47 protein-coding genes (1 of these 47 only partly in view) are annotated in these 57,671 nt (G+C 64.2%); 29 read left to right on the forward strand and 18 right to left on the reverse strand.

The annotated features are described in order from the left end of the window. Window positions 1–966 carry the 5' portion of a glutamate ligase domain-containing protein gene (locus JI59_RS18350; RefSeq protein ID WP_007011152.1) on the reverse strand. It extends 447 nt beyond the left edge of the window, so the window shows 966 of its 1,413 coding nt (coding positions 1–966); its start codon is at window positions 964–966; its stop codon lies beyond the left edge, outside the window. Window positions 967–1,020: 54 nt separating this feature from the next. Here JI59_RS18350 and JI59_RS18355 point away from each other — a divergent pair, with 54 nt between their 5' ends. The 4 genes from JI59_RS18355 (at window position 1,021) to fabG (ending at window position 4,037) form a co-directional block, all read left to right on the forward strand. Continuing rightward, a complete protein-coding gene (locus tag JI59_RS18355) occupies window positions 1,021–1,824 on the forward strand; it encodes an LD-carboxypeptidase (protein WP_007011151.1) in 804 nt (267 codons plus the stop codon). 45 nt (window positions 1,825–1,869) lie between these two features. Next, the gene (locus JI59_RS18360; protein WP_007011150.1) at window positions 1,870–2,085 is read left to right on the forward strand and encodes a hypothetical protein; all 216 of its coding nucleotides are present in this window, start codon (window positions 1,870–1,872) and stop codon (window positions 2,083–2,085) included. 122 nt (window positions 2,086–2,207) lie between these two features. Beyond that, complete coding sequence (gene fabD, locus JI59_RS18365) at window positions 2,208–3,143, forward strand: ACP S-malonyltransferase (RefSeq protein WP_007011149.1); 936 nt, start codon at window positions 2,208–2,210, stop codon at window positions 3,141–3,143. A gap of 129 nt (window positions 3,144–3,272) precedes the next feature. Beyond that, on the forward strand, window positions 3,273–4,037 hold the full coding sequence (gene fabG, locus JI59_RS18370) for a 3-oxoacyl-[acyl-carrier-protein] reductase (RefSeq protein ID WP_007011148.1): 765 nt from the start codon (window positions 3,273–3,275) through the stop codon (window positions 4,035–4,037). A gap of 27 nt (window positions 4,038–4,064) precedes the next feature. Here fabG and JI59_RS18375 read toward each other — a convergent pair whose 3' ends face one another. After that, entirely contained in the window at window positions 4,065–4,472 is a 408-nt protein-coding gene (locus tag JI59_RS18375) for a hypothetical protein (protein WP_239000573.1), read from the reverse strand. A gap of 225 nt (window positions 4,473–4,697) precedes the next feature. Between JI59_RS18375 and dnaN the strand changes: the two genes are divergently transcribed. Both dnaN and JI59_RS18385 read left to right on the forward strand, forming a co-directional pair. Continuing rightward, a complete protein-coding gene (gene dnaN, locus JI59_RS18380; protein WP_007011146.1) occupies window positions 4,698–5,816 on the forward strand; it encodes a DNA polymerase III subunit beta in 1,119 nt (372 codons plus the stop codon). A gap of 187 nt (window positions 5,817–6,003) precedes the next feature. Then, window positions 6,004–7,386 carry a mechanosensitive ion channel family protein gene (locus tag JI59_RS18385; protein ID WP_007011145.1) on the forward strand — a complete coding sequence of 461 codons (1,383 nt, stop codon included), beginning with the start codon at window positions 6,004–6,006 and terminating at the stop codon, window positions 7,384–7,386. Window positions 7,387–7,413: 27 nt separating this feature from the next. On the opposite strand, the gene JI59_RS18390 is transcribed toward JI59_RS18385, so the two are convergent. Next, window positions 7,414–8,724, reverse strand: a complete 1,311-nt coding sequence (locus tag JI59_RS18390; RefSeq protein WP_007011144.1) for an FAD-dependent oxidoreductase — start codon at window positions 8,722–8,724, stop codon at window positions 7,414–7,416. Window positions 8,725–8,938: 214 nt separating this feature from the next. On the opposite strand from JI59_RS18390, the gene JI59_RS18395 reads away from it, so the two are divergent. The 7 genes from JI59_RS18395 to JI59_RS18425 all read left to right on the forward strand — a co-directional run bounded on the left by JI59_RS18395 (window position 8,939) and on the right by JI59_RS18425 (window position 19,693). After that, the gene (locus tag JI59_RS18395; RefSeq protein ID WP_007011143.1) at window positions 8,939–11,662 is read left to right on the forward strand and encodes an EAL domain-containing protein; all 2,724 of its coding nucleotides are present in this window, start codon (window positions 8,939–8,941) and stop codon (window positions 11,660–11,662) included. 32 nt (window positions 11,663–11,694) lie between these two features. Next, a complete protein-coding gene (gene lepA / locus JI59_RS18400) occupies window positions 11,695–13,512 on the forward strand; it encodes a translation elongation factor 4 (RefSeq protein ID WP_007011142.1) in 1,818 nt (605 codons plus the stop codon). Window positions 13,513–13,621: 109 nt separating this feature from the next. Beyond that, entirely contained in the window at window positions 13,622–14,518 is an 897-nt protein-coding gene (locus JI59_RS18405) for a LysR family transcriptional regulator (RefSeq protein ID WP_007011141.1), read from the forward strand. 84 nt (window positions 14,519–14,602) lie between these two features. Next, window positions 14,603–15,067 (forward strand): formate dehydrogenase subunit gamma, encoded by a 465-nt coding sequence (locus JI59_RS18410; protein WP_052117989.1) that lies wholly within the window; start codon window positions 14,603–14,605, stop codon window positions 15,065–15,067. Beyond that, window positions 15,064–16,617, forward strand: coding sequence for an NADH-ubiquinone oxidoreductase-F iron-sulfur binding region domain-containing protein (locus JI59_RS18415; protein WP_007011139.1), 1,554 nt, complete (start codon window positions 15,064–15,066; stop codon window positions 16,615–16,617). Before JI59_RS18410 ends, JI59_RS18415 begins: the two co-directional genes overlap by 4 nt. 6 nt (window positions 16,618–16,623) lie before the next feature. Further along, complete coding sequence (fdhF, locus tag JI59_RS18420) at window positions 16,624–19,464, forward strand: formate dehydrogenase subunit alpha (RefSeq protein WP_007011138.1); 2,841 nt, start codon at window positions 16,624–16,626, stop codon at window positions 19,462–19,464. Between the two features lie 10 nt (window positions 19,465–19,474). After that, on the forward strand, window positions 19,475–19,693 hold the full coding sequence (locus JI59_RS18425) for a formate dehydrogenase subunit delta (protein WP_138921240.1): 219 nt from the start codon (window positions 19,475–19,477) through the stop codon (window positions 19,691–19,693). Between the two features lie 59 nt (window positions 19,694–19,752). Here JI59_RS18425 and JI59_RS18430 read toward each other — a convergent pair whose 3' ends face one another. From JI59_RS18430 to modA, 3 genes are read right to left on the reverse strand one after another with little or no spacing between them, the layout of a single operon-like run. Further along, window positions 19,753–20,388: a molybdenum ABC transporter ATP-binding protein gene (locus JI59_RS18430; RefSeq protein WP_007011136.1), complete on the reverse strand. Its 636-nt coding sequence runs from the start codon at window positions 20,386–20,388 to the stop codon at window positions 19,753–19,755. Then, on the reverse strand, window positions 20,378–21,079 hold the full coding sequence (modB, locus tag JI59_RS18435; RefSeq protein WP_007011135.1) for a molybdate ABC transporter permease subunit: 702 nt from the start codon (window positions 21,077–21,079) through the stop codon (window positions 20,378–20,380). Before modB ends, JI59_RS18430 begins: the two co-directional genes overlap by 11 nt. Window positions 21,080–21,091: 12 nt before the next feature. Beyond that, window positions 21,092–21,871 (reverse strand): molybdate ABC transporter substrate-binding protein, encoded by a 780-nt coding sequence (modA, locus tag JI59_RS18440; RefSeq protein WP_007011134.1) that lies wholly within the window; start codon window positions 21,869–21,871, stop codon window positions 21,092–21,094. A gap of 622 nt (window positions 21,872–22,493) precedes the next feature. On the opposite strand from modA, the gene JI59_RS18445 reads away from it, so the two are divergent. Next, window positions 22,494–22,664, forward strand: coding sequence for a hypothetical protein (locus tag JI59_RS18445; RefSeq protein ID WP_238532445.1), 171 nt, complete (start codon window positions 22,494–22,496; stop codon window positions 22,662–22,664). Between the two features lie 49 nt (window positions 22,665–22,713). On the opposite strand, the gene JI59_RS18450 is transcribed toward JI59_RS18445, so the two are convergent. The 4 genes from JI59_RS18450 to JI59_RS18465 all read right to left on the reverse strand — a co-directional run bounded on the left by JI59_RS18450 (window position 22,714) and on the right by JI59_RS18465 (window position 27,918). Then, window positions 22,714–24,192 (reverse strand): efflux transporter outer membrane subunit, encoded by a 1,479-nt coding sequence (locus JI59_RS18450; RefSeq protein ID WP_007011132.1) that lies wholly within the window; start codon window positions 24,190–24,192, stop codon window positions 22,714–22,716. Continuing rightward, complete coding sequence (locus JI59_RS18455; RefSeq protein WP_052117990.1) at window positions 24,182–25,675, reverse strand: DHA2 family efflux MFS transporter permease subunit; 1,494 nt, start codon at window positions 25,673–25,675, stop codon at window positions 24,182–24,184. The genes JI59_RS18450 and JI59_RS18455 overlap by 11 nt, the downstream gene beginning before the upstream one ends. Window positions 25,676–25,747: 72 nt before the next feature. Then, window positions 25,748–26,857 (reverse strand): HlyD family secretion protein, encoded by a 1,110-nt coding sequence (locus JI59_RS18460; RefSeq protein ID WP_038577909.1) that lies wholly within the window; start codon window positions 26,855–26,857, stop codon window positions 25,748–25,750. 182 nt (window positions 26,858–27,039) lie between these two features. Next, a complete protein-coding gene (locus JI59_RS18465; protein WP_007011129.1) occupies window positions 27,040–27,918 on the reverse strand; it encodes an alpha/beta fold hydrolase in 879 nt (292 codons plus the stop codon). A gap of 191 nt (window positions 27,919–28,109) precedes the next feature. Here JI59_RS18465 and trxB point away from each other — a divergent pair, with 191 nt between their 5' ends. Further along, complete coding sequence (gene trxB, locus JI59_RS18470; RefSeq protein WP_007011128.1) at window positions 28,110–29,081, forward strand: thioredoxin-disulfide reductase; 972 nt, start codon at window positions 28,110–28,112, stop codon at window positions 29,079–29,081. 97 nt (window positions 29,082–29,178) lie between these two features. Here trxB and JI59_RS18475 read toward each other — a convergent pair whose 3' ends face one another. The 4 genes from JI59_RS18475 to JI59_RS27715 are packed head-to-tail and all read right to left on the reverse strand — an operon-like array spanning window position 29,179 to window position 31,977. Further along, window positions 29,179–29,970: a hydrolase 1, exosortase A system-associated gene (locus JI59_RS18475; RefSeq protein WP_007011127.1), complete on the reverse strand. Its 792-nt coding sequence runs from the start codon at window positions 29,968–29,970 to the stop codon at window positions 29,179–29,181. Continuing rightward, window positions 29,967–30,641, reverse strand: coding sequence for an alpha/beta hydrolase family protein (locus tag JI59_RS18480; RefSeq protein ID WP_007011126.1), 675 nt, complete (start codon window positions 30,639–30,641; stop codon window positions 29,967–29,969). The genes JI59_RS18475 and JI59_RS18480 overlap by 4 nt, the downstream gene beginning before the upstream one ends. Window positions 30,642–30,648: 7 nt before the next feature. Further along, window positions 30,649–30,912: an acyl carrier protein gene (locus JI59_RS18485; protein ID WP_007011125.1), complete on the reverse strand. Its 264-nt coding sequence runs from the start codon at window positions 30,910–30,912 to the stop codon at window positions 30,649–30,651. A 39-nt stretch (window positions 30,913–30,951) separates the two neighbouring features. Further along, complete coding sequence (locus JI59_RS27715; RefSeq protein WP_238532443.1) at window positions 30,952–31,977, reverse strand: GNAT family N-acetyltransferase; 1,026 nt, start codon at window positions 31,975–31,977, stop codon at window positions 30,952–30,954. Between the two features lie 39 nt (window positions 31,978–32,016). Between JI59_RS27715 and JI59_RS18495 the strand changes: the two genes are divergently transcribed. The 13 genes from JI59_RS18495 to JI59_RS18555 all read left to right on the forward strand — a co-directional run bounded on the left by JI59_RS18495 (window position 32,017) and on the right by JI59_RS18555 (window position 50,390). After that, entirely contained in the window at window positions 32,017–33,543 is a 1,527-nt protein-coding gene (locus tag JI59_RS18495) for an acyl-CoA ligase (AMP-forming), exosortase A system-associated (protein ID WP_007011123.1), read from the forward strand. Next, complete coding sequence (locus JI59_RS18500; RefSeq protein ID WP_007011122.1) at window positions 33,540–34,766, forward strand: pyridoxal-dependent decarboxylase, exosortase A system-associated; 1,227 nt, start codon at window positions 33,540–33,542, stop codon at window positions 34,764–34,766. Before JI59_RS18495 ends, JI59_RS18500 begins: the two co-directional genes overlap by 4 nt. Window positions 34,767–34,938: 172 nt before the next feature. Beyond that, window positions 34,939–35,583: an XrtA/PEP-CTERM system exopolysaccharide export protein gene (locus JI59_RS18505; RefSeq protein WP_007011121.1), complete on the forward strand. Its 645-nt coding sequence runs from the start codon at window positions 34,939–34,941 to the stop codon at window positions 35,581–35,583. An 18-nt stretch (window positions 35,584–35,601) separates the two neighbouring features. Further along, the gene (locus JI59_RS18510) at window positions 35,602–37,122 is read left to right on the forward strand and encodes an XrtA system polysaccharide chain length determinant (protein ID WP_007011120.1); all 1,521 of its coding nucleotides are present in this window, start codon (window positions 35,602–35,604) and stop codon (window positions 37,120–37,122) included. Window positions 37,123–37,134: 12 nt separating this feature from the next. Then, window positions 37,135–38,157 carry a P-loop NTPase family protein gene (locus tag JI59_RS18515; protein WP_007011119.1) on the forward strand — a complete coding sequence of 341 codons (1,023 nt, stop codon included), beginning with the start codon at window positions 37,135–37,137 and terminating at the stop codon, window positions 38,155–38,157. Further along, window positions 38,154–39,908 carry a hypothetical protein gene (locus tag JI59_RS18520; protein ID WP_007011118.1) on the forward strand — a complete coding sequence of 585 codons (1,755 nt, stop codon included), beginning with the start codon at window positions 38,154–38,156 and terminating at the stop codon, window positions 39,906–39,908. The genes JI59_RS18515 and JI59_RS18520 overlap by 4 nt, the downstream gene beginning before the upstream one ends. Before the next feature lie 20 nt (window positions 39,909–39,928). Next, a complete protein-coding gene (locus JI59_RS18525) occupies window positions 39,929–41,176 on the forward strand; it encodes an XrtA/PEP-CTERM system-associated ATPase (RefSeq protein WP_007011117.1) in 1,248 nt (415 codons plus the stop codon). Between the two features lie 40 nt (window positions 41,177–41,216). Further along, window positions 41,217–42,089 (forward strand): XrtA system polysaccharide deacetylase, encoded by an 873-nt coding sequence (locus tag JI59_RS18530; protein ID WP_007011116.1) that lies wholly within the window; start codon window positions 41,217–41,219, stop codon window positions 42,087–42,089. Beyond that, window positions 42,086–43,162, forward strand: coding sequence for a FemAB family XrtA/PEP-CTERM system-associated protein (locus tag JI59_RS18535; RefSeq protein ID WP_007011114.1), 1,077 nt, complete (start codon window positions 42,086–42,088; stop codon window positions 43,160–43,162). The genes JI59_RS18530 and JI59_RS18535 overlap by 4 nt, the downstream gene beginning before the upstream one ends. Further along, on the forward strand, window positions 43,162–44,397 hold the full coding sequence (locus JI59_RS18540) for a TIGR03087 family PEP-CTERM/XrtA system glycosyltransferase (protein WP_007011115.1): 1,236 nt from the start codon (window positions 43,162–43,164) through the stop codon (window positions 44,395–44,397). Before JI59_RS18535 ends, JI59_RS18540 begins: the two co-directional genes overlap by 1 nt. 1 nt (window position 44,398) lies before the next feature. Beyond that, window positions 44,399–45,949 carry an exosortase A gene (gene xrtA / locus JI59_RS18545; RefSeq protein ID WP_007011113.1) on the forward strand — a complete coding sequence of 517 codons (1,551 nt, stop codon included), beginning with the start codon at window positions 44,399–44,401 and terminating at the stop codon, window positions 45,947–45,949. A 12-nt stretch (window positions 45,950–45,961) separates the two neighbouring features. Beyond that, on the forward strand, window positions 45,962–47,857 hold the full coding sequence (locus JI59_RS18550) for an XrtA/PEP-CTERM system amidotransferase (protein WP_007011112.1): 1,896 nt from the start codon (window positions 45,962–45,964) through the stop codon (window positions 47,855–47,857). Window positions 47,858–48,086: 229 nt separating this feature from the next. Next, window positions 48,087–50,390 carry an EAL domain-containing protein gene (locus JI59_RS18555; protein WP_007011111.1) on the forward strand — a complete coding sequence of 768 codons (2,304 nt, stop codon included), beginning with the start codon at window positions 48,087–48,089 and terminating at the stop codon, window positions 50,388–50,390. A gap of 420 nt (window positions 50,391–50,810) precedes the next feature. Here JI59_RS18555 and zapE read toward each other — a convergent pair whose 3' ends face one another. From zapE to JI59_RS18570, 3 genes are read right to left on the reverse strand one after another with little or no spacing between them, the layout of a single operon-like run. Further along, window positions 50,811–51,926 (reverse strand): cell division protein ZapE, encoded by a 1,116-nt coding sequence (gene zapE / locus JI59_RS18560; RefSeq protein WP_007011110.1) that lies wholly within the window; start codon window positions 51,924–51,926, stop codon window positions 50,811–50,813. After that, window positions 51,923–52,381, reverse strand: a complete 459-nt coding sequence (locus JI59_RS18565) for a PaaI family thioesterase (protein ID WP_007011109.1) — start codon at window positions 52,379–52,381, stop codon at window positions 51,923–51,925. Before JI59_RS18565 ends, zapE begins: the two co-directional genes overlap by 4 nt. 20 nt (window positions 52,382–52,401) lie before the next feature. Continuing rightward, window positions 52,402–53,184 (reverse strand): succinate dehydrogenase iron-sulfur subunit, encoded by a 783-nt coding sequence (locus JI59_RS18570; RefSeq protein WP_007011108.1) that lies wholly within the window; start codon window positions 53,182–53,184, stop codon window positions 52,402–52,404. Window positions 53,185–53,619: 435 nt separating this feature from the next. Here JI59_RS18570 and JI59_RS18575 point away from each other — a divergent pair, with 435 nt between their 5' ends. Beyond that, a complete protein-coding gene (locus JI59_RS18575) occupies window positions 53,620–54,336 on the forward strand; it encodes an SDR family NAD(P)-dependent oxidoreductase (RefSeq protein ID WP_007011107.1) in 717 nt (238 codons plus the stop codon). A gap of 90 nt (window positions 54,337–54,426) precedes the next feature. Here JI59_RS18575 and JI59_RS18580 read toward each other — a convergent pair whose 3' ends face one another. Then, window positions 54,427–57,276: an Rne/Rng family ribonuclease gene (locus JI59_RS18580; RefSeq protein WP_007011106.1), complete on the reverse strand. Its 2,850-nt coding sequence runs from the start codon at window positions 57,274–57,276 to the stop codon at window positions 54,427–54,429. Window positions 57,277–57,671 lie beyond the last annotated feature (395 nt).

Below are 57,671 nucleotides of genomic sequence, written 5' to 3' on the forward strand. Positions count from 1 at the left end.
CCGGCGCGCCAGCCCCTCGAACGATCCGAGCGCAGTCACGGCGTCGGCCACACCGACACCGCAGGCATTGGCAGCGGCAATCGCGGCCAGCGCGTTGTAGAGGTTATGGCGTCCCGGTACCTTGAGCTTGAGCGCATGGGCCGATCCGTCGCGCCGGTCGGTGATCGTGGCGGCAAGGCCGGTCGCGGCCTCGGCGATTTCTCCTGCTACGATCTGTGCCTCGGGCGAGGCGATCCCGAAGGTCACCAGCTTGCGGGCCCGCGGCGCGAGCGCGGCGGTCTCGGCATCGTCGAGATTGATCGCGGCAGTTTCGGCATGGGCGAGGAAATCGCCGAAGAGCTGGCGCAGTTCCTCAAGGCTCTTGTGATCGAGGCTGACATTGCCGAGAACGGCCACCTTTGGCCGATACAGCGCGATCGAGCCGTCGCTTTCGTCAACTTCGGAGAGGAAGACATCGCCTTGGCCCACCCGCGCGCTCGCGAAAGGCGCGTCGGGCGTGGCGAAGTTCTTCATCACCGCGCCGTTCATGATCGTCGGGTCTCGCCCGGCCTCGGTCAGGATCCACCCGGTCATGCCGGTAACGGTCGACTTGCCGCTGGTCCCGCCGATGGCGATTCCCGCCGGGGCAGCGTTGAACAGGGTCGCCAGAAGCTCGGCCCGGCTCATGCGCGCGCAGCCCAGTTCCCCGGAGCGCACGACTTCGGGCACGGTATCCTCGACCGCGGCGGAGGCCACGAGCGTCTGCGCGCTGGAGCGCATGCCGCTGCCGTCCTGCGGGAACAGGGTGAAGCCCAGTTCTTCGAGCCACGCGAATTTCTCCGGCGTGCGCCCCTGGTCGCGGCTGCGGTCGGAGCCCTCGACCTGCGCGCCCAGACCCTTGAGAATCAGGGCCAGCGGAAGCATGCCCGACCCGCCGATGCCGCAGAAAAACCAGGGATGGGTCGTAAGGGCTTTCGTGTCTGTCATGTGCGCTTCGGTATGCGGCCTTGCCCGTCCTGACAACCTCGATAGGAAGGGGGCATGACCCGCATCGCAGTTTGTGCACCGTCCACCCCGATTACCCACGAGGACGCCGAACGCGTCGCGGCTCTGGCGGCCGTGGAATTTCCCGGTGTGGAGCTTCATGTGCACCCGCAGTGCTTCGAAGTCGAAGGCCATTTTGCCGGCAGCGACTCGCGGCGTCTCGATGTGCTGGTGGAATGCGCGAACGATCCGGGCTTCGATGCCGTATGGTTCGCACGCGGCGGCTATGGAGCCTGCCGGATTGCCGAGGATGCGATAGACCGCTTCTCCCATGTCGCGCAGAACAAGACCTGGCTGGGCTATTCCGATGCCGGCTACCTGCTGGGCGCTTTCTATCGCGCGAGGATCGGCACATCGGTGCACGCGCCGATGCTTGCCGACATCCGGCGGCAAGGCGGCGAGGATGCGATCCGCCGCACGCTGGGCTTCATTGGCGGAGACACATCGGGCCTCGAACCTTCGCTGGAGAGCCATCCGAGTGTGGCCTTCAACCTTATGACGCTCTCGATGCTGTGCGGGACGCGGCTGATGCCGGGCCTCGCCCGGCACGTCGTGATGGTCGAGGAAGTTTCCGAGTATCTCTACGCTGTGGACCGGCTCTTCTTCCATCTGACAGCGCACCTGGGCGGCATTGCCGGCCTGCGCCTCGGGCGGGTGAGCGACGTTCCCGAGAACGACCGGCCGTTCGGCTGCGATGCCGAGGCGATTGCCCGCCACTGGTGCGAACGCCACGCGATCCCGTTCCTGGGATCGGCTGACATCGGGCACGACGCAGCCAACAAGATAGTTCCCTTCGGCTGAAGAGAAGCGCAGCATTGCGCCCGACAAAAATGCCGAGGAGAGACGATGCCGAACTTGCCGATCCGCCAGTCCGCCTTTTTCGTGCCCGACATCCGCGCCGTGCATTGCGGCGTCGAGCGCGAACTCGATCGCTCCAGCGCCTGTGGCCACATGCTCGAACTTTATCAGCCGGTAGAGTCGCTTACGGGCCTCTGTGACTATGTCCGCAAGTGCGCCGGAGACATGCCGAAGGGCGGGATTTGCGAGATTTCCTTCAACTGATGTGAGCTACAAGGGGGTTGCTCTCGGGGCCCTGTGACAATAAGCGCTGCCGCTTTCCTCGTCAGGACAGCTTCCGCGCAGGAGCCTTGGCCGCAAACCCGCGAGGATGGAGGACACATAAGATGCGTGCTTTTGTTTTTCCGGGGCAGGGCAGCCAGAAGGTCGGCATGGGCGCTGAGCTTGCCGAAGCCAGCGCGATCGCCCGCGAGGTTTTCGAAGAGGTCGATGACGCGCTCGGCCAGGGCCTGTTCAAGATCATGACGCAGGGCCCCGATGAGGATCTGACCCTTACCGAGAACGCCCAGCCGGCGATCATGGCCAATGCCATTGCAGTGCTGCGCGTTTTGGAAAAGGAAGGCGGGATCACCCTGGCGGACAAGGCGGACTTCGTCGCCGGCCACTCGCTGGGGGAATATACCGCGCTCTGCGCTGCCGGGGCCTTCAGCCTTGCCGACACCGCGCGCCTGCTGAAGCTGCGGGGCCAGTCGATGCAGGCCGCCGTGCCGGTGGGCGTTGGCGCCATGGCGGCGCTGCTGGGTGCAGACATCGAGAAGGCGACTGCACTGGCCGAAGCTGCTGCCGAGGGCGAAGTCTGCGCCGTCGCCAATGACAACGATCCGACCCAGGTCGTGATCTCGGGTCACAAGGGCGCGATCGAGCGCGCTATCGGCCTCGTCAAGGATTTCGGTATCAAGCGCGGCATTGCGCTGCCGGTTTCCGCGCCGTTCCACTGCCCGTTGATGCAGCCGGCTGCCGATGCCATGGCCGAGGCGCTGGAGAAGACCGCTCCCGGCACCTTGCAGGTCGCGCTCTTCGCCAACGTGACTGCAGGCGTCGTCACCGATCCCGCGGAAGTGCGCCGCCTGCTCGTCGAGCAGGTCACCGGCCGCGTGCGCTGGCGCGAAAGCGCGATCGCGATGAAGGAAGCGGGGGTCGAGAACTTCGTCGAGATCGGCGGCAAGGTCGTCGGCCCGATGATCAAGCGTTCGGCTGGCGAGGTCGAAGTCGCCTCGGCTACCTCGATGGCCGAGATCGAAGAACTGGCAAAGGTATTGTGAAAACGTCGTCCCGGGCTTGACCCGGGACCGCTGGCGGTTCGAAGAGACTGCGGTCTGCCGAATGCGCCAGCGATGCCGGTTCCGCGCTTGCCGGAGGGTACCGGCACGACGTCTCAAGGAGTTTCCCCAATGTTCGATCTTCACGGAATGACTGCTCTTGTAACCGGTGCCTCGGGCGGCATCGGTTCCTCGATCGCCCGCGCGCTCGCCTCACAGGGCGCCCGCCTCGTGATTTCCGGTTCCAACGCCGAAAAGCTGCGGATTTTCCGCGATGAGCTGGACGAGCACACCCCGCAGCACCTGCAGGAAGTCGACCATGTCGCCATCGCCTGCAACCTGTCGAACCCCGAAGACGTCGAGAAGCTGGTTCCGGCCGCACTCGAGACGCTCGGCAAGATAGACATCCTCGTCAACAATGCGGGCATCACGCGCGACAACCTCGCCATGCGCATGAAGGACGAGGAGTGGGACGCGGTGATCAAGGTCAACCTCGAATCCACCTTCCGCCTGATGCGCGCGGTGACCAAGCCGATGATGAAGGCCCGCTTCGGCCGCATCATCAACGTCACTTCGGTCGTCGGCACCACCGGCAATCCGGGGCAGATGAACTATTGCGCGGCGAAGGGCGGCATCACCGCCATGTCGAAGAGCCTCGCTCAGGAACTCGCCAGCCGCAACGTGACCGTGAACTGCATCGCGCCGGGCTTCATCCGCACCGCGATGACCGACGTTCTGCCCGATGCCCAGAAGGAAGCGCTCAATGCGAAGATCCCGATGGGCCGCATGGGCGAGGGCGATGACATCGCAGCCGCCACCGTGTTCCTGGCTTCGAAGGAAGCCGGCTACGTCACCGGCCAGACGATCCACGTCAACGGCGGCATGGTGATGATCTGACAGGGTTTCAGGTGGCGAGGGGGCGTCTCAGATTTCTCCCTCGTCGCCCACGATCCTGGCCTCGAGTTGATCGGCCAGCGCGCGCGCGGTGACCAGCAGCGGGTCGTCGCTGCTTTCCGGCGCAGTGAAGTGGATCGACCCGTGAGGCGACCACCACAGGACCCGCAGCCAGCGGTTGCAGTCCTCGCGGAAGATTTCGGCATCGCCGCCCCGGTTGGGGATGATCACGTTTTCCTTGGTCAGCGGATTGCGTACCGAGGCATCGCCGACGCACAGGCGCACGCCATCGACATTGTCGATGGCCTCGCTCCATTCCTTGAGGGAGATCGGGCGCGCTTCTCCGTCTCGTGTCTCGCGTTCGATGCGCAGGAAGTTGGCCAAGTCACTCCTTTCCCGGTCGTCCGGTTCGCTCGCGATGCGGTGTGCGTGGTACATGTGACCTAATGGATGCCGGGGCAACCCCGTCCTGCTTCGGGACGAGGGATCGGGGGTGAAGTGACCAAGGTCCGAAAATCGCGGGAAAACTCCGCATTTATCCCCAGATTCGCCGGAATGCCCGCACTTGATGCTTGCCGCTTCGCTGCGGTGCGTTAGAGATATTCGTCCTGAAATTCGGGATCACCCGATCCCTAGGCCTAGCAAGGGGGACCTGAGGCTATCATGAAGGCCACGATCGAACGTTCCACGCTCCTGCGATGCCTGTCCCACGTGCAGTCAGTCGTTGAGCGGCGCAATACCATTCCCATTCTCTCGAACGTGCTGATCGAGGCAGCCGCGGGTGGTTCACTGCGGATCATGGCGACCGACCTGGACATCCAGGTGGTTGAGAACCTGAGCGCGGTCTCGGTCGACACGCCGGGATCGGTCACGGTTTCCGCGCACCTTCTTTTCGACATTGCCCGCAAGCTGCCCGAAGGCAGTCAGGTCAGTCTGGATGCCGCCGACAACCGCATGGTCGTGAAGGCCGGGCGCAGCCGCTTCCAGCTTCCGACCCTGCCGCGTGACGACTTCCCGGTCATCGCCGAGGGCGAATTGCCGACGAGCTTCGAGATCCCTGCCGCCACCCTGGCGCAGATGATCGACCGGACCCGTTTCGCGATCTCGACCGAGGAAACGCGCTACTACCTCAACGGCATCTTCCTGCATGTCTCGGACGAGGAATTGAAGGCCGCGGCCACCGACGGTCACCGTCTCGCCCGCTTCACGATCAAGCGTCCCGACGGCGCAGAGGGCATGCCCGACGTGATCGTTCCGCGCAAATGCGTTGCCGAACTGCGCAAGCTGCTGGAAGAGGCGCTGGACACCAACGTCCTGATCGACCTGTCGGCCTCGAAGATCCGCTTCACCCTGGGCGGTGAGAACGGCGTCGTCCTGACCAGCAAGCTGATCGACGGAACCTTCCCGGACTATACGCGGGTCATCCCGACCGGGAACGACAAGCTGCTCCGGGTCGATCCGCGCAGCTTCTTCGAGGGCGTGGACCGCGTGGCGACCATCGCCACCGAAAAGACCCGTGCAGTGAAGATGGCGCTTGAGCCGGACCGCGTCACGCTTTCGGTGACCTCGCCCGACAACGGCACCGCGGCTGAGGAAGTCCCCGCCGAATACGCATCGGAAGGCTTCGAGATCGGCTTCAATGCCAATTACCTCAAGGACATCCTCGGCCAGATCGAGGGTGACAGCGTGGAAATGCACCTCGCTGACGCCGGTGCGCCGACGCTCATCCGTCAGGACGAAAAGAGCCCGGCGCTCTACGTCCTGATGCCGATGCGTGTCTGACCGCAAGGTTCTGGAACAAGGCAGAAGGGCCGGAGCGACAAGCTTCCGGCCCTTTTCCTTTTCAGGCATTTGACAGGATCGCTCGCAGGCCACAGCCTCCATCCTGCACACTAGCCGGAGACGAGGAGGCATGATGGGGACGCAAGCGAGGCCAGAGCGGGCGAGCGGCCTGCGGGCATGGCGCCTCATGCCGGCCGTGCTCCTGTTGATTATTGGGGCAAGCGCCGCCTTTCCATCGAGTGCGCGTGCTGCGCTGCTGCCGAGCCTGGATCAGGGCGCAACGCCAAGTCCTGCGCCGACGCAGGCGCAAACGATCGACGCCACGAGCGACAGCGGTTCGGATGAGCGGATCGCGCGGCGTATCGAAGGCATTTTCGCGGCTGTGCCGAACCTGAACCGCGTCACCGTTTCCGTGCGGCAAGGCGTGGTGAGCCTGGGCGGCAAGGTCACGGCTGTCGAGGATATCGACCGCGCCGAGCAGATCGCATCGCGCATTCTGGGAGTGGTCACGGTAGAGAACGGCATAAAGCGCGACGTTTCGGTTGGGCAGAGCGTCCAGTCGCTCGGTGTCTTTTCCCAGAAGTTCTCCGATTTCGTGAAGATGTTACCGCTGGTTGCGGCGGCGCTGGTGGTCGCGCTGGTCATCTCTTTGATCGGTTATGTCCTCGCTTCCCTGACATGGATCTGGCGGCGGCTCGCGCCCAGCAATTTCCTCACCGAACTCATCGCCAGCGCCATCCGCTTCGTCTTCGTGACCGGCGGCATCGTCATCGGGCTGCAGATGCTGGGAGCCGGAGCCCTCCTGGGAGCAGTGCTCGGCGGGGCGGGGATCGTCGGTATCGCGCTGGGTTTTGCCATGCGCGACACGATCGAGAATTACGTTTCGTCAGTCATGCTGTCGGTGCGGCAACCCTTCCGCGCCAACGACTGGGTCGTCATCGACCAGTACGAGGGGCGGGTTATCCGCCTGACGAGTCGCGCCACGATCCTGATGACCTTGGACGGCAACCACCTGCGCATTCCCAACGGCATGGTCTTCAAGGCGGTGATCCTCAACTATACCCGCAATCCGCAGCGGCGCTTCGATTTCGAACTGGGGATCGATGCCGATTCCGATCCGACCGCGGCACGGCAACTGGGCGTAGATGCGCTGGCTAAACTCGACTTCGTGCTGACCGATCCGCCACCGGCCGCGCGGCTGGAAAACGTCGGCGATTCCAACATCGTCCTGCGCTTTCTGGGCTGGATCGACCAGGAAAAGACCGATTGGTACAAGGCGCGCAGCCAGGCGATTCCGACGGTGAAGGCGGCGCTGGAAGCGGCCGGTTTCGCCTTGCCGGAGCCGATCTACCGCCTGCGCTTCGACCAGCAGGCACCGCTCAACCTGCTCGACGTTACCGGCAAGGCTTTGCCCGAGGCTGAACCGGCCCCCGCAGCGGCAGATATCCCACATGTCATGGCCGAACACGTCGCCCCAGACGACGAGATCAGCGAGATGATCGCGAAGGAACGCAGGGCAGGGCGCGAAGCGGAGAAGGACCTGCTCGATTCGAGGAGGCCCGTGGAATAGCGCCGCGAGCCTCCTTCGCGGCAGACCTTACGGCTTGCTGGCCGCGGCGATCATCTTCTCGACCGCCACGAACTTTTCGCGGGGCGAACCGTCGCGGGCATTGGCGACTTCGGCCTCGTCGATCTTCTGCCAGTCGGTGAATTTCATGTAGTTGATGCCCCGTTCCGCGGCGAGGGCGTCGAAGCCGGGGCGGCCTGCCTTGCCGGCGCCTTCGCCGATGTCTTCGGCGACTTTCTCGATGATGGCGAAGCCGTCGGGGCGATTGGTGCCGATGGTCCCGGTCGGCCCGCGCCGTGCCCAGCCCACGCAATAGAGGCCCGGAGAGATTCGGCCTTCCTCGTTGGCAAAGCGGCCGTTGCGCTCGTCGAAAGGCACGTCGGGTATCTTGGATGTCTGGTAGCCGATGCAAGCGACCACGAGCCCGGCTGGAATGCGATAGGTCTCGCCCGTGCCGATGGCCTTGCCGCCTTCGAGTCGGGTGCGTTCGACCTCGATTTCCTCGATGCGCTCGGTGCCGACGATCGCCTTGGGCGAGGCGAAGAAGTCGAACTCGACGAGCACCTGGCCGGGCTTGCAGTCCGCCTGGTCGGGCGCGGCAAAGCTGCGCAGGTGCCCCACCGACTTGCGCTGGCCGGGATCGAGAGCTGCGTCCTCGCTTTCGTCGGGAAGATCGGCGGTATCGACCCATGGGCATGCGCGTTCGAGATGGCCGAGTTCACCCAGTTCCTTGGGCGTCATCGCGATCTGGTGCGGTCCGCGACGCCCGAGAATGACGATGCGGCGGATCTTCGAGGCATCGAGTGCGCTCAGGGCGTGGTGGACGATGTCGCTCCCAGCGAATTCCGCCTGCGACTTGGCGAGAATGCGCGCGACGTCGAGTGCGACATTGCCGTTGCCGATGATGACCGCCGTATCGTGCGAAAGCGCCGGGTCGAGTTCGGCGAAATCGGGGTGTCCATTGTACCAGCCTACAAAGGAAGCGCTGCCGAAGACGTTGGGCAGATCTTCGCCCTCTATTCCCAGCTTGCGGTCATTGGGCGCGCCGGTGGCGAGGATGACGGCATCGTAGAGCCCCTGAAGCTCTGAAATGCTCAGATCGCGGCCAATCATCACATTGCCGACGAACCGCACGTTGTCGGTCAGCGCGGTCGCCTCATAGCGGCGCGACACGCCCTTGATCGACTGGTGATCGGGCGCAACGCCGCTGCGAATCAGTCCGAAGGGAACGGGCAGGGTGTCGAAGATGTCGACCCTGGCGTCGTCTCCCCATTGCTTGAGCGCTGCCTCCGCTGTGTAGTAACCGGCAGGCCCCGAACCGACGATCGCAATATGGCGCATGAATGTGTCTCCCAGGGTGTGCGGAGGTTTTCCCGCTGACTCGTGCCGAAGCAAGCATGCCAGGGGGGCAATCCGCAAGCGAAATCGCCAGAAAATTTGGCTCTCGAGCCTCTGATTTGACGGAATAATCTCTTGCCTGGGCCGTCGGGCAGAAGTTGTGCCGGCAGGGGCTGACTTAACCGTTTCGCAAGGCCCCGTGACGCATAGACTTTCCATGGCATTCGAGGGGCTTCCGACATCGCTGGAAAAGGTGCGTTCCAGCGCGCGCGCCGCGCGTGTTTCGGGCATCGACGGCGGATTCGTGAAGCGCCCCGATTCGGCGCAGCCTGCCGAAAAGCTGGAAACGGGTAACTTCGCGTTGTTCCGGTCGGACCTGCCAAGCAGCGATCCCTTGCACTACTTCATCGCGGCACGCTGGGAACTGATGGGCCCGGCCATGTTGATCATGTTGGTGGCGATGGGGCTGTTTTCCTTGAGCTATCCCGGACTGCTGCCATTCGCCTGCGGCCTGATTGCCGTACTGCTCTGTCTCGCCTCGCCGATCTTCGCTCGCTGGGAACAGGCGCTGAACCATAAGGCCTGGCAGCGCTATCCCCTGATGCTCCTTGCTGTCGCACTGCCGATGGGCGTCTTCGGGTTCGGAACGGTCATCTGGAGCAAGCAGTCTTCGGACTTCGACCTGGCCCTGATGGTCAATGCCTACGTCATCCTCATGCTGGTGGCTGTAGCCCTGCTGCAAGGCCGCACGACTTCGATCATGGGCGCGACGCTCGCCTTGTGGAGTAGCGGTACCTTCCTTTCGCGGTCTCCCGGCGCGCTTGTCCTTCTGGCTTCGGGGGGCTGTCTCGCCCTCTATCTAGGCGTCCGGCAGAGCCGCATCGCCCGGCGGGAAGCCGACAGGCTGGCCGAGCGGGAGAAGGAACAGCGCCGGGCCGAAGAACTGCTCAATGAGTACGAGCAGACCGGGCAGGGCTGGTTCTGGGAGACCGACAGGCGCGGACAGATCGTTTACGTGTCCCCGCGCATCGCTCGGCTCGTCGGCAGGCCGATCGAGGAACTGGAAGGCAGGCCGTTCACCAGCCTCTTCGTGCTTGAGGGCCAGCAACAGGAAAGCGAGCGCACGCTCGTCTTCCACCTCTCCACCCGGTCCTCGTTCCAGGACCTGTCGGTGCGGGCCGCCACCGATGAAGCGGAAGAACGCTGGTGGTCGATTAGCGGGCGGCCGGTACTCGACCAGTTCAACAATTTCATGGGCTTTCGCGGTTCGGGCACCGACCTGACCGAAACGCGAAAGTCGCAGCAGCACGTCACCCAGCTTGCCCGCTTCGATTCGCTCACCAAGCTGGCGAACCGTTTCCAGATGTCCGAGTGGCTTGAGAAGCTCCTCAATTCACCGCGTATCGACAGTCGCAGCTGCGCCGTTTTCCTGCTCGACCTCGACCGGTTCAAGCAGGTCAACGATACCATGGGCCACCCGGCCGGCGATGCTTTGCTGATGCAGGTTGCCGATCGCCTGCGCTCGTCTGTCGGCAGCCTGGGGCGGGTCGGCCGTCTTGGCGGCGACGAGTTCCAGGTGCTGCTTCCTGGACATCACCAGCGAGAGGGCCTTGCCCACCTTGCAAGGCGGATCATCGAAGATCTTTCGCAGCCCTACTCGATCGAGGGGAGCCGCGTCGTCATCGGCGCATCGCTGGGCATTTCGGTATGTCCTGATGATGGCACGACATCCGAGGCGATCATCCGCAACGCGGACCTTGCGCTATACGCAGCGAAGGGCGGCGGGCGCGGGCGCCATCATTTCTACGACGAGGACCTGCACAGCGATGCGCAGGAGCGCCAGCAGCTGGAGCAGGACTTGCGCGATGCCATCGCGGAGGGCGCTCTGGAGCTGCACTATCAGCCGCAGATACGCACGACGACCGAGCGGATCACCGGCTTCGAGGCACTCTTGCGCTGGAACCATCCCAAGCATGGCTACATGTCACCGGCCAAGTTCGTGCCGATCGCCGAGGAGACCGGCCTCGTCGCCCAGATCGGCGAATGGGCCCTGCGCACGGCCTGCCGGGATCTTGCCACCTGGCCCGAAGAGGTGCGCGTCGCCGTCAACGTGTCGCCGCTGCAGTTCGCCAATGCCGCGCTGCCGGCCATCGTCACCAGCGCCATCGCCTCATCCGGCATCGCACCGGGCCGTCTCGAGCTGGAGATCACCGAAAGTGTGTTCCTGGGCGACGACAAGTCGACCGAGGCCATGTTCTCCGCCCTCAAGGGCGTGGGCGTACGCCTCGCGCTCGATGACTTCGGAACCGGCTATTCCTCGCTCGGCTATCTGAAGAAGGCGCCCTTCGACAAGATCAAGATCGACCAGAGCTTCGTGCGCGGCGCGACTGTTGCGGGAAGCCGCAACGGGGCGATCATCGCCTCGATTGTCAGCCTTGCTGAAGCGCTCGGCATGGAGACCACGGCAGAAGGGGTCGAGACGCTCGACGAGCTGGAACTCGTGCGCAAGCTGGGTTGCAGCCATGTGCAAGGCTACATCTACGAACGCAGCCTGACGGCCGAAGACACTATTCGCCGCCTTCAGGAGGGACTGGTCGCTCAGGCGAAAGGGCCGCGTTCGGCCCGTGCGGCGCGCCAGACGATGCTGCGCAAGGTCGTGCTGGATCACGAGGGGCACAGCTACCACGCGACGATCCGCAACATTTCGCGCTCCGGCGCGCTTGTCGAAGGGCTCTGGAACGTCCCGGCGGGGACGCGTTTCGCGATTCACCTTGCCGAGAACTGCGTCGCCGTGGCCGAGGCGCAGTGGTGCAAGGAGGATCGGATGGGCGTGAAATTCGCCCGTCCGCTGGAAATCGACGCCAAGGGAGCTGTCGTCTTCGCGCCGACGCGCACGCCGCGCGACACAAAGGAAACGCGAGTCCTGCGCAAGGCAGGCTGACAGGTTCGAAAAGCGCTGCTAACGGCGCTTCCATGACCGAACTCTCGCAGATCCGAAATTTCTCGATTATCGCGCACATCGACCATGGCAAGTCGACGCTGGCCGACCGGCTGATCCAGTTCACCGGTGGGCTCACCGAGCGCGAGATGTCCGCCCAGGTGCTGGACAACATGGACATCGAGAAAGAGCGCGGGATCACCATCAAGGCCCAAACGGTGCGCCTCAACTACACGGCCAAGGACGGCGTGACCTATGAGCTCAATCTCATGGACACGCCCGGCCACGTCGACTTCGCCTACGAGGTGAGCCGCAGCCTTGCCGCTTGCGAAGGCGCGCTGCTGGTGGTCGATGCCGCGCAGGGCGTCGAGGCGCAGACGCTGGCCAACGTCTATCAGTCGATCGAGCACGATCACGAGATCGTTCCCGTGATCAACAAGATCGACCTGCCCGCCGCCGAACCGGAGAAGGTGAAGGCCGAGATCGAGGACATCATCGGCATCGACGCCTCAGAGGCTGTCCTTGCCAGCGCCAAGTCCGGCATCGGCGTGGAGGAAACGCTCGAGGCCATCGTTACGCGAATCCCGGCGCCGCAGGGGGACCGTGACGCTCCGCTCAAGGCGCTGCTGGTCGATTCCTGGTACGATCCCTACCTCGGCGTCGTCATTCTGGTGCGCGTCATGGACGGCGCGATCCGCAAGGGCCTGCAGGTCAAGTTCATGCAGGGCGGTACCGAGCATCTGATCGACCGCGTCGGCTGCTTCACCCCCAAGCGCATCGACCTGCCCGAACTTGGCCCCGGCGAGATCGGCTTCATCACTGCGCAGATCAAGGAAGTGGAGCAGGCCAAGGTCGGCGACACCATCACCACGGTCAAGAACGGTGCGGTCAAGGCGCTGCCCGGCTACAAGGAAGTCCAGTCGGTGGTCTTCTGCGGCCTATTCCCGGTCGACGCGGCGGACTTCGAGAAGCTGCGCGAATCTATCGGCAAGCTGCGCCTCAACGACGCCAGTTTCACCTACGAGATGGAAACGAGCGCGGCGCTCGGCTTCGGCTTCCGCTGCGGTTTCCTCGGCCTGTTGCACCTGGAGATCATCCAGGAGCGCCTCAGCCGTGAATACGACCTCGACCTCATCACCACGGCGCCCAGCGTCGTCTATCGTATCCAGCTCTCGCATTCGAAGAACGAGGAAGCGCAGACGATCGAGCTGCACAACCCGGCCGACTATCCCGATCCCAACCGGATCGAGGAAATCGAGGAGCCTTGGATCAAGGCGGTGATCTACACGCCCGACGAATACCTCGGCCCGATCCTCAAGCTATGCCAGGATCGCCGCGGCATCCAGAAGGACCTCACGTACGTCGGCGGTCGCGCCCAGGTGACTTACGAACTTCCGCTAAACGAAGTGGTGTTCGACTTCTACGACCGCCTCAAGTCGATCAGCCGCGGCTATGCCAGCTTCGACTACGAGCAGATCGGCCTGCGTGCAGGCGATCTCGTGAAGATGAATATTCTCGTCAACAACGAGCCGGTCGATGCGCTCTCGATGATTGTCCACCGCTCGGTCGCCGAGGAACGCGGCCGCGGCATGTGCGAGCGCCTTAAGGACCTGATCCCGCGGCACCTGTTCAAGATCCCGATCCAGGCCGCGATCGGCGGCAAGGTGATCGCCCGCGAAACCATCGCCGCCCTGCGCAAGGACGTTACCGCCAAGTGCTATGGCGGCGACATCAGCCGCAAGAAGAAGCTTCTGGAAAAGCAGAAGAAGGGCAAGGCCCGCATGCGCGAGTACGGCAACGTCAGCATTCCGCAGGAAGCCTTCATCGCCGCCCTGCGCATGGGCGAGGAATAAGGGACCGGGCCCCGTCCGGATCCCGGCCTTCGCCGGGCTGACTGCAGCGTTTCACCCTTTGCTCTGCTTCTGATAGAGAACGTCTATCTGAAGCGATCGGGATGGAAGGATGCAGTTGAGGGCCTTGCGCTATTTTGTGACGCTGGCGCGCGAGGGACACTTTGCGCGGGCTGCGGAGGCTTGCGGGGTGACGCAGCCGACACTGTCCTCTGCGCTGGCTGCGCTGGAGGACCAGCTCGGCAAGCGGCTTGTCGAGCGCGACCGGCGCTTCATCGGGCTGACCGAGGAAGGGCGCGCGATGTTGCCCTGGGCGCAGCAGTTGCTCGCCGCGCATGAGGGCATGGTCCATGCGGTCGAGGCGCTGGACGGGCCGCTCCATGGCGAGTTCCGCCTGGGCGTGATCCCCGCCGCAACCCCCAGCGTCGGTGCCTTTGCCGAGGCGCTGCTGCGCCTGCATCCGGGCATGACGATCTCGGTACGTTCGCAGACCTCGCGAGAGATCGTGCGCGCCATCGAGGCTTACGAGATCGACGCGGGAATCACCTATCTTGACCACGAAAGCCCGGCGAACGTCATCAGCGTGCCGCTTTATGCCGAGCGCTATGTCTTCGTGACTGCTGCCGCTGGACGCAGGCCCGCGCCGGGTGCGGTCACGTGGGAGCAGGTCGAAGGCTATCCCTTCTGCCTGCTGCACCAGGGCATGCAGAACCGCCGTATCCTCGATACATTGATGAGCGGGCAGGGCGTCTCCGTGCGCCCTCGGGCAACGGCGGACGGGTATGTGGCGCTGCTCGCGATTGTGCGCTCCGGCGGTCTCGCGACAGTCATGCCCGAACGCTATGTGGGGCTGATCGAGGGAGCCGACTGGGCCAGCGTCCATCCACTGACGATGGATGCCGCGGTCAGCCGGATCGGCGTTATCGTCGGGGATCGCGCGCCGCTCGATCCGGTGGCGAATGCCGCCCTTGGCTGCGCGCGTTCCATTGCAGGACTGACGGGCGTTTGATTGATATTGTCTATCAGGCATTGCCCTAATCAATTTGACCGTCCGCGCGCGATGTCGCAGCGTGACGGCAAAGAGAAAGATGCCATGACAGATATTGCCGGGATACAGACAGCTATCGACCGCTTTATGCAGTCGGACACGCGCGGCGCGCTGCTGCCGTTGCTTCATGCGCTGCAGGAGGAATTCGGCCATGTCGATCCGGCCGCCGTGCCGCCGATCGCGGATGCGCTAAACCTCAGCCGCGCCGAAGTGCATGGGGTGATTAGCTTCTACCACGATTTCCGGACAGAGGCGCCGGCGCGCCATGTCGTCAAGCTGTGCCGCGCGGAAAGCTGCCAGTCGCGCGGCGGTGCGGCCATCGAAGCGCAGCTTTCGCACCAGCTTGGCGTTGCCATGGGCCATGCGCGCAAGGACGGTCAAGTCGCGCTCGAGCCGGTCTATTGCCTGGGTCTTTGCGCGATTGGCCCCAATGCTCTGGTCGATGACCGGCCGGTTGCCCGCATCGACAGTGCCCGTGTCGTCGCCATTGCCAGCGAGGTGGAAGCATGACCCGCGTCTTCATCAGCAAGGACATGGCTTCGCTTGCCTTGGGCGCAGACGCGGTGGCGCAGGCTTTCGCCGAGGCGGGATGCGAAGTCGTGCGCACCGGCTCGTACGGTCTCTTCGCGATCGAACCGCTCGTCGAGGTGGAGACGGATGAAGGACGCGTGGCCTACGGCCCGGTCGGTCCCGATGACGTGGCAGCCGTTCTGGGCGGCAGCCACGGTGCGCGTATCGGCGCCATCGGCGATCATCCCTTCTTCGCGCGCCAGCAGCGCTTCACCTTCGCGCGCTGCGGCGTTACCGACCCGCTCAGCCTTGCCGACTATACCGCCCATGGCGGTTGGAAGGGGCTGGAGGCTGCCATCGGACTTTCGCCGCAGGACGTGGTCGATGCCGTCAAGGCGTCGGGCCTGCGCGGCCGCGGCGGGGCGGGATTTCCCACCGGAATCAAGTGGCAGACCGTCCTCGATACCCCGGCTGACGAGAAGTTCATTGTCTGCAACGCGGACGAGGGTGACAGCGGCACATTTGCCGACCGCATGCTGATGGAAGGCGATCCCTATTGCCTGATCGAGGGCATGGCGATTGCCGGCCACGCGGTCGGCGCAGGTCACGGCTACATCTACATCCGCAGCGAGTATCCCTTCGCCATCGAAGCCATGCGCGAGGCCATCGCCCGTTCCGCGGGCAAGATCGCGCCCTTCACGCTGGAGGTACGCGTCGGCGCCGGGGCCTATGTCTGCGGCGAGGAAACGGCGCTGCTCGATTCCATCGAGGGCAAGCGCGGCCAGGTGCGCGCCAAACCGCCGTTGCCCGCCATCGAGGGGCTCTGGGGCAAGCCCACGGTCATCAACAATGTCCTGAGCCTCGCGGCAGTGCCCTTCATTCTGGCCGAAGGCGCGCAGGCCTATGCCGATGTCGGTTTCGGCAGGTCGCGCGGCACGATGCCGATCCAGATCGCCGGTAACGTCAGGAACGGCGGGCTTTACGAAGTCGGCTTCGGCGTGACGCTGGGCGAGCTGGTCAACGAGATCGGCGGCGGCACTGCCAGTGGCCGTCCGGTCCGCGCGGTGCAGGTCGGCGGCCCGCTGGGCGCCTATTTCCCGCCTTCGATGTTCCACCTTCCATTCGACTACGAGGCCTTTGCGCAAGCGGGCGGGTTGATCGGCCATGCCGGCATCACCGTCTTCGACGACAGCGTGGACATGGCGCACATGGCCCGTTTCGCCATGGAATTCTGCGCGGTCGAGAGCTGCGGCAAGTGCACGCCCTGCCGCATCGGCTCCACGCGCGGCGTCGAACTGATCGACCGAATCGTGGCCAAGGCGCCGCGCGCGGCCGGAGCGCTGGAGACCATGCCGCAGATCCGCAACGCCAGCCGCTCGGCCCGCTCGCACGACCAGGAAGTCGAACTGCTGCGCGACCTTTGCGACACCATGAAGCACGGTTCGCTCTGCGCCCTGGGCGGTTTCACCCCGTACCCCGTCCTGAGCGCGCTCGACCATTTCCCCGAAGACTTCGGCGGCGGCAATGCGCTGCCCGAAGCGGCGGAGTAAGACCTGATGACATTCACCCGCGAAAAGGATTTCGGCACCCCGGCAGCAAGCGGTGAGCCGGTATCGCTCACCATCGACGGGCAGGAGCTGACCGTCCCCGCTGGCACTTCGATCATGCGCGCAGCCGCCATGGTGGAGACCGACATTCCCAAGCTATGCGCCACCGATAGCCTTGAAAGCTTCGGCTCGTGCCGCCTTTGCCTCGTCGAGGTCGAAGGGCGCAATGGCTATCCGGCCTCCTGCACCACGCCGGTTGCACCCGGCATGGTGGTGCGCACCGAGACCGACAAGCTGCGCAAGCTGCGGCGCGGGGTGATGGAGCTGTACATCTCCGACCATCCGCTCGACTGCCTGACATGCAGTGCCAACGGCGATTGCGAGTTGCAGGACCAGGCGGGCGCGGTCGGGCTGCGCGACGTGCGCTTCGGCTACGAGGGCGAAAACCACCTCGAAGGCTGCAAGGACGAGAGCAACCCCTATTTCACCTTCGATCCTGCCAAGTGCATCGTCTGCTCGCGCTGCGTGCGCGCCTGCGACGAGACGCAGGGGACGCTGGCGCTGACGGTCGACGGACGCGGTTTTGCCAGCAAGATCGCGGCCAGTCAGGACGAGGACTTCCTGTCCTCCGAGTGCGTCTCCTGCGGCGCCTGCGTGCAGGCATGCCCGACGTCTGCCCTGATCGAGAACACCGTGATCGAGAAAGGCACGCCTGATCGCGCCGTGGTGACCACTTGCGCGTATTGCGGCGTCGGCTGCACCTTCCGCGCCGAGATGCGCGGGGAGGAACTGGTGCGCATGGTGCCGTGGAAGGACGGCAAGGCCAACCACGGCCACTCCTGCGTCAAGGGCCGCTTCGCCTGGGGCTATGCCCGGCATGGCGACCGCATCGTCAATCCGATGGTGCGCAGCTCGGTCGATGAGCCCTGGCGCGAGGTGTCCTGGGAAGAGGCGATCGGCCACGTCGCCCGCGAATTCCGGCGCATCCAGAATGCCTACGGCACCCGCTCGATCGGAGGCATTACCTCCAGCCGCTGCACCAACGAGGAGACTTTCCTGGTCCAGAAACTGGTGCGGCAGGGCTTCGGCAACAACAATGTCGATACCTGTGCACGCGTCTGCCATTCGCCGACCGGCTATGGCCTGAAGACGACTTTCGGCACTTCTGCCGGCACACAGGACTTCGACAGCGTGCAGCATGCCGACGTGATCCTGGTCATCGGCGCGAATCCGACGGACGGCCATCCGGTTTTCGCCAGCCACATGAAGCGGCGGCTGCGCAAGGGGGCGAAGCTGATCGTCATCGATCCGCGCCGCATCGACCTCGTCCGCTCGCCGCATATCGAGGCCTCGCACCACCTGCCGCTGCGCCCCGGTACCAATGTCGCGATGCTCACGGCGATGGCGCATGTGATCGTGACCGAGGGCCTCGTGGACGAGGCCTATGTGCGTGAGAGATGCGACGGTGATGCCTATGCCGAATGGGCCGAATTCGTCTCCGACCCCGCACGCTCGCCGGAAGCGATCGAGGACCTGACAGGCGTTCCCGCCGAGGATGTGCGCGCCGCGGCCCGGCTCTATGCCTCCGGCGGCAATGCCGCGATCTATTACGGCCTTGGCGTGACCGAACACAGCCAGGGCTCCTCGACGGTCATGGCCATCGCCAACCTCGCCATGGCGACGGGCAATGTCGGCAAGGAAGGCGCCGGCGTGAACCCGCTGCGCGGCCAGAACAACGTGCAGGGCGCCTGCGACATGGGCAGCTTCCCGCACGAACTTTCCGGCTATCGCCACATCTCGGACGGCGATACGCGCGCGTTGTTCGAAAAGGACTGGGGCGTCAGCCTCGATCCCGAACCGGGCCTGCGCATTCCCAACATGCTCGATGCCGCGACGGACGGCACCTTCAAGGGGATTTTCATCCAGGGCGAGGATATCCTGCAGTCCGATCCCAACACCAGGCACGTTGCGGCGGGGCTGGCGGCGATGGAATGCGTCGTCGTGCAGGATCTTTTCCTGAACGAGACGGCGAACTACGCGCACGTCTTCCTGCCGGGCTCGACATTCCTCGAGAAGGACGGGACCTTCACCAATGCCGAGCGCCGCATCCAGCTGGTGCGCAAAGTGATGGAGCCGCTCAACGGCTATGCCGACTGGGAAGTGGTCCAGCTTGTCGCCAATGCCATGGGGCTGGGCTGGGATTACACGCATCCGTCGCAGATCATGGACGAGATTGCGCGCCTCACGCCGACCTTTACGGGCGTGAACTACGATGTGCTGGAGCAGCGTGGATCGGTGCAGTGGCCGATGAACGAGGCCGCGCCCGAGGGCACGCCGATGATGCACATCGATCATTTCGTGCGCGGCAAGGGCATGTTCGTGGTCACCGACTATGTGCCGACGGACGAGCGCACCGGACCGCGTTTCCCGCTGCTGCTGACCACGGGGCGGATCCTCAGCCAGTACAACGTCGGCGCGCAGACCCGCCGCACCGCGAATGTCGATTGGCACGCCGAGGACCGGCTGGAGATCCACCCGCACGATGCGGAGAACCGCGGCGTGCGCGACGGTGACTGGGTTTCGCTGCGCAGCCGTGCGGGCGAGACGACCCTGCGCGCCAGGATTACCGACCGCGTGGCGCCGGGCGTCGTGTACACCACGTTCCACCATCCCGACACGCAGGCCAACGTCATCACCACCGACTACTCGGACTGGGCGACAAATTGCCCGGAGTACAAGGTGACGGCCGTGCAGGTCACGCCCTCGAACGGTCCGTCCGACTGGCAGAAGAGCTACCGCGAACAGGCGGAAGCGAGCCGGCGGATCGAAGCTGCCGAGCCTGCGGAGTGATCCGGCAATGATGAACACGCGTGAACACCTGATCCACATGGCAGGCCAGATCTTCCGCAATTTCGCCTCGAAGGGCGAAGCGGCGGCGGTTGAGGCGACAGCGGAACATATCCTGCTTTACTGGGACCCGCACATGAAGGCGCAGGCGCTTGAAATGCTGGACGATCCGGACGTCGAGCTGCCCGAGCCCGTGCCTGCGGTCTTCGAGAAATTGCGCGTGGCGGCCTGACGTTTCGCGGGGCAGGGCATGTCGAAGGACCGTACGCGACGCCTGCAGCAGGCCCCTGATCAGGCCTCGACACCCTCAACCGGAATGATCCGGTCAGCCAGCCGCTCCACTTCGGGCCGGTCATGGCTCACGTAGAGGATCGGCAGCGCCAGTTCGTCGCGTACCCGCTCGATCAGGCGCAGGATTTCTCCGCGCCTTTCCGCGTCGACCGAGGCGAGCGGTTCGTCGAGGAGCAGGAAGCGCGGGCCGGACAGCAGGGCCCTGCCGATCGCCACGCGCTGGGCCTCGCCTCCCGATAGTGTCGCGGGCATGCGGCCGAGCAGGTGGCCGATGCCGAGGAAATCCAGCGCAGTTTCGAACGAGAGCCAGCGCTCGTGATGCGCGGCAAGCCTCCAGCCGAACTCAAGGTTCGCGCGCACGGACTTGTGCGGGAAGAGGCGCAGGTCCTGGAACACATAGCCGCAGCGGCGCTGTTCGGGGCGCATATCGATGCGCTTGTCCTTGTCGAACAGGACTGTGCCGGAAACCGCGATGCGGCCAGACGCGGGACGTACGAGACCTGCAATTGCGTCAAGTAGGCTCGTTTTGCCCGCGCCCGAAGGTCCGAACAGCGCGGTCAGGCCCTTGCCGGTCTCGAAGGTGTAGGTCAGGTGGGAAGAACCGCGCCGGATGGTCACGTCGATGTCAAAGGACATGGCGCACCTTTCCCTGGCCGCTACGCCGTGCGAGCCATTCGGACAGGACCAGCGCACCGATCGAAAGCAGGACCGACAGGACTGCGAGGCGCACGACCTGCAGTTCGGATCCCGGGATCTGCAGCGCGCTGTAGATGGCCAGCGGAAGCGTCTGTGTCTCGCCGGGAATGTTCGAGGCGAAAGTTATCGTCGCGCCGAACTCGCCAACCGAGCGGGCGAGGCCGAGGACGAGGCCGGCAAGAATGCCCGAGGACGCCAGCGGCAGGGTGATCGAGGCGAAGGTGCGCAAGCGGCTGGCACCCAGCGTGCGTGCGGCGCTTTCCAGGCGGGTGTCCACCGCTTCGAGCGAAAGACGCATGGCGCGCACCATCAATGGCAGCGCCATGACTGCGGCGGCGAGCGCCGCGCCGGTCCAGCGGAACAGGAAGGTCAGCCCCAGATATTCGGAGAAGAACCGGCCCAGCGGGGCATTGGTGCCAAAGGCGAGCAGCAGCAGCCAGCCGGTCACGACCGGCGGCAAGACCAGCGGCAGGTGGACCAGGGCATCGACGAGGACCTTGCCGGGAAAGCGCCAGCGCGCCAGCACCCATGCCAGCGCGAAGGCGAGCGGCAGGACCGCCAGGATCGCTACCGTGCTGACTTTCAGGGAAAGCAGCAGGACTTCCCACTCTTGCGGGCTGAGTGCGGTCATGAGGCGAAGGGCTTACTGCGTGCCGAAACCGAAGCGGCGAAAGATCGCCTTGCCTTCGCCGGACAGGAGGAATCGGCGGAAGTTCTCGGCCTCGGGATTGCGGGAGGTCTTGAGGATCGCGACCGGATAGCTGATCGGATCATGTGAGGTGATCGGGAACGTACCGACGGCCCGCACTTTCGGGTCGGCCTGCACGTCGGTGGCATAGACGATGCCCAGCGGGGCGGCTCCTCGGCTGACGAGGGCCAGAGCCGCGCGCACGTTTTCCGCCGGGGCGAGCTTGCGTGAAACCGAGTTCCAGACCCCGAGACGGGTCAGGGCCTGTCTCGCATAGATTCCGGCCGGCACGCCGCGCGGGTCGGCTATGGCGAGGCGGCCGTTGCCCAGGGCCTTGTCCAGAGCGAAACCGGGTCCGACTGCGATCTTGAGCGAGCTGCTGCGCGGGGCGGCGATCACGAGGACGTTGCGCAGGAAGGAAACGCGCGTTCGAGGGCGCAGAAAGCCCTTCCTTTGCACTTCGTCCATCCAGGCCTCGTCTGCCGAGACGAACAGGTCCGCCTGTGCGCCGGCCTCGATCTGGCGGGCGAGGGCGGAAGTGCCGGCAAACGAGATCCGCGGGCGGGCATGCCCCTTGGCCGCCCAGCCGTCTGCCGCGGCGTTCATGGCTTCCTGCAGACTGGCCGCGGCCAGTACGAGTGGCCCGGTCCTGCCGCCTGCGGCATGGGCAAGCGGGGCTGCCAAAAGCAGGGCGAAAGAGAGGATCAGGCCGATCAGGCGGGAGAAGGCAGTCAATTCGGGGGTCTCCGCTGGTGCTATATACGATGATATATGGCGTGGGCCGAATGGCAAGGGCGCCCGGGGATTTCAAAGAGGTCTCTTTGTAGCGCCGAGTCGATTCTCGGCTTTGCCTGCTAGGACCCACGATTCGAATGCGAGATCGGTGCGTCAGGTCAGCAGGAAAGCATTGAAGGCTTGTGACTCGGGCCGGTGAACTGGGCCCGGTTGGAAATATTGCCTTGCGGCGCAAGGACGATTTGCCCGGTGGCAGGCAAACACAAAAGTGAGAGAAATCTGTCATGCGCCGCAGTTGCTGCAATGCGTTAACGCAGCTTATCGCTTCACAGGTCCATGTCTCGATGTTGTAATGAAGTGCTAGCTGCTGGGAATTTCCTTCCCAGCAAGCATTCGGATCTGAAACGCCAAGGCTTCATTCGGCAAGTTCTGGTAAATTCGGGGCGTCTCTGTTATAAACGAAACATTGCTGTGGTCCGAACCTAGAAGACTAACAAGGACCGGGGGCATTTGGGGGCAAGATCGATCCGTTCGATGCAATAACGGATCGCAAGGGTCGGCAAATTGGAGACGCCGACCGTTTGAGTGGGGATGCTGAATGAAGGTCGCAGACGAAAGATTTATGGGATTCGAAGCCGGGAACGACCGCAAGAGTGGACGGGCCAGCCGCATTGCGTGTTCCGCGCCGGACGACATGGAAGGCGAAAGCGAACACGATGCACGCGGTCTGGTACTCGCCATCGCGCTCTGCATGGCGTGCTGGGCCGCGCTGGGATATTTCCTGCTGGGCTGATCGGCCGCCGTTCGGGGCCGGTTTCGGATCGATGAGGCGCCGCCGGCAATTAGCCGGACGGCGCCTCAGTGCTTTGGGCGACCTCGGAAGTGCCGGGCAGCCAGCCGCCGGCCGTCGCGGCATAGAGCCTGGCGATGTTCTGGTACTGATTGGCCTTCGATTCCAGCAGGGCCAGGTTGGCCCGCTGGAACGTGCGGTTCGCATCGAGAACCTGAAGCACGCCGCTGTTACCCACTTCGAAACTGCGGCGGGAAAGGTGCAGTGAACGATCAGCGACTTGCGCTGCATCCGCGCGCGCGGCCAGTTCGCGGCTGTCATTCCCCAGCGCGGAGAGCAGTCCCGATACCTGGCCGAACGCCTCGGTCACCACTTCGCGATACTGCGCTGCGGCTGCCTGTGCCTCGGCCTCGGCGCCGCGCTTGTTGGCCTTGAGCGTTCCGCCGTGGAAGATCGGCGCGGTCAGCCCTGCGAAGATGTCGAAGGCATTGAACTTGCTGCTGGTGATCCGGTCAGGCTCCGAGGTCGACTGCGTGATTGAGCCTCCCAGCGTGATGTCGGGATAAAGGTCGGCCGTGGCGACGCCGACGGCGGCGACTGCTGCGTGAAGCCGCGCTTCCGCTTCCAGGATATCAGGGCGCTTGCGCACCAGAGTGGAGGGGAGGGCGACCGGTATCGTTACCGGCAGGGCAAAGTCGTCGAGGCTGAAGTCGGTCGGGCCGAGCTGCACGGGAGATATGCCCAGCAGAACCGCCAGCATGGCACGACCTTGCGCCAGTTGCTGCTCCAGCGAGGGAAGGCTCGCCCGGTCGCCGGCAAGTTGGCCTTGCGCGCTGAGCACTTCCACGAGCGTTCCCGAGCCGGCCTTCTGGCGCTTGCGCGTCAGGTCGAGGTTGCGTTCGTCCTCGGCAAGAAGCCTGTTCTGTGTGGCGATCGTGTCATTCAGGGCAGCAATGGCCAGAACCTGGGTGACGACGCGACCGGCAATCACCAGATGCGCCGCCTCGGTCGCGCGCTCCTGGGCCTCGGCCTGCGCTGTCGCCTGTTCGAGGGCGCGGCGATTGCGACCGAACAGGTCGAGATCGTAGCGGACCCCGGCGCCAAGCGTGTAGAGGTCGAATTCCGGGTTCTCGAACCCGCTGCCGGCCAGGCTGTCGGATAGCCCGAAGGCGGAAAGGTTGACCTGCTGATACTCGGCGCGGGCGTTGGCATCGATTTGCGGCAGCGAGCGCCCCGCCACTGCGGCGATCCGTTGACGCGCCTTTTCCAGTGTTGCGCGGCTCGCCGAAAGGCTGTGATTGCCGATCATGGCCTGTGCGACGAGCGCATCGAGCTGCGACGATTGGAAGGCCTTCCACCATTGCATCTGCGGACCGGCAGCCAGATCGGCGTGTCCTTCGCCGTCGCTTGCGTAACCGGATTCGGTCGGCGGTGCAGGCGGGCGGGCGAAATCGGGGCCGACGCTCGTGCAGGCGCCGGCAAGGAGGAGCGGGAGCAGGACGGCGGTCTTGCGTATCATGTCATTCCCCATGCGGAAGCGTAGCCAAGTCGATCTTGTTCGCGGTCTTCACGCGCATCAGCAGAACCAGTGGTGTCGTGGCGATCGTGATGAGGAAAACCAGGTGATAGACCGAGATGTCGCCGACCATTGCGGCTTGCCGGGCGATCTCCGCTTTTATGCGAACGAGGTTTTGCACCGAGTCGAAATCGAAGTCGGGCCTGGCGTATTGCAGGATCGGATTGTCCGGGCGCACGCCTTGTACGAGGCTTTCGCGCGATGCGGCTGCGTACTGGGAGTACTGGTATTGCAGGATCGAAATGCCGATTGCGTTGCCGATATTGCGGGTAAGCGCGTACATCGATGCGCCTTCGTTTCGCAATGAGGGCGAAAGCGTCGAAAAGACGACGACCGACAACGGAACGAACATCAGGCCGGTACCCAACCCCTGGATAAATCCGATGAAGACGAGGGTATTTTCGTCGACATAAAGGTCCACTTGCGAGTTGAGCAGCATTCCCGCGCCGATGAGGCTCAGGCCCGCAACCAGCAGGACACGGATATCGAAGACGGAGACCAGTTTGGTCACGAGGAACATCGATATCATCGCACCGATTGAACGCGGCATGCTTACGAGGCCGGTCTGGAAGGCCGAGTAACCCAGCAACGATTGGATCATGACCACGATCATCGGCATCGTTGCCAGGGTGAAGATCCCGATCAGGACACTGAAGATCGAGCCGATGGCAAAGTTGCGATCCTTGAAAAGCGCCGGTTTGATGAAGGTATCCCTGGCCGTCATCATGTGCACGATGCTGAGATAGGCGGCGATGACCAGGATCAGGCCGTAGATCCGGATTTCGTCGGAATCGAACCAGTCAAGGTGCTCTCCGCGGTCGAGGATCAACTGCAGCGATGCCAGGGCGATAGACAGGGTAAAGAACCCGAACTTGTCGAAGGGTGCCTGTTCGCGGAGCTTGCGGCGACCGAGAAACACCCACATGCCGATGAATGAAACGATGCCGAAAGGCACGTTGATGAAGAATACCCAGCGCCAGCTCAAGGCATCGGTCAGATATCCCCCCAGGGTCGGTCCGATGATGGGGCCGGCGAGCGTCCCCATCGAAAAGATCGCCATGGCCTTGGCGTGTTCGTGCGGCGGATTGATGTCGAGCTGGATCGCCTGGCTCAGCGGGATGAGCGATGCCCCGCAGGCACCTTGCAGGAAACGGGCGAAGACGATCGTCTGCAGGTCTCCGGCAAGGCCGCAGAGCATGGACGCGAGTGTGAATCCGGCAACGGAGAAGAGCATCACGTTCTTGCGACCGACCCGTCCGGCCAGCCAGCCGCTAAGCGGCGTGGCGATCGCGCCGGCGACGAGGTAGGACGTCAGGACCCACAGCACCTGTTCCTGCGAAGCAGAGAGGCTGGCCTGCATGTGAGGCAGGGCGACGTTCGCGATCGTGCTGTCGACAGCGACCATCGTCAGGGCCATCATCGTCGGAATCGTGATCATCAGCCGCCGGGGCTTAGGCGGGTATTCGATGGGCAGTTCGGTGCTCACGCTGCGGTCGATCCTGCTCTGGACTTAGTGCTTGGCAGCCGGCGAACTGGGCGGCGAGTCCTTGCCGAACAGGTGACGCTCGTGTCCCGTGTCGACTTCGACGTTCGCGCTCAGGCCGGCGCCAAGCGGCAGACCTTCGGGCAGTTCGTCGATGGTGATCTGGACAGGAAGGCGCTGGACCACCTTGATCCAGTTCCCCGTCGCATTGTCTGCCGGCAGAACGGAGAAGCTCGAACCGGTTCCCGGGCTGAAGCTTTCGACACGGCCGTGCATTGCGTTGCCGGGAAAGGCGTCGATCGTGATTTTGACAGGTTGTCCCACGCGCATGTAGCGTAGCTGGTCTTCCTTGAAGTTGGCCTGGACCCAATAGCGCAGCCCGGTCAGCATGAATACCGGACGGCCCTGCGAAACGTAGTTTCCGACCTGAAGCTGGTTCACGCGGGTGACGACGCCGTCCTGCGGCGCGCGCACTACAGTATCGGCCAGGTCGATCCGGGCCTGGGCAAGCCGAGCGGCTGCCTTCCGGACCTCGGGCTGATCGGCAATCGCCCCATCTACCTTGCCGGACAGTTCGGCGCTCAGGCTGTCGGCCTTGGCTCTGGCTGCAGCGATGGCGTCTCTTGCCGTGCGCACGCTCGTAGTCGCTTCGTCGAACTGGGCCTTTGACGAGATGCCTTCGGCGACGAGCGATTTCTGGCGCGCCGCTTCACTGGCCGCGTACTCGTAACGCGCCTGGGCCGCGCTGACTTGCGAAAGAGCTTCGCGATAGTCGGCCTGCTGCGATTGCACCTCGGTGCGGGCAGAGGCGAGGGCGGCTTCGGCTTCGGCGACGGCGGACTTGAAGCTGTTCGATTCGATCCGGAACAGGACGTCGCCTTTCCTCACGCGCTGGTTTTCGCCGACTTCGATCGATACGACCTTGCCGGATATGCTTGGGCTGATCGCAACCATGCCAGTCTGCAGCGAAGCGTTGTCGGTCGATTCGTAGCGGCCGCCCGAGAGGTAGGCAGCCAGCGCGACGAGCAGAAGCACGGCCGGCCCGGTGATCATCAGAATGGTGCGGCGACTGCGTTTGCGCGGGGGAATGACCGTCTCGGCTTCGCTGTCGGCCGCAATGCTGCTCTGGGCGTTCATGCGACTTCCTGTGTTGATTTGCAGCACGCTTATACTAAGCATGGATAGTATCTGCAACAGCAAGGTCGGATAATCTGTGTGTCGCAGCGAATTCCCTCGCGCCCGCATCCGGGCGTCGAAGCGGGTTCGGGTGCTGCGTACCGGCAGTGGTCGAAGTGAAGGGAGGCGTTCGGCCCTTTGCCTCAGGAGGCGAGAAAGGCCTTCACGTCTGCCATGAAGCGGTCGAACTGGTCATGGTGCAGCCAATGGCCGGCATTATCGTACTCGATCAGGCTGGCGGTGGAAAAATGGTCCATGCGACCGTCGAGTGCGGGGCTCGATGCGAAGCTGTCCTTGCCCCAGAGCATCAGGACGGGGCAGGTGATCGCTTCCCACAAACGCACGACATGTTCCCCCGGAAGGTCGACTATCGGCCACACGTTCAGGTAATTGTCGAACTTCCAGCTCCAGGTGCCGTCCTCGTTCCGGCTTGCGCCATGGACGGTAAGGTGGCGCGCCTGCTCGACGGTGAGGAACGCGTTCTCCGTCTTCATGCGTTCATAGGCTTCGCGCAAGGAATTGTACTTGCGCGGGATGCGTCCGGCGGCATCGCGCTTCTTGGAAATCCAGTCGCGCATGCGGTCCGCCGAGCAGTCGCCCATCAGCATGCGGCGTTTTTCCAGCGTCGGGCCAAGTCCCTCGATATTGACGAGCTTGTCGACCTTCTCGGGGTAGAGCCCGGCAAAGCGGGTGGCGATATTGCCGCCCAGGGAATGGGCGATGATCGTCACTTTCTCGTAGCCCAGCGTGTGGACGAGCTGCGCGAAATCATAGACATAACCGTCCATCGCGTAGTTGCCTTCGGGGGACCATTCGCTGTCGCCGTGTCCGCGCAGGTCAGGGCAGATCACATGCCACTCGTGCCGCAGTTCCTCGGCCACCCAGTCCCAGCTGCGGCAGTGGTCGCGTCCACCGTGCTGCAGGATCAGCGGCGGCGCATCCGGGTTGCCCCAGTCCACGTAGTTGAGACGGAGCCGCTGCGAGGCGAAACGGTTCGATGTGGGTCCGAGTAAGCGTTCCATGCCCTGCAAGTGGAACGGGCGCGGCCCGAGGTCAATCGCCGTTCTCCGCGATCGCGTGCACTGGTGCATGAGCTTGCATTTGCGGGGATGAAACTAATCCTTGCCGCGCTCATGCTTGGCAAAGCGGCCCGCTTGCCCCTATCTCCGGCAGCGAAAAGCTTTACGCGCAGGTTTCACACAAGAGGTTAGACGTGGCGACGACGCACAAGACCCGCATGCTCATTATCGGTTCCGGTCCGGCCGGACTTTCCGCAGCGATCTACGGTGCCCGCGCAGGCATGGAGCCGATCGTGGTGCAGGGCCTCCAGCCCGGCGGCCAGCTCACCATCACCACCGATGTCGAGAATTATCCCGGTTTCCGCGAAGTCATCCAGGGTCCGTGGTTGATGCAGGAAATGCAGGCCCAGGCCGAACACGTCGGCACGCGCATGATGTGGGATACGATCACCTCGGTCGATCTTTCGGGCGACAAGTTCACCGCGCAGGGCGATAGCGGCGATGTTTACGAGGGTGACACGCTTGTCATCGCCACCGGTGCGCAGGCGCGCTGGCTCGGCGTTCCCGGCGAGCAGGAACTCTCGGGCAAGGGCGTTTCGGCCTGCGCCACCTGCGACGGCTTCTTCTATCGCGGCAAGAAGGTCGTGGTCATCGGCGGGGGCAATACCGCCGTCGAGGAAGCGCTCTACCTCACCAACCATTCCGATGACGTCACCCTGATCCACCGCCGCGATTCGCTGCGCGCCGAGAAGATCCTGCAGGACCGGCTTTTCGCGCATCCCAAGATCAACGTCGTGTGGAACAAGCGCGTTGACAGCTTCCTGGGCGGCGGCGAGGGCGGCGGCCTGCGGGCGCTCAAGCTGATCGATACGGTGACCGGCGAGGAGAGCGAGATCGAGACCGAAGGCGCATTCGTTGCCATCGGCCACGCTCCGGCGACCGAGCTGTTCAAGGGTCAGCTTGCCATGGACGAGTCGGGCTACCTGCTCGTCGAGCCCGGCACGCCCAAGACCGACGTCCCGGGCGTTTTCGCCTGCGGCGACGTGATGGACCATGTATATCGTCAGGCGATTACCGCTGCGGGCACCGGCTGCATGGCCGCGCTCGATGCCGAACGCTTCCTCGCCGAAAAGGAATTCGCCGAGTCGGCGAAGGTCGAGGCCTGAGACGTTCCCGGACAATCCTCTCCGCTTCCTTCGCGGAAAGTGGGGAGGATTTCCAGACTGGCACCAGGGCCGCGTCGATTCGGCACCTTTGCAGCTGTCAGGCTGCCTCCAGCACGTCGATAACCCGTGCCACCAGCCAGTCCTGGGCGTGGACTTCGACGTAGCTGTGGGTCGCATCGGGGCATACCTGGATGCGAGTGTCGGACTTGTCCCATCTTGCAAGGAACGCCTGCCCGGTCTTGTCCCGCGCGGCGACGAGGAAACGAATGCGGCCCGGATAGGCTGCAATACCCTCGGCCATCTCGGCGACGAGGCCGGATAGCTCGGTCGGTGCAGGGCGCGCGGCCGACAGGAGGCTGCGCAAGAGCTTGCCGATCGAGACCTTGCCGGTCAGCAGGCGGCGGATTGCGGCAGGATCGGTGAGACGGCGACGATAGTGGTCGCGGACCACTTCGGCGGGTTCCTCCTGTGCATCGTCCTCTATCGTCCACGGGTTGGAAAGCACAATCGCGTCGATGCCCGCGCCTATGCCCATGCCGCACGACAGCATCAATGCACTGGCGGCATCGCAATTGCCGAAGGCGACGATCTTGGTGAGACGCGGGCATTCGCGGCGAAATGCAGTGAGCGCAGAAGCTATGTCGGGCGCGCTGGAACGGAATTCGCCGTTTTCGCCCTCGCTGTCCCCCACGCCTCGGCGGTCGAAACGCATGACGGGATAACCTTGGGCGGCAATCCGGGCGGCGAATTTTGCCTGTCCGTTCCATGCTCCGGCGCGCACTTCGTTGCCGCCGCTGACAAGAAGCAGGCCGACCATGCCGGGTGCATCGTCCAGTGTCGCGGCTAGCCGAACGCCTTCGCAATCGAACAGGAAATGGCGCCGGTTCATCCCGTGACGCCCCAGGTCAGGATCGCGGCAAGGGCGTCGGCCTGCTCGGGCGCTTCATCCGGTTCCGCGCGAAGCCAAAGGCCGCTGCCGCCGACCTCGGCCTGCTCGATCACTCTGGCGTTCTGCGCAGCGATCATTGGCTCGAACTCGCGCCAGAATTCGGGCGAGAGGGGATAGCCGGCAATTTCTATGCCTTGCTCCCTGGCTAGCCGGGTCAGATCTTCGCGGTTTTCCTCACGTCCAGCCTCGCGGCTGGCAAGAATTCGCGCGCGCAGCATCTGGCGAAGGATCGAGGTGGCCTTCACCGGGGCGTAATGCCAGCCTGGAAGGCCTTGTGGCGTGAACATGCAGCCGCCGCGAATGCCCACCACGTGCGTTGCGCGAAACTGCGTGGCGGCAGCGTCCATCGCGCTGCGCCAGACTTCGGGCGTCTGCCGGTCGAGCGGCTGGAGGCTTTCGTTGCAACCGGGCAGGTCCGGCAGGATGCAGTCGATCCCGGCCGCATCGAGCCGGCGCATCGATTCCACTGTCACGCGGCGCAGCTTGTTGCCCTCGTCGAACAACGCCGGGACAATCAGCAACCGCGCGGCGCGGTTGCGATCGAAGCAGAGGGCGAGTTCATTGACGAAGCCGCCGGCGGGCAGCGGACAGGGCCAGCTCGCCGGTGTCACCGCCCGATCAGGCCTCGGCGCGCTTGGACTTGGTGAATTCGAGCAGGCCGCCGAACGTCTCGAGCATTTCGCCGTCGATCTCGTCGTCTTCGATCACGATGTCGAGGCGATCCTCGATTTCGGTCAGGAGCCCGGCGACCGCCATCGAATCGAGTTCAGGCAGGTGGCCGAACAAGCCGGTTTCGGCATCGAACGTGTCGGCCTGGCCCTGCGCGAGTCCGAGCACATCCGTCAGGATGCGACGCAGCAGCAGGTCGGTATCGTCTTGCATGGCCCCCTCAACAAAAGCCTTTCACTTTGGCCTGCGGCTCTAGCCGCCCTTCGCACTTGCGGCAAGGCGTCGCAGGCCGATCCGTGCCACGATGAGCCAGTTGTGCGGATCGAGCGGGCGAAACATGTCCAGTCGATATCGTGGCCGCACCTGTTCCATCCAGTCGCGCTTGTAGGGATCGTCGCCGGTGCCGAAGTCCACCAGCGCAACCCGGTCGACCTCGATGACATGACGCAGCAGCGCTGCGCTGAGGATCGAACCGGGGGATAGTGGCCTGGCGCTCTCGCGGTGCGCCAGCTTGTGAATGAAGGCCGTGCCGCCCTCGACCGTCCACATCTGCGCTGCGATGGCGGGGCCTTGGGGATCGTCGGCGGCCCTGGCAATGCCAAGGCGCAGGCGGCCTGCTTCGCCCTCGGACTTGGCAAAGGCCCGCAGGAAGTTCGGAGAGCCTTCTTCCGGCTTCCAGCTCTCGGCATAGATCGCCTCGTACTGCTCCCATGCCTGCGCATCGAAACGGGTGATGATCTCGACCGCGACTTTCCTTGTCTTGCGCTTGAGCGTCGTACGCAGCTTGCCGGGACGCCCGGCGATATAGTCGTCAAAGCTGCGACCAGATATTTCGAGGACATGATTTGTGTCGCTGGCTTCGCGCATGACCAGCCAACCGGCCCTGCGAAAGGCTGATTCGATGCGCGATGCAGTGCCGTCTTCCTCGGGCAGACCGGCAAGCGTCAGGCGGCGCGCCTTTGCGGCCAGATCGCGGGCCAGCTGCGCGAGCAGGACTTCGGCTTGCGGGGGATGCGAAACCACCGGCCGAAACCGGAAAGTGTACCAGTTCGCCAGTGCCGAAAGGTGGCCGCCGTCGCCGGTGAGCGGCAGGACGGCGACGGCATCGCCTTCGCGCGCCACCGCAAGCAGCGGCGCGATGGCGCAATGCTTGCCAAGCGCTTCCCACCATGCAAGGCGATCGAACGGCGCGGACTGACATTCCGCCGAGAGCAGCCTTGCAAGCTGCGCGTCGGATTGCAGTTCCTTAAGATCGGAGTGATATTCGATCTTTACCACGATACCTTCCAAAAGCCTCTCGGGAGCAGTTCCACCAAAATGCGCGGCAAGAGCGAAAACAGGGTCCTTCCGCTCGACCATCTCGTCCTTCGCGGGGACGATACGGCCGATGCCCTCGTGCTGCGCGAGGGCGTTCTTAACTACAAGGACTTAAGAACGCGTGTCTCCCGCCTGGCCGCCTGGCTGGCGCGGGAAGTGCCGCAGGCAGGCGCGCGCGTGGCGAGTTGGGCGGCCAAGGGCGAACTGACCTGCCTGTTGCCGCTCGCGGCAGCCCGTGCCGGGCTGGTCCATGTGCCGGTCAATCCGCTGCTCAAGCACGCACAGGTCGCGCATATCCTGGCCGACAGCGGCGCCGCCATGCTGATCGGTACGCCCGCGCGCCTGAAGACCCTGGGCGAGGCCGATGTCCCCGGGCATTGCCGCGTGGTCGACGAGCCTGCGGCCCTCACTGCAGCGACGGACCTCGGCGGCGATGTGGGCTTGTCGGATGCCGATCCCGATGCGCTGGCAGCGATCCTCTACACCAGCGGATCCACGGGGCGGCCCAAGGGCGTTATGCTCAGCCATGCCAACATGTGGCTCGGGGCCGAGGCCGTGGCGGATTATCTGGATCTTGCAGGTGACGACCGCACGCTGGCGGTCTTGCCGCTTTCCTTCGACTACGGGCAGAACCAGTTGCTCTCGACATGGTATGCGGGCGGCTGCGTCGTCCCGCTCGACTATCTGCTGCCGCGCGACCTGGTGAGAGCGGTAGAGCGCCACGGCATTACCACCCTGGCCGCCGTACCGCCGCTGTGGGTGCAGGTCTGCGAACTCGACTGGCCGGAAGAGACTGCCGGCAAGCTGCGCCGCCTGACCAACAGCGGGGGTGCGCTCACCGTGGATCTGGTGCGGCGCTTGCGGGCGCTGTTCCCGCAGGCGCGGCTTTTCCCGATGTACGGCCTGACCGAGGCGTTCCGCTCGACCTATCTCGATCCCGCACTGGTCGATAGCCATCCCACCTCGATGGGCAAGGCGATCCCCCATGCCGAGATTCTCGTCATCAACGATGCGGGCGAACCGGCAGCCGACGGTGAGGAGGGGGAACTGGTTCACTGCGGGCCGCTCGTCGCCCAGGGCTACTGGCAGGACCCGGAACGTACCGTCGAACGCTACAGGCCGGCGCCCGCGAGCTCCGCTTTTGGCGGAATTGCCGTCTGGTCGGGTGACCGGGTGCGGCGCGAGGCGGACGGGCTGCTCTACTTCGTCGGGCGGCGCGATGCGATGATCAAGAGCGCGGGCAACCGCATCAGCCCGCAGGAAATCGAGGAAGCCGCGCTCGCCACTGGCCTCGTCGCCGAGGCAGTCGCGCTGGGCCTGGCCGACGAACGGCTGGGACAGGCGGTCCACCTGATCGTCCGGGTGGCCCCCGGCGCCGAAAACCCCGAACAGGAATTGCCCCGTAAACTCATGCAGGAACTGCCGAATTTCATGCAGCCCAAGGTCATTCACTGGCGCGATGCCATGCCGATCGGTCCCAATGGCAAGATCGACCGCACCGGTCTGCAGGCGGAGCTTGCGGCATGAAGGCGCTCGGACCGATCCCGGCCGGGTTCACCTCCATTGACGGCGTTCTGGCGATGGGCGGCAAGCCGGTGACGCATTGGGTGGAAGAAGCCGGTGGAACCCCGCTGTTCCTCTATTCCGCCGACCGGGTGCGCGAAAGGGTCGCGGCCCTGCGTGCCGCGATGCCGGGGCGGCTGTCGCTGCATTACGCGGTGAAGGCAAATCCCTTCGCGCCGCTGCTCTCGGCGATGTCCGGTCTTGTCGACGGCTTCGACATTGCCTCGGGCGGTGAGCTGGAGATCGTGCGCGGTGCCGGGATTGCGCTCGACAAGGTGAGCTTCGCAGGCCCCGGCAAACGCGATGCCGAGCTGGAAGCGGCGATTATGGCCGGGGTGACGCTCAATCTCGAATCCGAGGGCGAGGCTGCGCGGGCGCTGGCAATCGCCGGGCAGCTGGGAGTGACGCCGCGGCTGGCGATCCGGGTCAATCCCGATTTCGACCTCAAGGGTTCGGGCATGAAGATGGGCGGCGGCGCCAAGCCTTTCGGGCTCGATGCCGAGCGGGTTCCCGCGCTCGTGCGCGAAGTCATCGCCAGCGGCGCCGAATGGCGCGGCTTTCACATATTCGCTGGCAGCCAGGCGCTTTCCGCCGAGGCGATTGCAGAGACCCAGGGCCAGACCCTCGACCTTGCGGCGCGTCTTGCCGATGAAAGCGGAGCGCCTCTGCCGCACTGCAATCTCGGCGGCGGCTTCGGTATCCCCTATTTCCCGGGAGACGAAGCGCTGGACATTTCGCTCATCGGCGAGCGGCTGGCCGAGCGCTTCGAGAACCTGCCGGACGCCTTGCGCGAAACGCATTTCTGCATCGAGCTGGGCAGATATCTCGTTGGCGAATCAGGTGTTTATATCGCGCGAATCGTCGACCGGAAGGTCAGCCACGGCGAAGTTTTTCTGGTTACCGATGGCGGGTTGCATCACCAGCTCGCGGCCTCGGGCAATTTCGGAACCGTTGTGCGCCGCAACTATCCCTCGGCGATAGCCACGCGCTTCGGCGCCGAGGTCGAGGAAGAGGCGTCCATTGTCGGCTGCCTGTGCACGCCGCTCGACAAACTGGCGGACAAGGGCGGGTTCCCGCGCGCCGAGGTTGGCGATCTCGTGGCGGTGTTCTGTGCCGGGGCTTATGGTGCCAGCGCCAGTCCGGCGAATTTCCTGGGGCAGGGACCGGCCCGCGAACTGCTGGTCTGAAAAAGCCGTAAGGATTTAGGCATTTGCGCGTCCCGATTCGGGACCTGCCGCCAATTCGCCCCTCAAGGCTAACGCTATGTTCACCCTTTTGACCGATAGCGGGAGCCGGATTTCGCCAGGTCCGCCGCTCTCGTGAGGATTGCGGCGGGTCGGCGCAGTGAGGGAAGTGCCCATGCCGTATCGCCGTCTGCCTCGCCTGCTCGCCGTTTGCGCGCTTGCCGGCGTGACTCTCAGCGGATGTGCAAGCGGCGGTGCAGCACCCGAACTCCCCCCGGCCTCCTTCGTTGCCATGCAGGAAGGCCCGGGCGAGGAATATGTCATCGGCCCGCTGGATGAGCTGACCATCTTCGTGTGGCGCAACCCCGAGCTGGGCGCGAAAGTTCAGGTCCGTCCCGACGGGCGCATCACCACGCCGCTGATCACCGACATGCCCGCGGTAGGCAAGACCCCCTCGATGCTGGCGCAGGACATACGCCTGCAGCTTTCGCAGTACATCGAGGACCCGCTGGTCTCGGTAATCGTCAACAAGTTCGCGGGGACCTTCAGCCAGCAGATTCGCATCGTCGGCGCGACCGAGAAGCCCGCTTCCATTCCCTACCGCGCCAATATGACCGTGCTGGACGCGATGATCGCGGTGGGCGGCCTCTCCGAATACGCGGCGGGCAACAAGGCGCATCTGATCCGCTTCGACAAGACGACCGGCAAGCAGAAGGAATATGCCCTGCGGCTGGGCGACCTGCTGAAGAAGGGCGACAGCAAGGCCAACGTCATGCTCAGCCCCGGTGACGTCATCATCATCCCCGAAAGCATGTTCTAAGAGGGGCCGGCGCAAGCGATGAACTCTCTCTACGAAGAGCTGCTGGCCGCGATCCACAGCGTCTGGCACCGTCGCTGGATTGCCCTGGGTATTGCCTGGGGCATCTGCCTGTTGGGCTGGCTGGTCGTGGCGCTGATCCCCAACAGCTACGAATCGCGTGCGCGCATTTTCATTCAGCTCGACGACGCGTTGGCGGAGCAGGTCGGCATCGGCGTGGCCGACAAAAAGCGTGACATCGAACGCATCCGCCAGACCCTGACGAGCGCGGTGAACCTTGAAAAGGTCGTGCGCTCGACGCGCATCGGCGACACCATCGAATCGCCCAAGCAGATGGAAGCCGCGGTCCTGGCCCTGGCCGACAACGTCAAGGTGATCAGCCAGCAGGACAACCTCTTCGAGATCACGGCGAACGCCAGCTATTCCTCGTTCTCCGATGCGGAAAACGCGAGGCTTGCCCAGAACATCGCCCAGAAGCTGATCGACATCTTCCGCGAGGAGAACCTCTCGGGCAATCGCGGCGAGATGGTCGAGACGCTGGAGTTCGTGAACCAGCAGCTTGCCCAGCGTGAGAAGGAACTGGAATCGGCCGAGCAGAAGCGCACCGCTTTCGAGGCCGAGCATCCGGAATTCGCACTGGGCGGGGCAGCCAGCGCGCAGCGGCTTGAATCCTCACGCGCCGAACTGCGCGGCGTGGAGGCCGATCTGGCTGCCGCGCAGGCTGCGCTTGCGGCGATCGACGGTCAGCTTGCCGGTACGCCCAGAACCATCCCCGGCGGCAGCGCCGGCGGTGCATCGGCGGCCCTGGCGCAGGCTCAGTCCAACCTTGCCTCGCTGCGCGCACGCGGGCTCACCGAAGAGCATCCCGACGTGATTGCTGCGCGAAATCAGATTGCCGCGCTCAAAGGCCCGGCCGCGCAGGAAGCGGCCAGCGGCGTCGGCGCCCCGAACCCCGCTTATACGTCCCTGCAGTCGATTCGGGCCGAGCGGCAGGCCAATGTCCAGGCGCTCATTTCGCGCAAGGCCGCGCTGCAGTCCGACCTTGCCGGGCTGACCGCGCAGGCGATCCAGAATCCGGAACTCGCCAGCCAGGCCCAGCGTATCAACCGCGACTATGACGTGCTGCGCTCGCAGTACGACAAGCTCCTGCAGGACCGTGAGGAACTGCGCCTGCGCGGGGAAGTGAAGACCGAGCGCGAGGCAGTGAAGTTCGAAGTTGTCGATCCGCCGACGACGCCGCGCAAGCCCGTGGCGCCCAATCGCCCGATCCTGCTGCTGGGCGTGCTGATCGTCGGCATCGGCGGTGGCTGCGCGGGTGCCTTCGCGCTCGGCAAGGTGCGCTCCGTCTACGCGACGGCAGCCGGACTGGAGCGTTCGATCGGCCTGCCGGTGCTCGGCGCGATCTCGCAGAACCTGACCGATGCGGCCCGCGCGCTGCGCAAGCGCCGCCTCAAGTACTTCTATGGCGCCAGCGCTGCGCTGTGCGGGCTCTTCGTCGTGCTGCTCGCGGTCGAATTCATCCAGCGCGGCATGGTGGCCTGAGGGGAACGAGCGATGACCGAGCACACCCGCATCCCGCTTCCCGGCAAAGCCGCTTCCGGTGGATCGCTGATCGAGCGTGCCACTGGCGGCCTCGATCTCAACAGCCTGATCGCAAGGCCCGCGCCGATCCCCGCCGATGTGGTGAGCAGGATCCGCAAACCGGCGCCGCCCGTTGTCGATCAGCCGCCAGTTGCGCAGGCTCCGCAAGCGCATGCCGCCGTCGAGGCATCTGAACAAGTTGCTGAAGCGGCTCCCGCCCCGCAACTGATACCCGAGCCGTTGGAACGCACCGAATTTCACGGCACGCACCATCCTGTCGACCGCGATCGCCTGCGCGATCAGGGCCTGATCGTGCCTGAAGGGACGGTGACCGCGAGCCTTGAGGAGTTCCGCATCGTCAAGCGGCAGCTCCTGCTCCAGTGCGCTGACCTGCGCCGCCAGAACGCCGGTCCTTCCGCGCAGCGCCTGCTCATCAGCTCGCCGCACCCGGGCGAGGGCAAGACCTACTGCGCGCTTAACCTTGCGCTTTCGATCGCGGCCGAGAAGGAAAGCGAAGTTCTTCTCGTCGATGCCGACTTTGCCAAGCCGTCGATCCTCTCCGCGCTCGGACTGCCCGGCGGTCCGGGGCTGATGGACGCGCTCATGGATGAGAGCGTCGATGTCAGCGATTGCGTGCTGGGAACCGACATTCCCGGTCTGTGGGTGCTGCCCGCCGGCGATACTTCGAACACCGACAGCGAATACCTTTCCAGTTCTCGCACCCGCCGCGTGCTCGACCGCCTGACGCAAGGCGCGCCCAATCGCGTGGTGATCTTCGATTCGCCGCCCGCTCTGGCAGCCTCGCCCGCTGCCGAACTGGCCAAGTACGTCGGTCAGGCGGTGGTGATCGTGCGCGCGGACAGCACCGGGCAGGGCGCGCTGGAGGATGCTATCTCTCTGCTCAACGGCTGCCCCAATGTGCAACTGCTCCTGAACGCGGCGCAATTCAGCCCGAGCGGCCGCCGTTTCGGCACTTACTACGGGTACAAGGGATGATGGCGAAGCAACGCCTCCGGACCGGCCTGATCGGCCTGGCCACGATGGCTGCGCTGGTGGCCTTGTCGCTGCCCGTCGCCTCGTACGCACAGACGCTTGGATACGAAGGTGCCGGTGGCGGCGGCATGGACGGCGGCGATGCGCCCGAGGGTCCGGCCTCCGAGACTTACTCGCCCGGCAAGGCTGCCAAGCGCGGCGGCAAGGGGCAGGGCGGACGCCGCCTGGTGATCCAGCCCTATATCGAACTCGACCAGATCGTCGACGCCCAGCTTTCGCCGGGTGACGATGTGCTGACCTACACGCAGGTCGCGGTCGGCGTGGATGCCAGCATTTCCGGGCAGCGCAATGCGGTTTCGGCCTCGATCCGCTACCAGCGCCAGATCGGCTGGAGCGACAATGCCCGCGATGGCGATGCGATCAGCGGCATCGTGCGCGGCTATGCCACCGTGGCTCCGGGCGTGACGCTGGAGGCCGGGGCACTGGCTACCCAGGTCAATGTCGAGAACGGCGGATCGGCGCTTGCAAGCTCCACCTTTGGCGACAACTCGTCCTCGAATATCTACTCGATCTATGCTGGCCCCTCGGTGGCGACGCGCGCCGGCGATGTGGCAATCAATGCCAATTACCGTGCCGGCTACACCAAGGTCGAACAACCCAATGCCTATGTCGCCAGCCCGGGCAGCGCAGCGGCCGACGTCTTCGACGAAAGCGTTTCGCAGGTGGCCGACATCGAGGCGGGAGTTGCGCCATACGAGATCCTGCCCGTCGGGCTGGGCGTTGCCGGCAGCTTCTATCAGGAAGACATCTCCAACCTCGACCAGCGCGTGCGTGACATGCAGGCGCGCGCCATGGTTACGGTGCCGGTCAGACGCACCGTTCAGGTTGTCGGTGCGGTCGGATACGAGGACGTCGAGGTCTCCAGCCGCGATGCCGTGCGCGATGCGGACGGGAACCCGGTCATCGGCCGGAACGGACGCTACAGGACTGACAAGAGCGCGCCGCGTGAGATCGCCTATGACGTCGAAGGCTTGATCTGGGATGTCGCGGTGATGTGGCGGCCAAGCCGCCGCACGTCGCTTTCGGCCCATGTCGGGCGCCGTTACGGGGCGACCAGCTTCGGCGGCACGCTGGCCTATGCGCCCAATGACCGCAGCCAGCTCAGCGTTGCGGTCTATGACAACGTTGCGGGCTTCGGCGGACAGCTCAATCGTTTCCTCGATGAATTGCCCGACGATTTCGAGGCTGTGCGCGATCCGATCACCGGTCAGCTGCGCGGCTGCGTGGATTCGCTGGAAGGCAGCAATTGCCTTGCCGGTGCGCTCGGTTCGGTGCGCTCGGCCACGTTCCGTTCGCGCGGGGTGACGGCCAGCTATTCGATGAAGCTCGGCCGCCTCAATGCCGGCATCGGCGCAGGTTACGACCGGCGCAAGTTCCTTGCATCCCAAGGCACGATCCTCGCATCGGCCAATGGCATTATCGACGAAAGCTACTGGCTGGCTGCCTACCTGAGCGGTGATCTGGGGCGTGACGCCGGCTGGAGCACCAATGTCTACGCCAACTGGATCGCCAGTTCCGATCCGCTGGTCGGCGACGTGACCGGCTATGGTGCCACGGCGGCCTATTACCGCCTGCTTACACAGCGCCTGCGGGCAACTGCAGCGCTCGGGATCGACGGGGCGACCCGCGACGATCCTTCCATTGACGATATCTGGACCGCATCGGCCCTGGTCGGCCTGCGGTACGCGTTCTGAAGTCCCAAGGAGGACGAGAGATGTTCGACGATTTCTACGGGTTCGAGAGCCGCCCGTTCCAGCTGACGCCCGATCCGGCGTTCTATTTCGAGAGCCGGACGCACCGCAAGGCGCTGTCCTACCTCGGCTATGGCCTCGCCCAGGGCGAAGGCTTCGTGGTCATCACCGGCGAAGTGGGCGCGGGCAAGTCGACGCTTGTCGCGCACCTCATGGCAACGATCGATCCCAGCCGCCTGACTGCGGCGCAAGTCGTCACCAGCGCACTCGATGGCGAGGAGATCGTCCATGTCGTCGCGCAGGCTTTCGGACTTGCGGTCGCCGGGCACGACAAGGCCTCGGCGCTGGGCGCGATCGAAGGCTTCCTGCATGAGGAAGCGCGCCAGGGCCGCCGCTGCCTGCTGATCGTCGACGAGGCGCAGAATCTCACTGTCTCTGCGCTCGAAGAGCTGCGCATGCTTTCCAACTTCCAGCTCGGATCGCATCCGCTGCTGCAGACGCTTCTGCTTGGCCAGCCGGAATTCCGCTCGACCTTGCTGGAGAGCGGGGAACTGGAGCAGCTGCGCCAGCGCGTCATTGCCACCCACCACCTCGAGGCGATGCAGGCCGACGAAGTGCAGGCCTATATCGAACACCGCCTTGGCTGCGTGGGCTGGCAGGGCAATCCGCAGTTCGATGCGCAAGTCTTCGCCGGGATCTTCGATGCGACCGGCGGCGTGCCCCGGCGCATCAACCAGCTCGTCAATCGCCTGCTGCTGCTGGGCGCGGTCGAGCAGCGTTGCGTCATCGACGGCGAGGTGCTGGACCAGGTCCTTGCCGAACTGGACGCGGACGGTTCGATCTCGCTTGTGAGCCGCAAGGCTGCCGAGCCCGAGGCCGAGCCCGAGGCCGCTGCAATGCAGGGCGAGGCGGCCGAACCCGCGGTTTCGCCGCGCGGGGAAGAAGCACGCACGGAAACTGTCCCGGGCGGCATCGACAGCGATGAAGTCGCCGCGATCATCGAAGCTGCAATGGCCGACCGCGACGCCCAGATCACTGAACTGCAACAGGCCGTGCTCGAACTCGCGATGGCGGCCGAAGCGCGCGAGCATGAAGCTGCCGATGCCGGCCAGGCGCAAGTGGCGTCGCTCGAAGCGCAGCTTCAGGCGATGTCCGGCCATGTCTCGGATCTCGAGGCGCGCCTTGCCGAGCATGACCGCATGCTGCGCCATACCCTGACGATGCTGATCGAGTGGATCGAAGGCGGCGAGGGCCAGCGCCGCGCTGCCTGAGAGCCCCAGCCTTCGTCCGCGCATGACCGGAGTGAGCCCGATGCCCGCCAGTCCCCAGATCAACGGTCTCTCGGTCGATGTCGAGGACTGGTTCCAGGTCGGCGCCTTCGAAACCGTCATCGCGCGTGATGACTGGTCCAGGCTGGCGGACCGGGTCGAGCGCAATTGCGATACCATCCTTGAAATGTTCTGCGATGCGGGCGTTAGGGGGACTTTCTTCACGCTGGGCTGGGTGGCCGAGCGTCACGGTCCGCTGATGCGCCGCATCGCGGCCGAAGGGCATGAAGTGGCAAGCCATGGCTGGGACCATGAGCGCGTCTTCCGCCTTGGCGCAGACGGCTTCGCGCGCGATCTCGAACGCAGCCGCAAGGCCATTGAGGACGCCGCCGGGGTCGCTGTAACCGGCTACCGGGCGCCGAGCTTCTCCATCGATGCGCGCACGCCATGGGCTTTCGAGGTGCTGGCTGCGCAGGGCTATGCCTACAGCTCCAGTGTCGCGCCTATCGCCCACGATCACTACGGCTGGCGCGAGGCGCCGCGCTTCGCCTTTCATCCGCTGGCAGGCAGCGATCTCGTCGAGATCCCGGTCACCACCGCGACTTTCGCCGGACGCCGTCTTGCCGCAGGTGGAGGCGGCTTCTTCCGCGTCCTGCCCTATGGCTTTTCGCGCTGGGCGATCCGGCAAGTGAATCGCGAGGAGGGGCGACCGGCGGTGTTCTACTTCCACCCCTGGGAAATCGATCCCGACCAGCCGCGCGTCGAGAATGCGCCGCTGCGCTCGCGTCTGCGGCACTACACCAATCTCGATGTCATGGCGGGTAAGCTGCGCCAGCTTATCGACGAGTTCAGCTGGGGCCGCATGGACGATCTCGCCGCGCGCGAATCGGACAGGGCCATGGCGCTGGCGGCGTGAACGCACCTTTCGCCCCGACCCGCGCACAGGTGCGGCTGGCCGACCTGGCCGATCCGGGCGAGGTCGCCCGGCTCGAAGGCTATGTCGCGGCGCATCCGCAAGCTACGCCCTTCCATCGTCCGGCCTGGTTCGTGGCCACCGCCCGCGCCACCGGAAACCGCGCGTTCGCACTGGTGCAGGAGCGGCATGGCGAGATCGTTGCGTTCCTTCCGCTCAGTGCGATCCATTCGCCCATCTTCGGAAACATGCTGGCCTCCAGCGGCTTTGCCATCGGCGGCGGCTTGCTGGCGGACGACGGCGCCGAGCCTGCAGAGGTGCTGCGCGCTGCCGAGGAACTGGCGCTGCGCCTCTCCTGCCCGACAATCGAGCTGCGCGGCGGCGCACTTCCCGACGCGGGGCAGGGCTGGGTGCTCAAGAGCGAATCGCACTGCAACTTCGCCCGGCCCCTGGCGGCGGACGACGAGGCGGAATTGCTCACGGTCCCGCGCAAGCAGCGCGCCGAAGTCCGCAAGTCGCTCGCGAACGACCTGACTGTCGAGATCGGCACCTCCGAGCGCGACCGGGCTGCGCACTATGCGGTCTTTGCCGAGAGTTATCGCAATCTGGGCACGCCGGTATTCCCGCGCGGGTTGCTCGACGCCGTCGTCGATGCTTTCGGCGAGGATGCGGACATCCTGACCGTCCGGCACGAAGGACGTCCTCTCGCCAGCGTGATCACGGTCTATCACCGGGGCGCGGCGATGCCCTATTGGGGCGGGGGCACCCGGGAGGCGCGGCGCCTGCGCGCGAACGACCGGATGTACTTCGAGCTCATGCTCCACGCCCGCCGCCGCGGGTGCACTGCGTTCGACTTCGGCCGGTCCAAGACCGGAAGCGGGGCCTATCATTTCAAGCGCAACTGGGGCTTCGAGCCCGAAGCGCTGACTTATGCCAGCTGGACCGCTCCCGGAGCCCGAGCGCGCGAGGCCGATCCGGCGAGCGCCAAGCTGTCGCTGCAGATCGCGCTCTGGCAGAAGCTGCCGCTGGGCATTGCCAATCGCCTTGGGCCGCTGATTGCCCGGGGGATCGGCTGATGGGCGAGATCCTGTTCCTGTCCCACCGCATTCCGTTCCCTCCCGACCGGGGCGACAAGATCCGCTCGCACCATGTTCTCAAGGCATTGGCCGGCATGGCTCCCGTTCATGTCGCCACTTTCGCCGACGACGAGCAGGACTTTGCCAGCGAAGCGGATCTCGCGGCGATTGCGGCCAGCCATCGGCTGCTGCGCCGGACGAAGCCGCTGCCGCTTGCCGCGTTCGAGGCCCTTTCTGGCGGCAAGCCGGTCAGCCTCACCGCCTTTCACGACCGTCGCCTGAAGGCCTGGGTGCGCGACACGCTGCGCGACCGGGACATCGACGTCATCTACGTTTTTTCGGGGCAGATGGCGCAATATGTGCCCGGCACCTTCACCGGCCGCGTCGTGGCGGATCTGGTCGACGTCGATTCGGCCAAGTTCGACGCCTATGGAGCCAACGCAAAGGGCCTGCGCAGCTGGATCGATCGGCGCGAAGGCCGCGTCCTCGGCGCGGAAGAAGCGCGCATCGTCCGCCGCGCCGATGCAAGCCTGCTGATCAGTCCCCTCGAAGCCGAATTGCTGCTTTCGCGACTGCCGCCGGACCTTGCGGTAAGTGCAAAGGTCCACGCGATGGGCAATGGTCTCGACAGCACGTATTTCGACCCGGCCGTGGTCAAGCCTGAGCCGCGCATCGTGCAGTCGGGCGGTCCCCGCATCATCTTTACCGGGCAAATGGATTACGCGCCCAATGTGGCTGCGGTGCTGCGGGCCATCGACCGCATCATGCCCGCCGTCCGATCGGCTTGCGGACATGCGAGCTTGCATGTCGTGGGGCGCAATCCGGTCGACGCATTGCTAGCGCGCGATGGCGTGAACGGCACGCGGATCTGGGGACGCGTCGACGATATTCGCCCGTGGCTTGCAGGTGCGGATCTCGCGCTGGTGCCGCTGGAGATCGCGCGCGGCGTGCAGAACAAGGTGCTTGAAGCGATGGCGATGGAATTGCCGGTGATTCTCACGCCTGGAGCGGCCAACGGTATCGATGCCGTCAATGGGCGCGACTTTCACATTGCCGATGGCGACGCCGCGATGGCAGGGGCGATCCTTGCCATTTCCCAGAGCGCCGCGCGCAGGCAGGCCAAGGGATCGGCGGCACGCCGTTGGATCGTCGAGAACGCAAGCTGGCCGGCCGCGCTTGCGCGCCTGCCCGAATTCATCGGGCGCTCCGATGCCCGAATGAACGCGGTTGCCTGACATGCGTTCCTTGGCCGCCGATCTCAATTTCGGCGAAAGTCCGATCCCTGAAAGCTGGCGCGGGCCGCTGCTGCGACTGGCGGGAGTCTGGCTCGTTCTGGTCTTCACGTTCGCCAAGGACTGGGCGGCGATGGCGCGTCAGTGGTGGGACATTTCCACATACAATCATGTTCTTCTGATCCCGCCGATCCTAGGCTGGCTGGTCTGGCAGCGCTGGGGCGAACTGCGCAAGATTGCGCCACAATGCTGGTGGCCGGGTCTGCTCCTGTTCGGAGGCGCCGCCTTCATCTGGTTGCTGGGCGCGATATCGGGACTGGACCTTGCGCGCCAGGCCGGGGCTATCGCCATGCTCGGCGCAAGCGTCCCGCTGCTGCTGGGGCCGCAGGTCAGCGCCGGGTTGCTCTTCCCGCTTTGCTACCTCGCCTTCCTCGTCCCGCTGGGCGAGGAACTGGTGACCATTTTGCAGATGATCACTGCCGATATCACCGTTGCGCTCACCCATCTGAGCGGCATCCCGGCGGTCATCGACGGTGTCTTCATCGATACCCCTGCAGGCCTGTTCGAAGTTGCGGAAGCCTGTTCGGGCGTGAAGTTCCTGATCGCTATGGTCGCGTTCGGTGTGCTGACTGCCAATGTCTGCTTTGTCAGCTGGCCGCGCCGGATCGTCATGGTCGGGGCCTGTGTGATCGTGCCGATCCTCGCCAATGGCGTAAGGGCATGGGGCACGATCTATGCGGCTCAATGGTTTGGGGCAGAGGTTGCGGCAGGTTTCGATCACATTGTCTATGGCTGGTTTTTTTTCGCCATCGTGCTGGGGCTCGTGATCCTTGGCGCCTGGCGGTTTTTCGACCGACCGCTGGCAGATCCGATGATCGATGCCGAAGCGATAGGCCGCAGCAGGCTGGTAGGTCGCCTTTCCGCAATGCAGGTGCGGCCTGCGTTCGCTCTGCTGGGCCTTGTTGCGCTGATGCTCCTCGCACGTGGCTGGGCCTATGGAGCCGACCGGATTGCCGCGCCCCTGCCGCCGCAAATAGAGCTTCCTGCGGTCTCCGGCTGGACGCGCGCGGACTATTCGCCGTCGATCTGGTGGGAACCGCAGGCGTCCGGCGCCGATCATCGCCTGCTCGGAAGCTATGTCGACGGCGAGGGGCGCAAGGTCGATGTGTTCCTGGCGCTCTATGCGTCGCAGGGGGAAGGGCGCGAAGCCGGAGGATTCGGGCAGGGCGCGCTGATGCCGGACAGTGCCTGGGCTTGGCAGAGCCCGGGCAGGGCCTTCCCGGAGGGCAGGAGCGAGCGACTGCTCGGCGCCGGCAAGGTCGAGCGGCTGGCCGTCACCTGGTATCGCAACGGAAATCTGCTCACAGGCAGCAACGCGCGCCTCAAGCTGGCCGTGATCGGTAATCATCTTCTCCTGCGGAGACGCCCGACGACCATGCTGATCGTCTCGGCCGAGGATGCGCCCGCCAAGCCTGCTGCCGATGCCATATCGCGTTTCCTGTCATCCACCGGGCCGCCAGGCGCGTGGATGGACCGCGTCGAACAACTCCGGTAGGTACGCGAGTGCATGTGCGGCATTGCCGGAATCTATCATCTTGAAACGCCAAAGCCCGTCGACCCCGCCAGGGTCGAGGCGATGTGCGATGCGATGGTCCATCGCGGGCCTGACGGGCACGGGGTTTGGACGGCGCCGGGCGTAGGGCTGGGGCATCGACGCCTGTCGATCATCGATCTTGCCGGCTCTCCACAGCCAATGGCTTCCAGCGATGGCCGCGCGATGCTGGTCTTCAACGGCGAGATCTACAACTACCGCGAGCTGCGCCAGGAACTGCGCAAGACCGGCGCGATGTTCCATACCGACGGCGACAGCGAGGTCATTCTTGCTGCATGGCAGCGCTGGGGCCCCGAATGCGTCAGCCGCCTGCACGGCATGTTCGCTTTCGCGATCTACGACTGCGAGGCGCGCACGCTTTTCCTGGCCCGGGACCGACTGGGCGTGAAGCCCCTGTTCATGGCGCCATTGAGCGACGGCAGCCTCGTCTTCGGTTCGGAACTCAAGGCGCTGCTGGCGCATCCCCTGCTGCGGCGGGATGTCGATCCCTTGGCCGTGGAGGATTACCTGGCCTGGGGCTACGTGCCGGACAGTCGCTCGATGATCAAAGGGGTCATGAAGCTGCCCGCGGGCCATTCGCTGCTTCTGCAGCATGGCAAGTCGTTGCCCGCGCCCCGGCAGTACTGGGACGTCTCCTTCGCCGAGCGGCGCAAGGGGAGGGTTGAGGACCTAGAGGCCGAGTTGCTGCACCTGATGCGGCAGGCGGTGACTTCGCGCATGGTGGCCGACGTCCCGCTCGGGGCATTCCTTTCAGGCGGCGTCGACAGCTCGAGCGTGGTGGCCCTGATGGCGGAGGCCTCTTCGCAGGCCGTGCGCACCTGTTCCATCGGTTTCGACGTCGCCGCGCTCGACGAGACAGCATACGCCAGCCAGGTCGCGGAGCGTTACGGCACCGATCACCAGGCTCGGCAGGTCTCCCCGGACGACTTCGGGATGATCGATACGCTGGCGGGCATGTTCGACGAGCCATTCGCCGATGCTTCGGCGCTGCCGACTTGGCGGGTGTGCCAGCTTGCACGCGAAAGCGTGACAGTCGCTCTGTCCGGTGACGGCGCGGACGAGGCGCTTGCCGGTTATCGCCGGCATCTTTTCCAGCATGGCGAGGATCGCGTTCGCGCGCTTCTGCCGCAATCGGTGCGCGGTCCGGTGTTCGGAACGCTGGGTGCGATCTATCCCAAGGCTGACTGGGCGCCGCGGCCCCTGCGGGCAAAGACGACGCTGCTTTCGCTCGCGGGCGATTCCGCCGAGGGCTATGCGCGTGCGATCGGCTTCACTTCGCCGGAACTGCGCGAAAGCCTCTATTCCCCGGAGTACCTGCGACTTCGCGGGGACTACCGGGCCGAGACACCGCTGCTGGAACTGATGCGCGGCGCGCCCGCGCGCTCGGGGCTGGACCGCGCGCAATATGCCGACCTCAAGTCGTGGCTTCCGGGGGATATCCTGACCAAGGTCGACCGCACGAGCATGGCGGTCAGCCTTGAAGCGCGCGAGCCCTTGCTCGATCACCGGTTGATCGAATTCGCCGCCAGCCTGCCCGAATCGATGCGCGTGCGCAGCGGGCAGGGCAAGTGGCTGATGAAGCGCACGATGCGGCGATTCCTGCCGGACGACATCCTTTATCGCCCCAAGCAGGGCTTCGTGACGCCGATTGCCCAGTGGTTTCGCGGTCCGCTCGCCCAGGTGGCCCGGGATGCCTGTTCCAGTGCCCAGCTGGCACGAACCGGCTGGTTCGACAGCCGCCGCCTGTCGGGCCTGGTCGATGCGCATCTGGCGGGAACTTCGGACAATTCCCGGCTGCTCTGGCAGTTGCTGATGCTTGAGAAGGCATTTACCAAGTTGGGTATTGCCTGAACCCGCCTGCGTGCTGGACGAAACGGTGTATTCCTGCCTGTGTAAAAGCCGGGAATTAACTACACCCAATCTTAGGACATTTACTCTAGGCCATCCCTGAGAAGCGTCATCGAAGGACGTGTATGAAGGTCAAGGTCTACGATTTTCGGGCGGAAAAAGCGGGCGATTCCCGCAGCGCTGACGCGTATCTGCCGTCCGTTGATGCGTCGGCACCAAGGGTGAGGCCGAAATGACCGATCTCAAGGCCCGTTTCCGCAAGTTCTGGAGCAATGCCCGCTTCCGCATCGTCTTCTGGGCGACGCTGACCGGCGTTCTGTGCGGCGTTTCGGGTGTCGGCCTGCCGGTCGAGGATGTGATTGGCAGTATACGCGATTATTTACGGCGCCATCCCTCGAACGGCGAAATTGCGCTCGTTCTCCAAGACAGTCGAACGCTCGACGAGCTTGGTGCCATTGATGTGACTAGGGCTGAAGACGCCAAAGTGACCGCAGCGCTCTTCGCGGCTGGCGCAAAGCGCGTTTTCTTCGATCGTGGGTTGCGTTACGACGATTCTGACAACGGTAATAAGCAATTCGTCGATGTGCTGAAGAAGCACCCCGGGCAGGTCTTTCTCAGTGCCATGCCCAGCAGCGACGGCGCAGGCGGTAATCACGCAAGCGTTTTGCCGTCCGTGACTTTCAGGGAGAATGCCAAGGTGGTGTCCGCCCTGGCCTTGCATCATCCCTTCAACCTCAATGTAAGTTGGCCGTATTCGTCGAATAGTGCGATTGGGGTAATTCCTAGTTTGCCGGCTGCAATCGCAGGGGTGGAGCAAGGGCCCGATCTCCTTTTTCAGCCCGACTATTCGATCGACTATCGGACAATACCCACCAGCAGCTACATAGATGTGCTTCGCGGAGACTTCGAGAAATCGAACGTCGCCGGGAAGGATGTCATCATTGCACCCGGGTCGATCGCATATAACGACATTCATCCGTTGCCCGGCGGGCAGGGGTACGCACCAGGCGGCTATTTCCATGCTATCGCGGCTGAGACACTAAAGCGCGGATTGCCGATGGATGTGGGCTGGATTCCACCATTCCTGCTTGTTTGCGCCATTGTGATTTCCGGCTTTGGACGTGGTCGCGTCTTCGACGTTTATCGCTTTTCGGGTCTAGCGCTGGTCCTGATCGCGGCGCCATTTGTGCTGAATTATGTAAACATCAAAGTGGATATATTTCCTGCGCTTGCCGTTGCCGCCGTGGCGGTCTTCCGCATGCGTAACCTCGATCGCGTGGAGGTCGCGGGCGAGACCAATGCGGGCTCGGGGCTCCCGAGTGTGCAGGCACTGCGCAATTTCGACGCGATGTCGACCAAGATCCTGGTTGCTCTGAAGATACGCAATTACGGAGCCATAATCGGCAGCTTTGCCGAGCACGTGGAGGCGCAAGTCGCGCATGAAATCGTGCGGCGTATCCGCATCAGCGATCACGACGTGACCGTCTATCATGAAAGCGGCATGTTCCTGTGGCTGTCGAACATCCGCAGCACTTTCGATCTTTTCGAAAACCTCGAAGGCCTGCATCGCATCGTTCAGAACGGCATCCAGGTCAGCGGCATGGATATCGATCTCTCCTTCAACTGCGGCATCGATTCCGAGTTCGACCGGACGGTCTCCAGCCGCGTCGCAAGCGCGATGCAGTCGGCAGAGGAAGCGGTTCGCAACGACGAACTCGTCTATCAGCACGATAGCCGCCGTCATGAGGCGCAGTGGGAACTTTCGCTTCTGACCCAGCTCGATCGCGCTATCGACAATGGCGAAGTCTGGGTCGCCTATCAGCCCAAGCTCGACGTGAAGTCCAATCGCATTGCCGGTGCTGAGGCGTTGGTGCGCTGGACGCACCCGGAACGTGGACCGATCAGCCCGGACAAGTTCATCCGCATTGCCGAGGAATTCCACCGGATCGAACGCATAACCCGCTTCGTCGTCAACGAAGCGGTGCGTTCTGCCGTCAACCTCGCGCGGCTGGGCTACGACTTCTCGATGTCGGTCAACATTTCGGCGCAATTGCTGCGCAATCCGGGCCTTCCGGGAATGATTTCAGAGATTCTCGCCGCGCACGGTCTGCCGCCGGAGAAGCTGGTCCTGGAAATCACCGAGACCGATCGTCTCGATCGCAGTTCGCGAACGTTCCAGATGCTCCAGCGCCTGGTCCAGTCCGGGCTGCGCTTGTCGATCGATGATTTCGGCACGGGCAATGCGACGATCGACTACTTGCGCTACCTCCCGGCCGCAGAGGTTAAGATCGACAAGGTCTTCATCCAGGCCATGGAAGCGAACAAGGAGGACTACCTGCTCGTCCAGTCGATCATCGAAATGGCCCATTCACTCGATCGCATTGTCGTTGCTGAAGGGGTGGAAACCGGGACCGCGCTCGAGATTCTCAAGGGCATGGGATGCGACACCATCCAGGGCTACTACGTCAGTCGTCCGGTGCCATTTCCTGATCTGATCGATAATATCGAAAGGAAGCAGGCCCGAATGAATGGTTAAAAAAGTCTTGCTGACATCTTAACTCATTGTTATCCATATGGGCAGCCGCAAAAAACGCGGCGGTTCACATGGGGAAATACAATGTACAGCTGGCTTTGGGGCGGCTTCGGTCGCTAAAAATCGGACAGTCAGCGACCTCTTCGGGAGTAAATGTCTCGGCAGGTCGCGGCGTCTTTCGATACCGGTTTCTCAGCATTTATCGCTCTGAATCAGGTATTTAACGGATATATTTAAATCCGTGACGAAGCGCTCTGGCCGCGTTGGCTCAGGGCGCTTTTGATATTTGGGCTTTGGCTGGGCGCGTCTCGCGCGATGCTCGCAGGACCTGGCTGATGACCCGATCCTTGCGACTCACATGTGTCCCGATTCGGGATTCGTTAACGAATTGAAGAGGTCGAACGGTCGAATTCGTTAACGAATTCAGCTTTCGCCATGGCCGAGCGCAAGATAATCCGCGCTCTGCATTTCGTTAAGACGGCTGACCGTGCGCTCGAATTCGAAGCGGCCGGAGCCGGCTTCGTAAAGCTCCTCGGGAGCGGCGTCGGCAGCGACGATCAGCTTGACCTTGTTTTCATACAGCGCATCGATCAGCGTCACGAACCGGGCGGCTTCGTTGCGACGGTCCGGCCCCATTTTCGGGATGCCGACGACGATCACCGTGTGATAGGCGCGGGCAATGGCAAGATAGTCGGACGCGCCGCGTGCTTCGCTGCACAGCCGTTTGAAACTGAACACGCCGACACCCTTCAGGCTCTTGGGCACGAAAAGAGTGCGACCACCACCAACGTCGATCTCGGTCGAAGGCACGTGCTCGGCATCTTCGGGCGGATAGTCCGTCAGGCGATAGAAGGCCTCGCGTGCCTGCTGCGTCGTCGGTTCACCGAGCGGCATGTGCCAGGTCGGCATGCCGCCCAGACGGGCCAGCCGATAGTCGGTGGGGCCATTCAACGTCATCACGTCCAGTTCCTGCTCGATCAGATCGATGAAGGGCAGGAAGTGTTCGCGGTTCAGGCCGTCCTTGTAGAGCTGAGATGGGGCCCGGTTGGACGTGGTGACGATCGTCACGCCTTCGTTCACGATCAGATGCGTAAACAGGCGGCTCATGATCATGGCGTCGGCGGAATTGTTGACGACCATCTCGTCGAAGGCGAGGCACTGGACGTTGCGTGCGATCTGGGCTGCGACCGGCGGGATCGGATCGCCGGTTTCATTCTTTCGTTCGTCGCGCAGCAGGGCGTGCACATCGAGCATGAAGGCATGGAAGTGGACGCGCTTTTTCTCGGTAATGTCGAGCGTCTGGTGGAACAGGTCCATCAGCATCGACTTTCCGCGGCCGACGCCGCCCCACATATACACACCGCGCGGGGGCAGGGGCTTCTTGCCGAGCAGGCGTCCGATCAGGCCCGTGGACGAGCGTGCCTTGTACATCTCTCGCTGGAGGCGATCGAGGCGTTCGGCAGCCGCTGCCTGCTCCGGGTCGACACGGAGTTCGCCCGTGGCGACGAGCGCCTCGTAACGGTTCAGCATGCCGGTCATCGCGCAGACGGTTTCCGCAAGGTGCCCATGTAGGAAGCGATCAGTTCGCCGTCCTGTTCAAGATTTCCGCGAAGGAAGAACAGGCGGCCGGTTTCCTTCATGACTTCGCAGATCGCATCCAGCGGGGCACCGAGGCGTCCGCTGCCCACGAACTGCGTGGACAGGTCCAGCGTTACGGAGGCAGCGGCATTGCCGCCGACCACCTGGTGAACGGTTGCGAACAGGGAAATATCGATCAGCCCGAGGATCACGGCGCCGTGGAGCGCGCCGTGCAGGTTTGCATGCCTGGTCGTGGTGTTGCGCATGCGCAGCCGCGCCGCCCGGTCGCCTTCCTGTCGCAAAAGCATCTTGCCCATCACAACAGGGTTGAAGCGATCCTGGTCGGCCATGTCCCACGTATGCCAGCCCGGGTTTTCCGGATCGGGCTCGTGGATGAATGCGCTGGTAGGTTCCACCTCGGCTCAGACCGCGAGGATCAGACCTGGCGCTCCGCCTGCATCTTTTTGATTTCGGCGATGGCGCGCGCCGGCGAGAGGCCCTTGGGGCACACGTTGGCGCAGTTCATGATCGTGTGGCAGCGGTAGAGGCGGAAGGGATCTTCCAGTTCGTCCAGACGCTCGCCGGTCATCTCGTCGCGGCTGTCGGCCAGCCAGCGATAGGCCTGGAGCAGGATTGCCGGGCCGAGAAACTTGTCGGAGTTCCACCAGTAGCTCGGGCACGACGTCGAGCAGCAGGCGCACAGGATGCACTCGTAGAGGCCGTCCAGCTTTTCACGCTGCTCGGGGCTCTGCAGGCGCTCCTTGCCCGAAGGCGTGGTCGAGACGGTCTGCAGCCAGGGCCGGATCGAGGCGTACTGCGCGTAGAAGTGGGTGAAGTCGGGAACGAGGTCCTTGATCACTTCCATGTGCGGCAACGGAGTGATGCGGATGTCGCCCTTGAGGTCCTCGATTGCCGTGGTGCAGGCAAGACCGTTCGAGCCGTTCATGTTCATCGCGCACGAACCGCAGATGCCTTCGCGGCAAGAGCGGCGGAAGGTCAGCGAAGGATCCTGTTCGCTCTTCATCTTGATGAGCGCGTCGAGGACCATCGGGCCGCAGTTGTCGAGGTCGATTTCGAACGTGTCGTAACGCGGGTTTTCGCCCGAATCCGGATCGTAGCGATAGACGGTGAATTTCTTCACGCGCGTTGCGCCTTCCGCCTTGTGGACGTTGCCCTGCTTCTTGATCTTGCTGTTGGCCGGGAGGGTGAAGGTCGCCATGAAAGAATCCCCGTGATCTCGCATTGCGGCATGAACCGCTTCTGCAGACCCCTCTAGCGATTCAGCGGCCCGGGGCAAGGGGCCAGAATGACAGGTCCTGCTGTTTGGGTAGGGGGCTTGGTGGCGGGAATGGCTGGTGCCGAAATTTAACTAAGTCATTGTAATATATATATAAATAGTCGAATTTAGGACCGCGGAGGTGGGTTTGGGGCATCCCAGGACCTGATTCCGCCTACGCGATTTGTCATCAGGATGATGGCTTATTTATGCGAATCGCGGCAGTTTTGCTGCTGATGAGGGCCTTTCGCCGTGCTTTGAGGGCGGGATGCCGAACCTTGGCCGGTCCGCTTCCATGCCGGGGACCGCAGCGAACCTGCGGCGTAGATGGTGGCATGATCAGCCGGTTTTCGCAGGAATGAGCAAGGAGCGATTCAGATGACATGCGCCTGTATCTTCGGTGCCGGCGGCGGAATCGGTTCGGCGCTCGTCGAAGCGCTCGCCGCGCGTAGCGATGTCGAGCGGGTCTATGCCGCCAGTCGAAAGTCCCTGGCGCTTGGCGGCAAGATCGTCCCTCTTGCCTGTGATGTGACCGACGAAGGCGCAATTGCCGAGGCTGCACACCGCATGGAGCGGGAAGGGCCGCCTGACCTCGTGATCGTTGCCAGCGGGGCGCTCGACTTTGCCGACGGGGCAGGGCCCGAACGGTCCTATCGAAAACTGGACCAGGCAAGGATGGCGCAGCTCTTCGCGCTCAATACGATTGCCCCGGCCATGGTTGCGCGCCATGTGCTGCCGCTGCTCCCAAGGGACAAGCGCAGTGTCTTTGCGGCCATTTCAGCGAAAGTGGGTTCGATTGCGGACAATCGCCTGGGCGGTTGGCACAGCTATCGGGCCTCGAAGGCGGCACTGAACATGCTGATCCGCAATTTCGCTATCGAATTTGGGCGCACCCACCGCGAAAGCGTGATCGTTTCGCTCCATCCCGGCACCGTGGATACGCTGCTTTCACGGCCCTATCAGCGTAACCTGCCCACTGGCCAGGTAACCGATGCCGCGCAGGCTGCGCAAAGTCTGCTGACCGTAATCGATGGACTCGGACCTGCCGATAGCGGCGGGTTTTTCGCGTGGGACGGTCAGTCGATCCCGTTCTGATGGGATAGCTGGCTCGGTCCACGGACCCGCAAAAAAGAAAAAGCCCCGCAGCACGCAATGGCGCTGCGGGGCTTTTTCTGTCGGTTGGGCTTATTCGCCGAACGTGCGCTGCCACCAGCCTCGACGCGGGCGCTCGGCGCTCTCGTCATTGGCTGCTTCGTCACCTGACGATGCGTCCGCAGTCACTTCCTCGCCGGCAGGGGCGGCTTCGACGGGCGCCGCTTCAGGCGCAGCGGCCTCAACTGCGACCGGCCCTGCTTCCTCGGCGGGCTTGGGCTCGGCCTTCTTGCGACGGGTGCGCTTGGGCTTTGCCGGAGCTTCCTCGGCGGCAGGGGCGTCCTCTGCGGCTGCTTCCACCACTTCGGCTTCGGGCTTGGGCTCGGCCTTCTTGCGTCGCGTGCGCTTGGGCTTGGCCGGCGCTTCCTCGGCAGCAGGGGCATCCTCAGCGGGAGCCTCGGCCGCTTCGGCTTCGGGCTTGGGCTCGGCCTTCTTGCGGCGGGTGCGCTTGGGCTTGGCCGGCGCTTCCTCGGCAACCGGAGTTTCCTCGGCCGGAGCTTCGGCAGCGACTGCTTCAGGCGCTTCCTCAACTGCGGCTTCGGCTGCTTCGGGCCTAGGCTCGGCCTTCTTGCGGCGCGTGCGCTTCTTCGGCTTGGGAGCCTCCTCAACCTCAGGCTCGGCCTCGGCTACCGGAGTGGCCTCGATCGGAGCTTCGGCTTCGGCAGGAGCCTCGGCAACGTCTGCATCCTCGTGCGAACCCTGGCTGTCGTCGCCGGCTTCACCCTCGGTCTGCTCGCCTGCCTCGTCGCCGCGGCGTCCGCGCCTGCGGCGACCGCCACGGCGGCGGCGCTTGCGGGGCGCATCGCCTTCCTCATCGTCACCGCCGGCGAAGGTTTCTTCGCCCTCGTTGTCGTTTTCGGCGCTCTCGGAGGCTTCGGTTTCGGCGCTTTCGTCGCCTGACTGCTCGTCACGACGGTCGCGATTGCGACCCCGACGGCGACGGCGACGCTTGCGGCGGCCTTCGCCCTCGGAGCGGGCTTCTGCGTCCTCGCGCTCGATCTCGTCCTCGTCATCCTCAGGGATGTCGTCATCCTCGACCTCGACGGCGATCGGCTCGAAGCGGGGCACGAACTCGTTGCGCGGCCCCGACGAGATGACGCGCATCTTGGCGCCTTCGTTCTCGCCTTCCGGAATGACTTCGACTGCCACGCCGTAGCGAGCCTCGATGTCGGCAAGGTCTGTGCGCTTGGCATTGAGCAGATAGACCGCAGCCTCGGTCGACGCGAAGAGCGAGACGACCACGCCCTTGCCCTTGGCCGCTTCGTCCTCGATCAGGCGCAGCGCCGAGAGACCTGCCGAGCTGGCGGTACGCACGAGGCCGGTACCGTCGCAATGCGGGCAGGAGCGGGTGGTCGCTTCCAGAACGCCGGTGCGCAGGCGCTGGCGGCTCATTTCCATCAGGCCGAAGCTGGAGATGCGACCGACCTGGATGCGTGCCCGGTCGTTCTTGAGCGCGTCCTTCATCGCCTTCTCGACCTTGCGGACGTTGGAGCCGTACTCCATGTCGATGAAGTCGATCACGACGAGTCCGGCCATGTCGCGCAGGCGCAACTGACGGGCGATTTCCTGGGCCGCTTCGAGATTGGTGGCGACCGCCGTCTGCTCGATACCGTGCTCCTTGGTGGCGCGGCCCGAGTTGATGTCGATCGAAACGAGCGCTTCGGTCGGGTTGATGACGATGTAGCCGCCCGAGCGAAGCTGCACGACAGGGTCGTACATCGCGGTAAGCTGGTCTTCGGCGCCATAGCGCTGGAACAGAGGAACCGGGTCGGAATAGGGCTTCACCCGCCGCGCATGGCTGGGCATGAGCAGCTTCATGAAGTCCTTGGCGGCGCGGTAGCCTTCCTCGCCCTCGACCACGACTTCCTCGATCTCGCGATTGTAAATGTCGCGGATCGCGCGCTTCACGAGGTCGCTGTCCGAATGGATCAGCGAGGGAGCGGCCGAGCCGAGCGTCTTTTCGCGCAGTTCGTCCCAGAGACGCGCGAGGTAATCGAAGTCGCGCTTGATCTCGGTCTTGGTGCGCTGGAGGCCGGCGGTGCGCACGATGCAGCCCATTGAACGCGGCAGCTCAAGCTCTGCAATGATCGACTTGAGGCGCTTGCGGTCCGAGGCCGAGCTGATCTTGCGGCTGATGCCGCCGCCGTGGCTCGAGTTCGGCATGAGCACGCAGTAACGGCCAGCAAGGCTGAGGTACGTGGTCAGCGCCGCGCCCTTGTTGCCGCGCTCTTCCTTGACGACCTGCACCAGCAGGACCTGGCGCCGGTGGATGACGTCCTGGATCTTGTAGCGGCGGCGCAGGGCGATGCGCTTGGCGCGCAGTTCGTCGGCTTCCTTCGAACGGCCCTTGCCCTGGCGGCGGCGACCGCGACGGCGCGAACCGCCGTGCTCGTCTTCCGACGTTTCGCCTTCTTCCTCGCTGCCGTGGTCGAAGCCGTTCTCGACGTTGCCATCCTCGATGGTGGCGACTTCGTCCTTTTCGGATGTGTCGACTTCGGTAAGGCCGCCATCGTCGAAGTCTTCGCCGTCGTTGCCGTTCTCGTCGTCGTCCTCATCGTCGCCGTCACGGGCGCGCAGGGCGGCTTCTTCTTCGGCATGGGCCGCTTCTTCGGCCAGAAGCGCTTCGCGGTCTTCCTTCGGAATCTGGTAGTAGTCGGGATGAATTTCGCTGAAGGCGAGGAAGCCGTGACGGTTTCCTCCGAAGTCGACGAAGGCAGCCTGCAGCGAAGGTTCCACACGGGTCACCTTCGCGAGGTAGATGTTGCCTTTTATCTGCTTGCGTTCGGTCGATTCGAAATCGAACTCTTCAATGCGATTTCCCTTGAGTACCGCCACCCGCGTTTCTTCCGGGTGGCGCGCATCGATGAGCATGCGCGTTGCCATTATGTGATCTCCAAGCGCGCCTCGTCCCGGCCGGATCAGCCGAGGTGGCGCGATTCTGTTCGAAAAAGCCCGGTGCGTTGCCGAAGGCATGGCCGATCTCGGCGTGGCTCTTCGGTTTCCGGGCGTGGGTAAGAATGAAGTCGGGGCAATCCAGCGCCCCGTTTGCGGCTATCGTTACATCCGCTTCGAAAGCGGTGAGCGTGTCTGCGAGAGGAAGGCCGCGTGGCGAAATCGTACACGCGTTGAATTGCGACCAGACCGCCCACGCCCTCGGGGGCGTCGGCTGGCAAGGCGGCAATTGGCTTCTCATGTCTCGCGTCAACCTGTTAGGATCCGGAACAATTTCCGGCTTTGACGGCCGGAGCTTCGTCGCTGTCGGTCCTGTCCGGCACCAT

It is taken from the genome of Novosphingobium pentaromativorans US6-1, assembly GCF_000767465.1.
Taxonomy (GTDB): domain Bacteria; phylum Pseudomonadota; class Alphaproteobacteria; order Sphingomonadales; family Sphingomonadaceae; genus Novosphingobium; species Novosphingobium pentaromativorans.

Coding starts and splice junctions, on each gene's coding strand:
- JI59_RS18525 (WP_007011117.1), top strand. CDS start 39,929: ATGTTCGACGATTTCTACGGGTTCGAGAGCCGCCCGTTCCAGCTGACG.
- JI59_RS18360 (WP_007011150.1), top strand. CDS start 1,870: ATGCCGAACTTGCCGATCCGCCAGTCCGCCTTTTTCGTGCCCGACATC.
- JI59_RS18580 (WP_007011106.1), bottom strand. CDS start 57,276: ATGGCAACGCGCATGCTCATCGATGCGCGCCACCCGGAAGAAACGCGG.
- JI59_RS18500 (WP_007011122.1), top strand. CDS start 33,540: ATGAAGGCGCTCGGACCGATCCCGGCCGGGTTCACCTCCATTGACGGC.
- JI59_RS18425 (WP_138921240.1), top strand. CDS start 19,475: ATGAACACGCGTGAACACCTGATCCACATGGCAGGCCAGATCTTCCGC.
- lepA (WP_007011142.1), top strand. CDS start 11,695: ATGACCGAACTCTCGCAGATCCGAAATTTCTCGATTATCGCGCACATC.
- JI59_RS18395 (WP_007011143.1), top strand. CDS start 8,939: ATGGCATTCGAGGGGCTTCCGACATCGCTGGAAAAGGTGCGTTCCAGC.
- JI59_RS18430 (WP_007011136.1), bottom strand. CDS start 20,388: ATGTCCTTTGACATCGACGTGACCATCCGGCGCGGTTCTTCCCACCTG.
- JI59_RS18475 (WP_007011127.1), bottom strand. CDS start 29,970: ATGAACCGGCGCCATTTCCTGTTCGATTGCGAAGGCGTTCGGCTAGCC.
- JI59_RS18375 (WP_239000573.1), bottom strand. CDS start 4,472: ATGTACCACGCACACCGCATCGCGAGCGAACCGGACGACCGGGAAAGG.
- JI59_RS18385 (WP_007011145.1), top strand. CDS start 6,004: ATGCCGGCCGTGCTCCTGTTGATTATTGGGGCAAGCGCCGCCTTTCCA.
- JI59_RS18515 (WP_007011119.1), top strand. CDS start 37,135: ATGACCGAGCACACCCGCATCCCGCTTCCCGGCAAAGCCGCTTCCGGT.
- JI59_RS18465 (WP_007011129.1), bottom strand. CDS start 27,918: ATGGAACGCTTACTCGGACCCACATCGAACCGTTTCGCCTCGCAGCGG.
- JI59_RS18460 (WP_038577909.1), bottom strand. CDS start 26,857: ATGAACGCCCAGAGCAGCATTGCGGCCGACAGCGAAGCCGAGACGGTC.
- fdhF (WP_007011138.1), top strand. CDS start 16,624: ATGACATTCACCCGCGAAAAGGATTTCGGCACCCCGGCAGCAAGCGGT.
- JI59_RS18445 (WP_238532445.1), top strand. CDS start 22,494: ATGGGATTCGAAGCCGGGAACGACCGCAAGAGTGGACGGGCCAGCCGC.
- JI59_RS18555 (WP_007011111.1), top strand. CDS start 48,087: ATGACCGATCTCAAGGCCCGTTTCCGCAAGTTCTGGAGCAATGCCCGC.
- JI59_RS18485 (WP_007011125.1), bottom strand. CDS start 30,912: ATGCAAGACGATACCGACCTGCTGCTGCGTCGCATCCTGACGGATGTG.
- dnaN (WP_007011146.1), top strand. CDS start 4,698: ATGAAGGCCACGATCGAACGTTCCACGCTCCTGCGATGCCTGTCCCAC.
- JI59_RS18510 (WP_007011120.1), top strand. CDS start 35,602: ATGAACTCTCTCTACGAAGAGCTGCTGGCCGCGATCCACAGCGTCTGG.
- xrtA (WP_007011113.1), top strand. CDS start 44,399: ATGCGTTCCTTGGCCGCCGATCTCAATTTCGGCGAAAGTCCGATCCCT.
- JI59_RS18405 (WP_007011141.1), top strand. CDS start 13,622: ATGCAGTTGAGGGCCTTGCGCTATTTTGTGACGCTGGCGCGCGAGGGA.
- JI59_RS18570 (WP_007011108.1), bottom strand. CDS start 53,184: ATGGCGACCTTCACCCTCCCGGCCAACAGCAAGATCAAGAAGCAGGGC.
- JI59_RS18530 (WP_007011116.1), top strand. CDS start 41,217: ATGCCCGCCAGTCCCCAGATCAACGGTCTCTCGGTCGATGTCGAGGAC.
- JI59_RS18520 (WP_007011118.1), top strand. CDS start 38,154: ATGATGGCGAAGCAACGCCTCCGGACCGGCCTGATCGGCCTGGCCACG.
- JI59_RS18550 (WP_007011112.1), top strand. CDS start 45,962: ATGTGCGGCATTGCCGGAATCTATCATCTTGAAACGCCAAAGCCCGTC.
- fabD (WP_007011149.1), top strand. CDS start 2,208: ATGCGTGCTTTTGTTTTTCCGGGGCAGGGCAGCCAGAAGGTCGGCATG.
- JI59_RS18390 (WP_007011144.1), bottom strand. CDS start 8,724: ATGCGCCATATTGCGATCGTCGGTTCGGGGCCTGCCGGTTACTACACA.
- JI59_RS18410 (WP_052117989.1), top strand. CDS start 14,603: ATGACAGATATTGCCGGGATACAGACAGCTATCGACCGCTTTATGCAG.
- JI59_RS18575 (WP_007011107.1), top strand. CDS start 53,620: ATGACATGCGCCTGTATCTTCGGTGCCGGCGGCGGAATCGGTTCGGCG.
- JI59_RS18450 (WP_007011132.1), bottom strand. CDS start 24,192: ATGGGGAATGACATGATACGCAAGACCGCCGTCCTGCTCCCGCTCCTC.
- JI59_RS18540 (WP_007011115.1), top strand. CDS start 43,162: ATGGGCGAGATCCTGTTCCTGTCCCACCGCATTCCGTTCCCTCCCGAC.
- zapE (WP_007011110.1), bottom strand. CDS start 51,926: ATGACCGGCATGCTGAACCGTTACGAGGCGCTCGTCGCCACGGGCGAA.
- JI59_RS18495 (WP_007011123.1), top strand. CDS start 32,017: ATGCGCGGCAAGAGCGAAAACAGGGTCCTTCCGCTCGACCATCTCGTC.
- JI59_RS18505 (WP_007011121.1), top strand. CDS start 34,939: ATGCCGTATCGCCGTCTGCCTCGCCTGCTCGCCGTTTGCGCGCTTGCC.
- modB (WP_007011135.1), bottom strand. CDS start 21,079: ATGACCGCACTCAGCCCGCAAGAGTGGGAAGTCCTGCTGCTTTCCCTG.
- JI59_RS18355 (WP_007011151.1), top strand. CDS start 1,021: ATGACCCGCATCGCAGTTTGTGCACCGTCCACCCCGATTACCCACGAG.
- JI59_RS18415 (WP_007011139.1), top strand. CDS start 15,064: ATGACCCGCGTCTTCATCAGCAAGGACATGGCTTCGCTTGCCTTGGGC.
- fabG (WP_007011148.1), top strand. CDS start 3,273: ATGTTCGATCTTCACGGAATGACTGCTCTTGTAACCGGTGCCTCGGGC.
- JI59_RS18455 (WP_052117990.1), bottom strand. CDS start 25,675: ATGATCACGATTCCGACGATGATGGCCCTGACGATGGTCGCTGTCGAC.